Annotated in this window: 57 protein-coding genes (2 of these 57 running past the window's edge); 24 read left to right on the top strand and 33 right to left on the bottom strand. The window is 61.6% G+C overall.

What is annotated here, in order from left to right; translation table 11 throughout:
* Positions 1–121, bottom strand: the 5' portion of a protein-coding gene (locus ACP7BX_RS07660) for a DUF2868 domain-containing protein (RefSeq protein ID WP_426127246.1). Its footprint begins 1,250 nt before the window's first position; 121 of the gene's 1,371 nt are visible here — the first part of the coding sequence; its start codon is at positions 119–121; its stop codon lies off the left edge, out of view.
* 69 nt (positions 122–190) lie between these two features.
* On the opposite strand from ACP7BX_RS07660, the gene ACP7BX_RS07655 reads away from it, so the two are divergent.
* The gene (locus ACP7BX_RS07655) at positions 191–703 is read left to right on the top strand and encodes a dihydrofolate reductase (RefSeq protein WP_426127248.1); all 513 of its coding nucleotides are present in this window, start codon (positions 191–193) and stop codon (positions 701–703) included.
* Between the two features lie 96 nt (positions 704–799).
* Here the strand turns inward: ACP7BX_RS07655 and ACP7BX_RS07650 are convergent, their stop codons facing one another.
* Entirely contained in the window at positions 800–2,191 is a 1,392-nt protein-coding gene (locus ACP7BX_RS07650; protein WP_038850649.1) for an L-cystine transporter, read from the bottom strand.
* Between the two features lie 240 nt (positions 2,192–2,431).
* Here ACP7BX_RS07650 and ACP7BX_RS07645 point away from each other — a divergent pair, with 240 nt between their 5' ends.
* The 4 genes from ACP7BX_RS07645 to ACP7BX_RS07630 all read left to right on the top strand — a co-directional run bounded on the left by ACP7BX_RS07645 (position 2,432) and on the right by ACP7BX_RS07630 (position 7,753).
* A complete protein-coding gene (locus ACP7BX_RS07645; protein WP_038850646.1) occupies positions 2,432–3,490 on the top strand; it encodes a hypothetical protein in 1,059 nt (352 codons plus the stop codon).
* Positions 3,491–3,695: 205 nt separating this feature from the next.
* Complete coding sequence (locus tag ACP7BX_RS07640) at positions 3,696–4,229, top strand: RNA polymerase sigma factor (protein WP_426127250.1); 534 nt, start codon at positions 3,696–3,698, stop codon at positions 4,227–4,229.
* Positions 4,226–5,173, top strand: a complete 948-nt coding sequence (locus tag ACP7BX_RS07635; RefSeq protein WP_426127252.1) for a FecR family protein — start codon at positions 4,226–4,228, stop codon at positions 5,171–5,173. Before ACP7BX_RS07640 ends, ACP7BX_RS07635 begins: the two co-directional genes overlap by 4 nt.
* 132 nt (positions 5,174–5,305) lie before the next feature.
* Positions 5,306–7,753 carry a TonB-dependent siderophore receptor gene (locus ACP7BX_RS07630; protein WP_426127253.1) on the top strand — a complete coding sequence of 816 codons (2,448 nt, stop codon included), beginning with the start codon at positions 5,306–5,308 and terminating at the stop codon, positions 7,751–7,753.
* Between the two features lie 74 nt (positions 7,754–7,827).
* Here the strand turns inward: ACP7BX_RS07630 and ACP7BX_RS07625 are convergent, their stop codons facing one another.
* The 4 genes from ACP7BX_RS07625 to ACP7BX_RS07610 all read right to left on the bottom strand — a co-directional run bounded on the left by ACP7BX_RS07625 (position 7,828) and on the right by ACP7BX_RS07610 (position 13,940).
* Positions 7,828–9,237 (bottom strand): surface-adhesin E family protein, encoded by a 1,410-nt coding sequence (locus tag ACP7BX_RS07625; protein ID WP_426127255.1) that lies wholly within the window; start codon positions 9,235–9,237, stop codon positions 7,828–7,830.
* A 122-nt stretch (positions 9,238–9,359) separates the two neighbouring features.
* Positions 9,360–11,201 (bottom strand): dihydroxy-acid dehydratase, encoded by a 1,842-nt coding sequence (gene ilvD, locus ACP7BX_RS07620; RefSeq protein WP_426127257.1) that lies wholly within the window; start codon positions 11,199–11,201, stop codon positions 9,360–9,362.
* Positions 11,202–11,427: 226 nt separating this feature from the next.
* Positions 11,428–12,618 (bottom strand): MFS transporter, encoded by a 1,191-nt coding sequence (locus ACP7BX_RS07615; RefSeq protein ID WP_426127259.1) that lies wholly within the window; start codon positions 12,616–12,618, stop codon positions 11,428–11,430.
* Positions 12,619–12,743: 125 nt separating this feature from the next.
* Positions 12,744–13,940, bottom strand: a complete 1,197-nt coding sequence (locus ACP7BX_RS07610) for a class I SAM-dependent rRNA methyltransferase (RefSeq protein WP_033897037.1) — start codon at positions 13,938–13,940, stop codon at positions 12,744–12,746.
* A gap of 187 nt (positions 13,941–14,127) precedes the next feature.
* Here ACP7BX_RS07610 and ACP7BX_RS07605 point away from each other — a divergent pair, with 187 nt between their 5' ends.
* Entirely contained in the window at positions 14,128–14,940 is an 813-nt protein-coding gene (locus ACP7BX_RS07605) for an HDOD domain-containing protein (RefSeq protein WP_177002757.1), read from the top strand.
* A gap of 21 nt (positions 14,941–14,961) precedes the next feature.
* Positions 14,962–15,774: a bifunctional DNA-formamidopyrimidine glycosylase/DNA-(apurinic or apyrimidinic site) lyase gene (mutM, locus tag ACP7BX_RS07600; protein WP_016976014.1), complete on the top strand. Its 813-nt coding sequence runs from the start codon at positions 14,962–14,964 to the stop codon at positions 15,772–15,774.
* Here the strand turns inward: mutM and ACP7BX_RS07595 are convergent.
* The 5 genes from ACP7BX_RS07595 to ACP7BX_RS07575 form a co-directional block, all read right to left on the bottom strand.
* Entirely contained in the window at positions 15,771–16,022 is a 252-nt protein-coding gene (locus ACP7BX_RS07595) for a YfhL family 4Fe-4S dicluster ferredoxin (RefSeq protein ID WP_017139475.1), read from the bottom strand. The two genes, mutM and ACP7BX_RS07595, sit on opposite strands and share 4 nt — an antisense overlap.
* A 102-nt stretch (positions 16,023–16,124) precedes the next feature.
* Positions 16,125–16,604: a pantetheine-phosphate adenylyltransferase gene (coaD, locus tag ACP7BX_RS07590; RefSeq protein WP_003176711.1), complete on the bottom strand. Its 480-nt coding sequence runs from the start codon at positions 16,602–16,604 to the stop codon at positions 16,125–16,127.
* A 103-nt stretch (positions 16,605–16,707) separates the two neighbouring features.
* Complete coding sequence (locus tag ACP7BX_RS07585; protein ID WP_426127261.1) at positions 16,708–18,303, bottom strand: GMC family oxidoreductase N-terminal domain-containing protein; 1,596 nt, start codon at positions 18,301–18,303, stop codon at positions 16,708–16,710.
* A gap of 38 nt (positions 18,304–18,341) precedes the next feature.
* The gene (locus ACP7BX_RS07580; RefSeq protein ID WP_426127263.1) at positions 18,342–18,887 is read right to left on the bottom strand and encodes a twin-arginine translocation pathway signal protein; all 546 of its coding nucleotides are present in this window, start codon (positions 18,885–18,887) and stop codon (positions 18,342–18,344) included.
* Positions 18,888–18,915: 28 nt separating this feature from the next.
* Positions 18,916–20,343, bottom strand: a complete 1,428-nt coding sequence (locus ACP7BX_RS07575; RefSeq protein WP_426127265.1) for a coniferyl aldehyde dehydrogenase — start codon at positions 20,341–20,343, stop codon at positions 18,916–18,918.
* A 144-nt stretch (positions 20,344–20,487) separates the two neighbouring features.
* Between ACP7BX_RS07575 and ACP7BX_RS07570 the strand changes: the two genes are divergently transcribed.
* Both ACP7BX_RS07570 and ACP7BX_RS07565 read left to right on the top strand, forming a co-directional pair.
* Positions 20,488–21,159 (top strand): TetR/AcrR family transcriptional regulator, encoded by a 672-nt coding sequence (locus tag ACP7BX_RS07570; protein WP_010207263.1) that lies wholly within the window; start codon positions 20,488–20,490, stop codon positions 21,157–21,159.
* A 34-nt stretch (positions 21,160–21,193) separates the two neighbouring features.
* A complete protein-coding gene (locus tag ACP7BX_RS07565; protein ID WP_426127267.1) occupies positions 21,194–22,048 on the top strand; it encodes a sulfurtransferase in 855 nt (284 codons plus the stop codon).
* Here the strand turns inward: ACP7BX_RS07565 and ACP7BX_RS07560 are convergent.
* From ACP7BX_RS07560 to ACP7BX_RS07545, 4 genes are read right to left on the bottom strand one after another with little or no spacing between them, the layout of a single operon-like run.
* Positions 22,035–23,027 carry a hydrolase gene (locus tag ACP7BX_RS07560; protein WP_426127268.1) on the bottom strand — a complete coding sequence of 331 codons (993 nt, stop codon included), beginning with the start codon at positions 23,025–23,027 and terminating at the stop codon, positions 22,035–22,037. The two genes, ACP7BX_RS07565 and ACP7BX_RS07560, sit on opposite strands and share 14 nt — an antisense overlap.
* 57 nt (positions 23,028–23,084) lie before the next feature.
* Positions 23,085–23,693 (bottom strand): 16S rRNA (guanine(966)-N(2))-methyltransferase RsmD, encoded by a 609-nt coding sequence (rsmD, locus tag ACP7BX_RS07555; protein WP_426127270.1) that lies wholly within the window; start codon positions 23,691–23,693, stop codon positions 23,085–23,087.
* Positions 23,693–25,183 carry a M16 family metallopeptidase gene (locus tag ACP7BX_RS07550; protein WP_236317442.1) on the bottom strand — a complete coding sequence of 497 codons (1,491 nt, stop codon included), beginning with the start codon at positions 25,181–25,183 and terminating at the stop codon, positions 23,693–23,695. The genes rsmD and ACP7BX_RS07550 overlap by 1 nt, the downstream gene beginning before the upstream one ends.
* A complete protein-coding gene (locus tag ACP7BX_RS07545; protein WP_016976024.1) occupies positions 25,176–26,531 on the bottom strand; it encodes a M16 family metallopeptidase in 1,356 nt (451 codons plus the stop codon). Before ACP7BX_RS07545 ends, ACP7BX_RS07550 begins: the two co-directional genes overlap by 8 nt.
* A 231-nt stretch (positions 26,532–26,762) precedes the next feature.
* Here ACP7BX_RS07545 and ftsY point away from each other — a divergent pair, with 231 nt between their 5' ends.
* The 4 genes from ftsY (at position 26,763) to rpoH (ending at position 30,768) form a co-directional block, all read left to right on the top strand.
* On the top strand, positions 26,763–28,097 hold the full coding sequence (ftsY, locus tag ACP7BX_RS07540; protein ID WP_426127273.1) for a signal recognition particle-docking protein FtsY: 1,335 nt from the start codon (positions 26,763–26,765) through the stop codon (positions 28,095–28,097).
* On the top strand, positions 28,094–28,765 hold the full coding sequence (gene ftsE / locus ACP7BX_RS07535; RefSeq protein ID WP_003234627.1) for a cell division ATP-binding protein FtsE: 672 nt from the start codon (positions 28,094–28,096) through the stop codon (positions 28,763–28,765). The genes ftsY and ftsE overlap by 4 nt, the downstream gene beginning before the upstream one ends.
* Complete coding sequence (ftsX, locus tag ACP7BX_RS07530) at positions 28,762–29,787, top strand: permease-like cell division protein FtsX (protein WP_033897048.1); 1,026 nt, start codon at positions 28,762–28,764, stop codon at positions 29,785–29,787. Before ftsE ends, ftsX begins: the two co-directional genes overlap by 4 nt.
* A 126-nt stretch (positions 29,788–29,913) precedes the next feature.
* Complete coding sequence (gene rpoH / locus ACP7BX_RS07525; protein ID WP_016972967.1) at positions 29,914–30,768, top strand: RNA polymerase sigma factor RpoH; 855 nt, start codon at positions 29,914–29,916, stop codon at positions 30,766–30,768.
* A 68-nt stretch (positions 30,769–30,836) separates the two neighbouring features.
* On the opposite strand, the gene mtgA is transcribed toward rpoH, so the two are convergent.
* Positions 30,837–31,559, bottom strand: a complete 723-nt coding sequence (gene mtgA, locus ACP7BX_RS07520; protein WP_016976027.1) for a monofunctional biosynthetic peptidoglycan transglycosylase — start codon at positions 31,557–31,559, stop codon at positions 30,837–30,839.
* 74 nt (positions 31,560–31,633) lie between these two features.
* Between mtgA and ACP7BX_RS07515 the strand changes: the two genes are divergently transcribed.
* From ACP7BX_RS07515 to trmB, 4 genes are all read left to right on the top strand, one after another.
* Entirely contained in the window at positions 31,634–32,011 is a 378-nt protein-coding gene (locus ACP7BX_RS07515; RefSeq protein ID WP_105697151.1) for a DUF423 domain-containing protein, read from the top strand.
* Between the two features lie 71 nt (positions 32,012–32,082).
* A complete protein-coding gene (gene thiS / locus ACP7BX_RS07510; protein ID WP_314529478.1) occupies positions 32,083–32,283 on the top strand; it encodes a sulfur carrier protein ThiS in 201 nt (66 codons plus the stop codon).
* A gap of 52 nt (positions 32,284–32,335) precedes the next feature.
* Positions 32,336–33,130: a thiazole synthase gene (locus tag ACP7BX_RS07505; protein WP_426127277.1), complete on the top strand. Its 795-nt coding sequence runs from the start codon at positions 32,336–32,338 to the stop codon at positions 33,128–33,130.
* 9 nt (positions 33,131–33,139) lie between these two features.
* Positions 33,140–33,865 (top strand): tRNA (guanosine(46)-N7)-methyltransferase TrmB, encoded by a 726-nt coding sequence (gene trmB, locus ACP7BX_RS07500; protein WP_426127279.1) that lies wholly within the window; start codon positions 33,140–33,142, stop codon positions 33,863–33,865.
* A gap of 83 nt (positions 33,866–33,948) precedes the next feature.
* On the opposite strand, the gene ACP7BX_RS07495 is transcribed toward trmB, so the two are convergent.
* The 9 genes from ACP7BX_RS07495 to ACP7BX_RS07455 form a co-directional block, all read right to left on the bottom strand.
* Positions 33,949–34,272, bottom strand: a complete 324-nt coding sequence (locus ACP7BX_RS07495) for a DUF3392 domain-containing protein (protein WP_016972961.1) — start codon at positions 34,270–34,272, stop codon at positions 33,949–33,951.
* A gap of 19 nt (positions 34,273–34,291) precedes the next feature.
* Positions 34,292–35,494, bottom strand: coding sequence for a radical SAM family heme chaperone HemW (hemW, locus tag ACP7BX_RS07490; RefSeq protein WP_256349964.1), 1,203 nt, complete (start codon positions 35,492–35,494; stop codon positions 34,292–34,294).
* Positions 35,491–36,087: an RdgB/HAM1 family non-canonical purine NTP pyrophosphatase gene (rdgB, locus tag ACP7BX_RS07485; RefSeq protein WP_426127282.1), complete on the bottom strand. Its 597-nt coding sequence runs from the start codon at positions 36,085–36,087 to the stop codon at positions 35,491–35,493. The genes hemW and rdgB overlap by 4 nt, the downstream gene beginning before the upstream one ends.
* Positions 36,084–36,518 carry a DUF4426 domain-containing protein gene (locus ACP7BX_RS07480; RefSeq protein WP_016976033.1) on the bottom strand — a complete coding sequence of 145 codons (435 nt, stop codon included), beginning with the start codon at positions 36,516–36,518 and terminating at the stop codon, positions 36,084–36,086. The genes rdgB and ACP7BX_RS07480 overlap by 4 nt, the downstream gene beginning before the upstream one ends.
* Positions 36,519–36,539: 21 nt before the next feature.
* The gene (gene metW, locus ACP7BX_RS07475) at positions 36,540–37,160 is read right to left on the bottom strand and encodes a methionine biosynthesis protein MetW (protein ID WP_010207236.1); all 621 of its coding nucleotides are present in this window, start codon (positions 37,158–37,160) and stop codon (positions 36,540–36,542) included.
* Between the two features lie 7 nt (positions 37,161–37,167).
* Positions 37,168–38,307, bottom strand: coding sequence for a homoserine O-succinyltransferase MetX (metX, locus tag ACP7BX_RS07470; RefSeq protein WP_038850846.1), 1,140 nt, complete (start codon positions 38,305–38,307; stop codon positions 37,168–37,170).
* Positions 38,308–38,402: 95 nt separating this feature from the next.
* The gene (locus tag ACP7BX_RS07465; protein WP_033897055.1) at positions 38,403–38,993 is read right to left on the bottom strand and encodes a YggT family protein; all 591 of its coding nucleotides are present in this window, start codon (positions 38,991–38,993) and stop codon (positions 38,403–38,405) included.
* A gap of 9 nt (positions 38,994–39,002) precedes the next feature.
* Entirely contained in the window at positions 39,003–39,821 is an 819-nt protein-coding gene (gene proC, locus ACP7BX_RS07460; RefSeq protein WP_426127285.1) for a pyrroline-5-carboxylate reductase, read from the bottom strand.
* 33 nt (positions 39,822–39,854) lie between these two features.
* Complete coding sequence (locus ACP7BX_RS07455) at positions 39,855–40,541, bottom strand: YggS family pyridoxal phosphate-dependent enzyme (RefSeq protein WP_426127287.1); 687 nt, start codon at positions 40,539–40,541, stop codon at positions 39,855–39,857.
* Between the two features lie 57 nt (positions 40,542–40,598).
* On the opposite strand from ACP7BX_RS07455, the gene ACP7BX_RS07450 reads away from it, so the two are divergent.
* Positions 40,599–41,633: a type IV pilus twitching motility protein PilT gene (locus ACP7BX_RS07450; RefSeq protein WP_426127289.1), complete on the top strand. Its 1,035-nt coding sequence runs from the start codon at positions 40,599–40,601 to the stop codon at positions 41,631–41,633.
* A 122-nt stretch (positions 41,634–41,755) separates the two neighbouring features.
* Here the strand turns inward: ACP7BX_RS07450 and ACP7BX_RS07445 are convergent, their stop codons facing one another.
* Complete coding sequence (locus ACP7BX_RS07445) at positions 41,756–42,394, bottom strand: C40 family peptidase (RefSeq protein WP_033897060.1); 639 nt, start codon at positions 42,392–42,394, stop codon at positions 41,756–41,758.
* 250 nt (positions 42,395–42,644) lie between these two features.
* Between ACP7BX_RS07445 and ACP7BX_RS07440 the strand changes: the two genes are divergently transcribed.
* Positions 42,645–43,073: an NINE protein gene (locus tag ACP7BX_RS07440; RefSeq protein ID WP_033897061.1), complete on the top strand. Its 429-nt coding sequence runs from the start codon at positions 42,645–42,647 to the stop codon at positions 43,071–43,073.
* A gap of 45 nt (positions 43,074–43,118) precedes the next feature.
* Here ACP7BX_RS07440 and ACP7BX_RS07435 read toward each other — a convergent pair whose 3' ends face one another.
* From ACP7BX_RS07435 to gshB, 7 genes are all read right to left on the bottom strand, one after another.
* Positions 43,119–44,390 (bottom strand): dihydroorotase, encoded by a 1,272-nt coding sequence (locus tag ACP7BX_RS07435; RefSeq protein ID WP_133075459.1) that lies wholly within the window; start codon positions 44,388–44,390, stop codon positions 43,119–43,121.
* Positions 44,387–45,391, bottom strand: a complete 1,005-nt coding sequence (locus ACP7BX_RS07430) for an aspartate carbamoyltransferase catalytic subunit (protein WP_016976042.1) — start codon at positions 45,389–45,391, stop codon at positions 44,387–44,389. Before ACP7BX_RS07430 ends, ACP7BX_RS07435 begins: the two co-directional genes overlap by 4 nt.
* Positions 45,392–45,415: 24 nt before the next feature.
* Entirely contained in the window at positions 45,416–45,922 is a 507-nt protein-coding gene (pyrR, locus tag ACP7BX_RS07425) for a bifunctional pyr operon transcriptional regulator/uracil phosphoribosyltransferase PyrR (protein ID WP_426127292.1), read from the bottom strand.
* A gap of 73 nt (positions 45,923–45,995) precedes the next feature.
* Positions 45,996–46,433, bottom strand: coding sequence for a Holliday junction resolvase RuvX (ruvX, locus tag ACP7BX_RS07420; protein WP_003195067.1), 438 nt, complete (start codon positions 46,431–46,433; stop codon positions 45,996–45,998).
* A complete protein-coding gene (locus tag ACP7BX_RS07415) occupies positions 46,433–47,002 on the bottom strand; it encodes a YqgE/AlgH family protein (RefSeq protein WP_033897066.1) in 570 nt (189 codons plus the stop codon). The genes ruvX and ACP7BX_RS07415 overlap by 1 nt, the downstream gene beginning before the upstream one ends.
* Positions 47,003–47,069: 67 nt before the next feature.
* Complete coding sequence (locus tag ACP7BX_RS07410) at positions 47,070–47,975, bottom strand: energy transducer TonB (RefSeq protein WP_426127294.1); 906 nt, start codon at positions 47,973–47,975, stop codon at positions 47,070–47,072.
* A gap of 77 nt (positions 47,976–48,052) precedes the next feature.
* The gene (gene gshB / locus ACP7BX_RS07405) at positions 48,053–49,006 is read right to left on the bottom strand and encodes a glutathione synthase (protein ID WP_028618297.1); all 954 of its coding nucleotides are present in this window, start codon (positions 49,004–49,006) and stop codon (positions 48,053–48,055) included.
* A gap of 239 nt (positions 49,007–49,245) precedes the next feature.
* Here gshB and pilG point away from each other — a divergent pair, with 239 nt between their 5' ends.
* The 5 genes in view from pilG to ACP7BX_RS07380 are tightly spaced (at most 46 nt apart) and all read left to right on the top strand, a layout consistent with a single transcriptional unit that may run on beyond the window.
* Positions 49,246–49,653: a twitching motility response regulator PilG gene (pilG, locus tag ACP7BX_RS07400; RefSeq protein WP_010564379.1), complete on the top strand. Its 408-nt coding sequence runs from the start codon at positions 49,246–49,248 to the stop codon at positions 49,651–49,653.
* A gap of 46 nt (positions 49,654–49,699) precedes the next feature.
* Positions 49,700–50,065, top strand: coding sequence for a twitching motility response regulator PilH (gene pilH, locus ACP7BX_RS07395; protein ID WP_016976047.1), 366 nt, complete (start codon positions 49,700–49,702; stop codon positions 50,063–50,065).
* A 12-nt stretch (positions 50,066–50,077) separates the two neighbouring features.
* Positions 50,078–50,602, top strand: coding sequence for a chemotaxis protein CheW (locus ACP7BX_RS07390; RefSeq protein ID WP_177110245.1), 525 nt, complete (start codon positions 50,078–50,080; stop codon positions 50,600–50,602).
* Entirely contained in the window at positions 50,599–52,668 is a 2,070-nt protein-coding gene (locus tag ACP7BX_RS07385; RefSeq protein WP_038850853.1) for a methyl-accepting chemotaxis protein, read from the top strand. The genes ACP7BX_RS07390 and ACP7BX_RS07385 overlap by 4 nt, the downstream gene beginning before the upstream one ends.
* An 18-nt stretch (positions 52,669–52,686) precedes the next feature.
* Positions 52,687–53,845, top strand: the start of a protein-coding gene (locus ACP7BX_RS07380; RefSeq protein WP_426127297.1) for an Hpt domain-containing protein. It continues 4,646 nt past the right edge of the window; only the first 1,159 of its 5,805 coding nucleotides appear in the window; the start codon lies at positions 52,687–52,689; its stop codon lies off the right edge, out of view.

Below are 53,845 nucleotides of genomic sequence, written 5' to 3'. Positions count from 1 at the left end.
TTGGCAGGTTCCCACCGGCCGTGCGCGCAAGGCGGTTGGCTTCCAGGTCTTCCAGGGGGCCTGCGTGTTCTTCGCGCAGGCGCACGGTTTCTGTCAGCCAGAGTGTGTGCAGAGGAGTCACGCGCTGTCCTGTCGTGTTTGTGAGCCTGGAGCATAACCCCTGGCTCGGGGCTCTGGTATTCTCGTCGCCATGAAAAAAACTCTCCCTTTAAGCCTGATCGCAGCCCTCGGTGAAAACCGTGTGATCGGCGTCGACAACAGCATGCCCTGGCATTTGCCGGGGGATTTCAAATATTTCAAGGCCACCACCCTGGGCAAGCCGATCATCATGGGGCGCAAGACCTGGGACTCCCTCGGTCGACCGCTGCCAGGGCGCTTGAACCTGGTGGTTAGCCGTCAGACCGATCTGGCGCTTGAAGGTGCGGAAGTTTTTCCGTCGCTGGAGGCTGCGGTGGAGCGCGCCGAGGCGTGGGCACTGGAGCAGGGCGTGGACGAGCTGATGCTGATCGGCGGTGCACAGTTGTATGCGCAGGGGCTGGAGCAGGCGGATCGCCTGTATTTGACGCGGGTGGCGTTGAGTCCGGAGGGGGATGCTTGGTTTCCGGAGTTTGATTTGAACCAGTGGAGGCTGGTGTCGAACCGCGAGAACCCAGCGGAAGGCGACAAACCAGCTTACAACTTCGAAGTCTGGGAAAAAGCCTAAGAGCTTCGCGAGCAAGCCCGCTCCCACATTTGACCGAGTTCTAACATGAGAATGCGGTCAAAATGTGGGAGCGGGCTTGCTCGCGAATGGGGTCTATCAGGCCTGCGCTAACTCAGCATGCTCATCGGCATTCAACAGCGCTTTATCCGTCTGCCCCATGACCTGGCTGGTAATCGCCCCCGCCGTCATCGAACCATTCACGTTCAGCGCCGTACGACCCATGTCGATCAGCGGCTCTACGGAAATCAGCAACGCCACCAGTGACACCGGCAAGCCCATGGCCGGCAGTACGATCAGCGCGGCGAAGGTTGCACCGCCGCCCACGCCGGCAACGCCTGCCGAACTCAAGGTCACAATCGCCACCAGGGTCGCGATCCACAGCGGGTCCAGCGGGTTGATGCCCACGGTCGGCGCTACCATCACCGCCAACATCGCAGGATAAAGACCGGCGCAACCGTTCTGGCCGATGGTCGCGCCAAACGAGGCAGCAAACCCGGCGATGGACTGCGGGATGCCCAGGCGACGGGTCTGCGCTTCGATGCTTAGCGGGATCGCCGCCGCGCTGGAGCGGCTGGTGAAGGCAAAGGTCAGCACCGGCCACACTTTGCGGAAGAAACGCAGCGGGTTGATCCCGGCCACGGACAGCAGCAGGCCGTGCACCACGAACATCAGGCCGAGCGCCAGGTACGACACCACCACAAAACTGCCGAGCTTGATGATGTCTTGCAGGTTGGAACCGGCCACCACCTTGGTCATCAGCGCCAGTACGCCGTAGGGAGTGAGCTTCATTACCAGGCGCACCAGGCGCATTACCCAGGCTTGCAGGGTGTCGATGGCGTTAAGGACTTTCTGGCCTTTTTCCACGTCATCCTTGAGCAATTGCAGCGCGGCAACCCCCAAAAAGGCGGCGAAAATCACCACGCTGATGATCGAGGTCGGCTTGGCCCGGGCCAGGTCGGCAAACGGGTTGGCCGGCACAAATGACAGCAGCAGCTGCGGGATATTCAGGTCGGCGACCTTGCCCGCGTAATCACTCTGGATCACTTGCAGGCGCGCCATTTCCTGGGTGCCGGCCACCAGGCCCTCGGCGGTGAGGCCGAACAGGTTGGTCAGGCCAATACCGATCAGCGCCGCAATCGCCGTGGTGAACAGCAGTGTGCCGATGGTCAGGAAGCTGATCTTGCCCAGGGACGAGGCATTGTGCAGGCGTGCCACGGCGCTGAGGATCGAGGCAAATACCAGAGGGATCACGATCATTTGCAGCAGTTGCACATAGCCGTTGCCGACCAGGTCGAACCAGCCGATGGAGGCCTTGAGCACCGGGTTGCCATCGCCATAGATCGTGTGCAGAACGGTGCCGAACACCACACCGAGCACGAGGGCGAACAGCACCTTCTTGGCGAGGCTCCAGTTAGTACGACGGGTTTGTGCCAGGCCCAGCAACAGGGCCACGAACACCAGTAAGTTGAGAATCAGGGGCAGATTCATTGAAGCTCCGTTGAGAAGGCAGCCAATCGCGTGAGCCTGCGATTGCGAACCGGAAAGCCTAACAGCTTGAAATATATTGATTTAATACCGATATGGAATGGCGACTGTCGTTTTTGGAATAAGCGTTTGACGCTCAGGCACATGCCGTTGGCGCGATCACGACGCAAGCGGTCGCGCTCGGGCGATAACTGTCACAGGGATTTGTTAGCGTCGATGTCTTTCACTCAGGGAGAAACGTTTATGAAGCTCGCTTCGAGATTGTTTGCCGCCGCGCTGTGCCTTGGCCTTGCCGGCCAAACCATGGCCGCCACCGAGTTGAAACACTGGCCGGCCCCGGCCGCCAAGCAACTGAACGAAATGATCGCCGCCAACGCCAACAAGGGTAACTTCGCGGTGTTCGACATGGATAACACCAGTTACCGTTACGACCTCGAAGAATCCCTGCTGCCCTACATGGAAAACAAAGGCCTGATCACCCGCGACAGCCTTGATCCGTCGCTCAAGCTTATGCCGTTCAAAGACACCGCCGACCATAAGGAAAGTCTGTTCAGCTATTACTATCGCCTCTGCGAAGTGGACGACATGGTCTGCTACCCGTGGGTCGCCCAGGTGTTTTCGGGGTTCACCCTCAAGGAACTCAAAGTGCAGGTCGATGAGCTGATGGCTTCCGGCAAGCCCGTGCCCGTCAGCTATTTTGAAGGCGACGTGGTGAAAAAATCCGAAGTGCAACCGCCGAAAGTCTTCACCGGCCAGGCCGAGCTCTACAACAAGCTGATGGAAAACGGTATCGAGGTGTATGTGATGACCGCCGCCTCGGAAGAATTGGTGCGCATGGTCGCCGCCGATCCGAAGTACGGCTACAACGTCAAACCCGAGAACGTCATCGGCGTGACCACCCTGCTCAAAGACCGCAAGACCGGCGAGCTGACCACTGCGCGCAAACAGATCAGCGCTGGCAACTATGACGAGAAGGCCAACCTCGGCCTGGAACTCACCCCGTACCTGTGGACCCCGGCGACCTGGATGGCCGGTAAACACGCGGCGATCCTCACCTACATCGACGAATGGAAAAAGCCGGTACTGGTGGGTGGCGACACGCCGACCAGCGACGGCTACATGCTGTTTCACGATGTGGACGTGGCCAAGGGCGGCATCCACCTGTGGATCAACCGCAAGGACAAATACATGACCCAACTGAACGGCATGATCGCCAAGCACGCGGCGGCGCAGGCCAAGGAAGGGTTGCCGGTGACGGCGGACAAGAACTGGGTGATCGTCAAGCCTGACGAGATTCAGTAATACCGAGTCGCCCGCATCGCAGGCAAGCCAGCTCCCATACTTGATCGGGTTCACACGGTCAAAATGTGGGAGCTGGCTTGCCTGCGATAGCGACCTCAAAAACACCCAAAACCTCACAGCAAAAATAGATATCAATTGCGAACCAATCTCATCCTCTGCTAGCGTGCACGCCTCCTGAACCCTCCGTTCTTTTCAAGGTAGTGCTGTGTCCTCCTGGAATTCGCAGATCGCGCGCCTGTTCGCGGAGCAGAAGAAAGCCCTCGAAACCTTCGTCACCCGCCGCACTGGCAGCGCCCAGGTGGCTGCCGACCTGACCCAGGAATCGTTCCTGCGCCTGGCCCGCCTGGACTCCGGCGAGAAGATCGACAACCTCCCCGCGTTCCTCTTTACCATCGCCAGCAACCTGGTGCGTGACCACCAACGCCAGGCCATCCGCCGCGAGCGCCTGGACGCCGGTGAGCCCAGTGAAGAACTGCCGTGTACCAACCCTGGCGCCGATGAGCAATTGGCCGCCTATCAGCAGGAGCAATTGATGCAGGACGCGATCCTGGCGTTGCCCGAGGCGACTCGGCAGATCTTCCTGCTCTATCATGTCGACGAACTTTCCTACCGCGAGATTGGCGAACGCCTGTCGATCACCCCGCGCAGTGTGGAATACCAACTGCGTCGCGCCTTGATTGAATGCCGCGCCTACATCAAGACGCGGCTCGCCAGCGACACACAAGGACGTCGGTCATGATCGCTACACCTACTGCCGACGAATTGTTCGAAGAAGCGTCTGGCTGGTATTTCCGCCTACAGGCCGAAGATGTCACGGCCGCCGAAATGGACGCCTTTGCCGCCTGGCTCGGGCAGGGCCAGCCTCAAGATGACGCCTGGCAGGAAGTGCAGGCCATGCTCGGCGGTTTGCGTGAACCGGCGCGGGTGATCCGCCGTGCCGAACAGGCGGCCTGGCGCAAGCCGGTGCGACGCTGGGCCTGTGCGGCCGCCGTGCTGCTGGCGGTGGGGCTGACCGTACAGAACACCCCCTGGCTCGACCGCCTGCGCGCGGACTACGCCACCCGCACCGGCGAGTCGCGCACCGTCGAACTGGCCGATGGCTCCCAGTTGCAACTCAACACTGACAGCGCGATTCAAGTGCGCATGAGCGACGGTGAACGTCAGATTCGTCTGCTGCGTGGTGAAGGGTTTTTCAGCGTGACCAAGGACCCGGCAAGACCTTTCGTGGTGCAGTCCGGTGATGGCTGGGTGAAGGTGGTCGGCACCCAATTCAGTGTGGCGCGGCGCGATGCGCAGACGCGGGTGCAGGTGGCGCAGGGCAAAGTGCAGGTCAGTGCGGGCACTGGTGATCCGGTCTTCCTGGAGCCAGGCCGGGCGGTGGAGTATCAGGACCATCGCCTTGCCGAGGTCCACGGCTTCGACCCGGCCAGCGGTTTCGCCTGGCGCCAACGGCAACTGGTGTTCCGCCAGCAGCCACTGTCGGAAGTGGTCAGCGAGTTGAATCGCTACTGGCCCGGCAAGACTCTGGTGCTGGGGGAGGCGCTGCGCAATCGCGTGGTGTCTGGCGTGTTTGAAATCGACAAACCCGACGCCGTGATCAAGGCGCTGGAATACACCCTCAACCTGCAGGCTGAGCACTACACCCCGTATTTGCTGGTGTTGCGCGAAGGCAAAGCGTCCTGAGCACAATTTTCTCAAAATATTTTCAGGGTTTTCCCACAGGGCATCGTCCTTGATCACTGAGGCGTAAATAGTAAGCACTCTCAAGTAGTGCAGCGCCGATCACAGACTTTTTTGCACCGGGGAGCACCATCCATGGCACACCGATACGCCGCACGGCCCTTGCTGGCACTGGCCATTTCCTTGGCCTGCGGCACTGCACCGCTGTACTTGCAGGCCGCTGAGACCACTCAGGCACAGACCTACCGTTTTGATATTCCGGGGCAGAGCCTGGACGGTGCGCTGGCAGCGTTTTCGGCGGTGACACGGGTGCAGGTGTTGGTGTCGGGGGAGTTGACTCAAGGTGTTGTGTCACCGGGCGTGAAGGGCAACTTGGGGCAACGTGAAGCCTTGGGCCAACTGCTGGGCGGCACGGGGTTGAGCGCAGCGTTTATCAACGCGGATACCGTCACCCTGGAAAAGCGCGTGGACACAGGCGGCGCCCTTGAAGTCGGCGCCACCACCATCAGCGCCGAACGCCTGGGCACCACCACCGAAGGTACGGGGTCCTACACCACGGGCGCTGTGACCCTGGGCAAGGGCGAGCAGAAACTCAAGGACATCCCGCAGTCGGTCAGCGTCATGACCCGCAAGCAGATGGACGACCAGAACACCACCAAACTGTCCGAAGTGGTCAAGCGCACGCCCGGGCTGACGGCGACCAAATCTCCCGGCCCTGGCATGTTCATCTTCTCCCGTGGCTTTGAAATAGGCACCCTGCAATACGATGGCGTAGGTATCCCGCGCAACACCTACACGCTGGGTAGCTACCTCACCGAAAACATGGCGATCTACGACCGCGTCGAAACCCTGCGCGGCCCGGCCGCTTTGCTGCAAGGCGCCAACAGCCCCGGTGGCACCCTGAACCTGGTGCGCAAACGCGGCCAGCAGGCGCCGACCGTGACCATCACCGCCAAGGCCGGCTCATGGGACCACTACGGCACCCAAGTCGATGCTGGCGGCCCGCTCAACCCGGAAGGCACGTTGCGCGGCCGGTTTGTGGCGGATTACGACACCACCAACTCCTTCGTCGACTACGCGGGCGGCTGGAACCAGACCGTCTATGGCGCCGTCGACTACGACTTCACGCCAGACACTACCGTGGGCGTGGGCATCAGCAACCAGAAAGGCCACTCACGCCCCAACTTCATGTCGTTGCCCCGCTACGCCAATGGCAGCGATATCGGCCTGCCACGTTCGACCTTTGTCGGCGCCAGCTGGAACCGTGCCGTCAACAACCAGACTCAGGTGTTCGCCGACCTGGAGCATCGTTTCAACGATGACTGGAAAGTGAAGGCTGCGCTGGTGGCAATGGACGAACACAACGACGCGACCTACCAGGCGACGTGGGATACCGTCCCCAACCCCGGCGACACGGGCAATGTGCGCTACATCGACTGGGTGACCGACTTCAATACCAAAAGCCGCGGCGCGGATGTGTATGTCAACGGCAAGTTCGACGGCCTGGGGTTCCAACAGGAAATGGTCCTTGGCGCCAACTATTCCAAACTCACCACCGACGACCAGTGGGCGCGGGCGGCAACGAATGGCGCGGATATTTTCAACATCGACCACAACCGTGTGCAGCGCGACAAATACCAGTTGTTTCAGGCCGGGAACGCCTCGAAGAGCTGGTATGACATTCGCCAGAAAGGCATCTACGGCACCTGGCGCGTCAAGGTGCTGGACCCGCTGACGCTGATCCTCGGCGCGCGCACCAGTTGGTACGAGTACTCCTACATCGGTCAGGCTGGTCGCCAGGGCGTATACGGCGCTGCCGAGGATAGCACCACGCAAACATCCGGCAAGGTCACCCCGTATGCTGGCTTGGTCTATGCCCTGAACGATCAATGGTCGGCCTACGCCAGCTACGCCGATGCGTTCGAGCTGCAAACCAACCTGACCACCTCCGGCTCGCTGCTCAAGCCTATCGAGGGTAAGAACTACGAGCTGGGCATCAAGGGTGAACTGGCCGATGGTCGCCTCAACACCTCGTTTGCGATCTTCCGCTATGACCAGGAAAACCGTGCAGTCCAGGATCTGCAAGGGCCGATGAACTGCAATGGTTGGTACTGCTCGGTGGCGTCGGGCAAGGTCCGCAGCCAGGGCTTTGAAGCCACATTGGGCGGTGAAGTGCTGCCGGGTCTGCAACTGGTCTCCAGCTACACCTACAACACCACCAAGTTCCTCAAGGACGACACCTACGAAGGCAAGGTCTTCAGCACCTGGACGCCCAAGCACCTGCTCAAGGTGTGGGGCGATTATCAGTTGCCAGGGGACTGGCAGAAGGTCAGCGTCGGCGCTGGCGTGACGGCGCAAAGCAGCACCGTCGCCTACGATCGCACCTTCAGCGTGCCGGGCAATGCACTCTGGGATTCGCGGGTGGCCTACAAGATCAACCAGGAATTCACCGTCGCGGCGAACCTGAACAATATGTTCGACAAGAAGTACTACATCCCGGCTTACAACGCGAACTGGGGCAGCAACTACTATGGCGACCCGCGCAATGTGATGTTCACCATGACCTACACGCCGCAGTTCTGAGTGCAACCGGAATAAAAATGCCCCGCACGTGGCGGGGCATTTTCATAGGCTCAAACAACCCACGCTATCGCGCGTCACTTCACCGATTTCAGATGCCAGTTCCATTGCGCAACCAACGCGTTCTCACGCAATTTGATGAACAGCCCATAGTCGCTCAGGTACGCTGCCTGATAAGTCCAACCTTTCATCTGAATGCAGTCGAGTACCTTGGCTTGTCCCTTCAGGTCCAGGGTCAGGGTGGCAGCCGGGATTTCACGAGCGACCTTGCAGGTCACGGTTCTTGGTTCACTGGTCTCTGGCGAAGGACTGCCATCGGGGTTGATGGATTTTGACCATGTCTGGGTGTAGCTCACCTCACTGGCGAGGGGCAAGTTACGCCAATCGCCTTGAAAGCTCAGGCCAACCAAGAGGCGGGTCTTCACCTTGTCACTGCCGGTTTTGCGGTCGAGACCTTGGCTGTCCAGATCAAACAGGCCTTGGAAGGTCAGCTCCTGGTTAAAGCCGAGTGCCGAGTCGCGCGTTTGTACCAGCGTCTGGCCGGATGCGTTGTCGACACTGATAAATGCCTGTTTGGTCTGGTCGCCCACTCGGGTGTTGTTGAAGAGTACGGCGTCATAGTCATACGACAGCTCGCTCAGGGTGCGGGTTGGCGCAGGCAGGCCGAGCGCTCGGATGGCCGCCAACACGGCCGGGTTGGCATTGGTTGCGCTGGCAACGGGTGGCAATGGCTGGCGCGCCTTGAAAGCGGGTAAATGGGCCAGCTCCACCGGCGCCTGGCATAGAGCCTTGAAGAGCTGGGCATGTTCGCCGGAAGCTTGATCCAAGGCTTGCGGCTTGAATTGTCGACGGATTTCGCCGTTGATCATCTGGCGCGTTTCATCAAGGTTGAACTGGCTCATCAACGTAATGGTGCGTTGTGTGCAATCGAGCGTCAGCCGCTCCTGCCGTTGAGTAAACAACGATGCATTCTTGGCGACCTGATAGTGCAGGTAATCCTGGGCGGCCCAGGCGGATATCTGACTGCCTTGGCGCTGCACGCTGTTACGGTCGATCAGCAGCCAGCCCTGATCGGCAGAGGTTTGCAGCATCCGCCAGTCGGGGACGGGGCGTGCCTTGCATACGCTCTGCAATTGAGCGCTTTGCTGCAGTTGTTGGGCCTGTACCGTCGGCAGGTCGACGCCTGTTGCCGGTGAGGGAGTAAATGCCCGCAGGCCCGAGCGCGTGGGGTAGAACATTCTTCCAGGGCCTTGTGTGCAATAGGCGTCGAACTGCACAGAGATCGGGTTTTGCTGCAGATCGACGGAGTACGCGACCCTGTCGCCGTTGCGCAGGATGGTGTAGTCGAGCGCCGGCAGTGTCATGGCTTCGTTGAAGAGTGCCAGGCCTGGGTCCACCTGAGGCTTTTGCAGCGAGCTGCAACCGGCCAACGCCAATAGGGAAAGCGCCCATGCAGCCGGGTGTAGAGCGGTAGAGCGGGCATCCATGCGGGTAAGTTCCTTGAGAATACAGTTGCGCCTTTTATCGGCCGGCGTATGAAAAACTACAGCGTCAGAACGCCAGGCAAAAAAATGCCCCGCACGTGGCGGGGCATTTTTATGGGCGCAGCTTACAGACCGTCAAGCATCGCCTTGTTGCGCACAGCACCCTTGTCGGCACTGGTGGCCAGCAGGGCGTAGGCCTTCAACGCCGTGGTGACTTTGCGCGGACGCTTCTCCACTGGCTTCCAGCCTTTCTTGTCCTGCTCGACCCGGCGTGCGGCCAGTTCTTCATCGCTGATCAACAGGTTGATCGAACGGTTCGGAATGTCGATCAGCACCTTGTCGCCATCCTGCACTAGGCCAATCGCGCCACCGGCTGCGGCTTCTGGCGAAGCGTGGCCGATGGACAGGCCCGAAGTACCGCCAGAGAAACGGCCGTCGGTCAGCAGGGCGCAGGCTTTGCCCAGGCCTTTGGATTTCAGGTAGGACGTCGGGTACAGCATCTCCTGCATACCTGGGCCGCCTTTCGGGCCTTCGTAGCGGATGATCACGATGTCGCCTTCCTTCACTTCGTCGGCGAGGATGCCGCGAACCGAGCTGTCCTGGCTTTCGTAGATCTTGGCGCGACCTTCGAAGACGTGGATGGACTCATCCACACCGGCGGTTTTCACCACGCAGCCGTCGAGGGCGATGTTGCCGTACAGCACGGCCAGGCCGCCTTCTTGGGAGTAGGCGTGCTCGACACTGCGGATGCAGCCGTTTTCACGGTCGTCGTCCAGGGTGTCCCAACGGGTCGACTGGCTGAACGCAGTTTGCGTCGGGATACCCGCCGGGCCAGCCTTGAAGAAGGTGTGCACGGCTTCGTCGTCCGTCTGGGTGATGTCCCACTTGGCGATGCCTTCGGCGATGGATTTGCTGTGCACGGTCGGCAGGTCGGTGTGCAGCAGGCCGCCACGGGCCAGCGAACCGAGGATCGAGAAGATCCCGCCGGCGCGGTGCACGTCTTCCATGTGGTACTTCTGGATGTTCGGCGCGACTTTGCACAGCTGCGGCACGTGGCGGGACAGGCGGTCGATGTCGCGCAGGTCGAAGTCGATCTCGGCTTCCTGGGCCGCGGCCAGCAAGTGCAGGATGGTATTGGTGGAACCGCCCATGGCGATGTCCAGGGTCATGGCGTTTTCGAACGCCTTGAAGTTGGCGATGTTGCGCGGCAACACCGACTCATCGTTGTCGTGGTAGTAGCGCTTGCACAACTCGACGATGGTGCGGCCGGCCTGCAGGAACAGTTGTTCACGGTCGCTGTGGGTGGCGAGGGTGGAACCGTTGCCCGGCAAGGCCAGGCCCAGGGCTTCCACCAGGCAGTTCATCGAGTTGGCGGTGAACATGCCGGAGCACGAACCGCAGGTCGGGCAGGCGCTGCGCTCGTATTCCGCGACCTTCTCGTCAGAAGCGCTGGAATCGGCGGCGATGACCATGGCGTCGACCAGGTCCAGGCCGTGGGAGGCGAGCTTGGTCTTGCCGGCTTCCATCGGGCCGCCGGACACGAAGATCACCGGGATGTTCAGGCGCAGGGCGGCCATCAACATGCCAGGGGTGATTTTGTCGCAGTTGGAGATGCACACGATGGCGTCGGCGCAGTGGGCGTTGACCATGTATTCCACGGAGTCGGCGATGATCTCGCGGCTCGGCAGGGAATACAGCATGCCGTCATGGCCCATGGCGATGCCGTCATCCACGGCGATGGTGTTGAATTCCTTGGCGACACCGCCAGCGCGTTCGATCTCGCGGGCGACCAGTTGGCCCAGGTCCTTGAGGTGGACGTGGCCCGGTACGAACTGGGTGAACGAGTTGGCAATCGCGATGATCGGCTTCTTGAAGTCGTCATCTTTCATCCCCGTGGCACGCCACAGTGCGCGCGCGCCGGCCATGTTGCGGCCGTGGGTGGATGTTTTCGAGCGGTAATCTGGCATGGAGCACTCCGGGCGGCTAATCGGTATCAAAGGGGAGTGAGCTTCTATTGACGTCTGGAACACCCGAAAAATGGCCGTGTGTCCGGAAGTTGCCACTCGCGTCGCGGGATCGCCGCTTGCTTGGGCCTCGAGCTCATAAACCCGCCGGGGGATGACTGGCGATGAATAGGGCCGATTCTACACCGCTGGCGGCTGGAGGGAATGGCCGAAACCGTGAAGATAGCGGCTACGGGACGTGCGGGTGGCGCCGCGCCCATGCGTTCAAGACCAGGGCGACGATGCTCAGGATCAGAAAGCACAGACCCAGCGCCGTGCTCAGGTGGTGGGTAAAGGTGCTGATGAAGGCACTGATAAGGCCACCGGCAATGAACAGCACCGCTGCAACGGCTGATGCCGCCGTACCTGCATTGTCTGGAAACAAGCTCATGGCCTTAGAGTTAGAGATGGGCCGGGTGATGGTGGTGCCCGCCGTGCAGAGCAGCATGGGCACCAGCACGGTCGGGATTGATAGACCGAACTGATAGGCCAGGAACAACATGACCCCGCCCGATATTGCGATCAGCACCAGCCCGATGGCCATCTGGGTCGCAGCCGGTAGCCGTTTGTGCAGGAAACCTGCACAGATTCCGCCCATTACGTAAGCGGCGCCGTAGAGGAGCAAGGTCAGGGAGTACTCATGGGGCGACAGCTGCAACTGGTCCATGAAAATCAGCGGTGACACCACGATGAACGAGAAATGGCAGGCAAACGTAATGGCCGAGATCGTGGCATAGCTGGCGAAGTGGCGGTTGGCGAAGACCTTGGCGTAGGCCTTGAGCAGGCTCTGGTGGCTCAGTGCTGCTTGAGGCAAGCCGCCGTGGAGCAGCCGATGCGCCATGATCAAGGTTGCGGCACACAGCGCGATAAACGCATAGAAGCTGGCTTGCCATCCCCAGTGCAGTTGCAGCCATGCGCCCAGCAGCGGGGAAATCGATATGAAGATGCCTCCGGCCGTGACCATTGCGATCCGCAACCGCTCCTGTTCTCTGCCGAAGAACAGGTCTTGCACCAGTGCTTGGGACAATATGAAACCGCCGCAGCCCATGGCTTGGATAACACGGAAGAACAGAAATTGCGGCGTGTTGCTGGCCGCCAGGCACCCGGCCGCGCCAATGATTGCAACGGCCATGCTGGCCAATAGCAGCTTCTTGCGGCCGATCCGGTCGGACAGCGGGCCGATCAACAGCATGGAGCAGGAAAAACCGATGGCGAACAGGCTGACTGAGCGGGCGATCTGGGTGGTCGAGGTGGAGAAGTGTTCCGCCAGGGCGGGAAAGGAAGGCAGCACGACGTCAAGCGGGAAGACGCCCAGCAGGGTCATGGTCATCAGCCAGAAAACAATGAAGGGTTTTTCAGCGTGCGTGATTGCCGTCGACATGGGCGGGCCTCGATTCCGTGAGGCGGTCGAGGATCAAGTTTATGTAAGGGAAAGTCAAAGACTGGAGCGGTACGAACGTTCATAAAAGCCTGTAGGAGCCATAAGGCGCCTACAGGCCAACGGCATCAGCTGTTCGGCAGCAACCGGCACGTAATGCTCTTGATGTAACGCGTCTCGTCGATCGCGGGGTGGACCGGATGATCGGGACCCTGGCCACCGCGCTCCAGCATCTGGATATTGCGGTCGAGGTGACGGGCGCTGGTCAGCAGGATGTTTTGCAGGCTGTCTTCCGGCAAGTGCATGGAGCACGATGCGCTGACCAGGATGCCGTCCTTGCTGAGCAGGCGCATGGCTTGCTCGTTCAGGCGGCGGTAGGCGCCTTCGCCGTTCTTCATGTCTTTTTTGCGCTTGATGAAGGCCGGTGGGTCGGCGACGATCACGTCGAAGCGTTCTTCGCTGGCTTTCAGTTCTTTCAAGGCTTCAAACACGTCGCCTTCGATGCAGGTCATTTTCTCGGCAAAGCCGTTCAGCGCGGCGTTGCGCTCCACGCCGTCGAGGGCGAAGGCGGAGGCGTCGACGCAGAACACTTCACTGGCGCCGAATGCTGCAGCTTGCACGCCCCAGCCGCCGATGTAGCTGTACAGGTCGAGTACGCGCTTGCCTTTGGCATACGGGGCCAGGCGTGCGCGGTTCATGCGGTGGTCGTAGAACCAGCCGGTCTTCTGGCCCTGGATCACCGGGGCTTCGAATTTCACGCCGTTCTCTTCCAGCGCAACCCACTCCGGCACCAGGCCGAACACGGTTTCGACGTAGCGGTTGAGGCCTTCGGCGTCGCGTGCGGCGGAGTCGTTCTTGAACAGGATGCCGCTTGGCTTGAGCACTTGGGTCAGTGCAGCAATCACGTCTTCTTTATGGGCTTCCATGGTCGCCGAGGCGATCTGTACCACGAGGATGTCGCCGAAACGGTCGACGACCAGGCCTGGCAACAGGTCGGAATCGCCGTAGACCAGGCGGTAGAACGGCTTGTCGAACAGGCGATCACGCAGGGACAGGGCGACGTTCAGGCGGTGCACCAGCAGCGACTTGTCCAGCGGCAACTTGATGTCGCGCGACAGCAGGCGGGCGCAGATCAGGTTGTTCGGGCTCATGGCCACGATGCCCAGGGTCTTGCCGCCGGCCGCTTCCAGGATAGCCTGGTCGCCTGCCTGGAAGCCGTGGAGTGGGGTGGCGGCCACGTCGATTTCGTTGCTGTAGACCCACAGGTGGCCGTTGCGCAAACGACGATCGGCGTTGGCTTTGAGACGCAGGCTTGGCAGGGACATGACGTCGCTCCGGAAAAAAGAGCGGGAGTATACCCTGTTGTGTAGGAAATGGCCGGGTAGCCGGATGTGCGGGAAGGTGTCGGCATGCGGCGGATAAGGGTTAGAATCCCCGCCTAGCCCAGAGTGTGTACTTATGTCCCAAGAGCTTTCCGCCGAACAGATCCAACAGGCCCTGCAAGGCATCAGCGTGCCGCCTCAACCGCAAATCATGGTGGATTTGCAGATGGAGCAGTACATGCCCGATCCGGACCTGGAAGTGATCGCCCGGCTGATCGCCCAGGACCCAGGCTTGTCCGGCGCGTTGCTGAAGATCGTCAACTCCTCGTATTTCGGCCTGAGCAACAAGATCGCCTCGATCCAGCGCGCGGTGAACCTGCTGGGCAGCCGTTCGATCATCAACCTGATCAACGCGCTGTCGATCAAGGGCGAAATGAGCGACGACACCATCGTCACCCTCAACCGCTTCTGGGATACCGCCCAGGATGTGGCGATGACCTGCCTGACCCTGGCCAAGCGTACCGGCGCCCAGGCGGTGGACGAGGCTTATGCCCTGGGCCTGTTCCACGATTGCGGCGTGCCGCTGATGCTCAAGCGTTTCCCCAACTACATGTCGGTACTGGAGCAGGCTTATGCCAATGCCGGCCCCGACTGCCGCGTGGTCGACACCGAGAACAACGCGTTCAACACCAACCACGCCGTGGTCGGTTACTACACCGCCAAGTCCTGGCGCCTGCCGGAACATGTGACCGACGCCATCGCCAACCACCACAACGCCTTGGCGGTGTTCAGCGATGAGTCGTCGCGCAATTCGCAGCTGAAAAACCTGCTGGCGATCCTGAAGATGGCCGAGCACATCTGCTCGTCCTATCGCGTGCTGGGCAACCAGGCGGTGGACCATGAATGGAATGCCATCGGCCATCTGGTGCTGGACTATGTGGGCCTGTCGGACTACGACTTCGAAAGCATGAAGTTGTCGATCCGCGAGCTGGGCGCCCACTGACCCTTTCTTCAAGAGGTACACATGCCCGAGTTACCCGAAGTCGAAACCACCCGACGCGGCATCGCGCCACACCTGGAAGGCCAGCGGGTCAGCCGCGTAGTCGTGCGCGAACGGCGCCTGCGCTGGCCGATCCCGGAAGACCTCGATGTGCGCCTGTCCGGGCAGCGCATCGTGCTGGTGGAGCGGCGGGCCAAGTACCTGCTGATCAATGCCGAAGTGGGCACTTTGATCAGCCACTTGGGCATGTCAGGCAACCTGCGCCTGGTGGAAGTCGGCATGCCGGCGGCCAAGCATGAGCATGTGGACATCGAGTTGGAGTCGGGGCTGGCCCTGCGTTACACCGACCCTCGGCGTTTCGGCGCGATGCTCTGGAGCCAGGACCCGCACAACCACGAGCTGCTGATCCGCCTGGGGCCGGAGCCGTTGACGGATCTGTTTGATGGCGAGCGGTTGTTCCAACTGTCCCGTGGCCGTTCGATGGCGGTGAAGCCGTTCATCATGGACAACGCGGTGGTGGTGGGCGTGGGCAATATCTACGCGACGGAAGCGCTGTTTGCGGCGGGGATCGACCCGCGTCGCGAGGCGGGTGGCATTTCGCGGGCGCGTTACTTGAAGCTGGCAATCGAGATCAAGCGCGTGCTGGCGGCTGCCATCGAGCGCGGCGGCACCACGCTGCGCGACTTTATCGGCGGCGACGGGCAGCCGGGGTATTTCCAGCAGGAACTGTTTGTCTATGGCCGTGGCGGCGAGGCGTGCAAGGTCTGCGGGAGCGAGTTGCGCAATGTGGTGCTGGGGCAACGCGCGAGCGTGTTTTGCCCCAAGTGCCAGTCTTAGGCTTTGCCGGTAATCAACCGGTACTTGGCCATCAACTGTTCTTCCGTCTCCGGATGGGCTTCATCCAGCGGGATGCAATCCACCGGGCACACTTGCTGGCACTGAGGCTCGTCGTAGTGACCGACACACTGGGTGCACAGGTTGGGGTCGATCACGTAGATCTCTTCGCCCTGGGAAATCGCAGCGTTCGGGCACTCGGGTTCGCAGACGTCGCAGTTGATGCAATCGTCGGTGATGATCAGGGACATGGAAACTCCTGCCAGGGCCGTCAGCCAAGGCATCTGAAAACTAATGCGCGCAATTGTGCCGCATTGGCGCCCGCAGTGCGAGCAGGCGCCGATTGAACGGTGTTACTTCTTGAAGCGCAGCGTCAGCGCATCTGCTACAGCTGGATGCACGAACTTGGTGATATCACCGCCCAATGCGGCGATTTCACGGACCAACGTCGAGGAAATAAACGAATAACGTTCCGACGGCGTGAGGAACAGGCTTTCCACGTCCGGCGCCAACTGACGGTTCATGTTGGCCAGCTGGAATTCGTATTCGAAGTCCGACACCGCACGCAGGCCGCGCAGGAACACATTGGCGTTCTGCTCTTTGGCGAAATGCGCCAGCAGGGTGGAAAAGCCCACCACTTCAACGTTGGGCAGGTGTTTGGTGACCTCGCGTGCCAGCTCCACGCGCTGTTCCAGGGGAAACAGCGGGTTTTTCTTGGGGCTGGCTGCGACCGCGATGATCACGTGGTCGAACAAGCGTGAGGCACGTTCGACCAGATCGCCATGGCCTTTGGTAATCGGGTCGAAGGTTCCTGGGTACAACACTCGGTTCATCGCGTCGTCCTGGCGGAGTCCGTTGGGGAATCGGATGGTATCGCAGCCATCCCGGTCGGCCAAGTCGACTTATGTAGATACATACCGCTAATCGCGCGTTTTTTCATGCCGTTTTCAGACGTTCGGCCAATGCTGCAGCCAGTTGGGCGGTTAAGCCGTACACCGATAATTGTGGATTGGCCCCAATGCTGGTGGGGAATAAAGACCCGTCGTGGATCGACAGGTTGCGCAGTTGGTGGTGGCGGCCGAGGCTGTCGGCCACTGCATTTTTCGGGTCCTCACCCATGGCACAACCGCCCATCACATGTGCACTGCCCAGGCATGTGCGGTGCAATTCCAGGTTGAGCTTCTCGATCATCGTTCGGGCTTCGCCCAGTGTTTTCACATAGCGCGCATCGTGATGCAGCGGTTTGACCGAGTTGGCGCCCGCGGCGAACTGGATCTCGGCCATGCTGTGGAACGCACGGCGCAATCCATCCCAGGCGTAGTCCGACACTTGATAGTCGAGCACCGGCGTACCATCACCGCGCAACTCCACGCTGCCGCCGGGGCTGTCGGGGTGGAAACCATCGCGCAGCAGCGCCAGCATCGCGTGGGTATTGGGCAATTGGCTCATGTCCAGGGCGTTCTGGGTGCCATAACCACCAAGCAACGTACTGGCCAGCGCAGGATGTAAGGGCGGCGCCTCCAGCTTGTAGGACATTTTGCCAGTGGTGCCATCCTGCCACTGGAAATGGTCGGAATAGATTGACTGCGGCGCGCCGTAGAACGGGTTGATCACCTCGTCGAACAACCCAGCGGAAAAATTCACCAGGTGCAGGAAGGTGCGTTTGCCGAGGCGTTTGTGCGGGTCGGGCGCATCCGAACGCATCAGCAACGCCGGGCTGTTGATGCCGCCGCCGGAGAGCACATAGTGCTTGGCCTTCACTGTGATCTTGCGGCCAGTCGGCGTCACGCACAGGTTATCCATGGCCACGCATTCCAGGCTGCTGATCGTGTCGCCGCTGTAGATCAGGCGTTCGGCGCGGGCCAGGTAGAGCAGTTCGCCGCCCTTTTCCAGGGTGGACGGAATCGTGGTCACCAGCATCGATTGCTTGGCATTGACCGGGCAACCCATGCCGCAATACCCCAGGTTGAAGCAGCCGCGCACATTGCGCGGGATCACGTGCCAGCTGTAGCCGAGCTTCTCGCAGCCTTTGCGGATCACATCGTTGTTGGGATTAGGCGGCAGGGCCCAGGGCGCGATGCCCAGGCGCTGCTCCATTTTTTCAAACCACGGTGCCATTTCGGCGCTGCTATGTCCCTTCACCGCATATTCGCTGGCCCAGTGGCTGAGGGTGGCGTCCGGGGTCCGGAAGCTCGACGTCCAGTTGATCAGCGTCGTGCCGCCCACTGCACGGCCCTGCAGGATGGTGATCGCGCCATCCTTGCTCATGCGGCCGATGCCCTCCTGATACAGGCTGGTGTAGGCCTCGTCCTCAAGCAGTTTGAAATCGCTGCTGGTCTTGAGCGGGCCTTCTTCGATCAGCAGCACCTTGTAGCCGGCGGCGCTGAGGACTTCGGCGGTGGTGCCGCCACCGGCGCCGCTGCCGATGATCGCCACGTCAGCTTCCAGCGTCAGGTCGTTGTCGAGGGCGGCGCCATTGTGGGTTTTCCAGCCACGGGCCATGCCGTCGCGGAAGGGATCGGGTACGGGCATCAGGGTCGTCTCTAGTTTTTATTGTGGGGGGAGGCGATTCAAATTTTCGGCGGGCCGGGGTAACCGCAATGGGCCCAGGACGCCGGCTGGAAGTACCAGGCCATGATCACCAGCTTAAGCAGCGAGCCCTGGCCCATGCGCAGCAGGTTGAGATAGCTGTTTTCCCAGCGGTGCAGGAAGTTGCGGATCTGCTCGCTGCTGGCGTTTTCCCAGCTGCCCCAGATCCCGGTCAGCGGGCCACGGGTGATGGCCATGCCCAACACGTCGAACAGTTGCTGGGTGAGCTTGAACATCTCCGGCGACAGGCGTTGCAGGCTGAAGTCGAGTTTCTTGAGAGTGTCTTCAATGCCGCTGGCGACCTCCTGGACACTGGCCACACCTTCCAGCAACACCGGGATCACCGCACGCAGGAACGGTAGATCACTGCTACGCAACATCACGAAACCGCTGGCCGGCGTGCTGCTGGAGCAACCGCTGAGACTGGCGCCCAGCCCGGCGGTAGCCAGGAAGGCGCTGGCGCACAGGCCGATTTTCAGGACGCCGCGCCGCGACAGCGCGGGTGTTTCAGTCAGGCTAGGGTTCATTGTTATTGTTATCCCGTGGGTGGCGGTTTCAGCGGACGAACAGCTTCTGGATCAACTTCTGAATCGATTTGCCGTAGGGCGGATAGATCAACTTCGCCGCGTTCAGGCGCTGTTTCACCAGCACGCCTTTGGCTTTGCTGAAGGTAAGGAAGCCTTCGTGGCCGTGGTAATGGCCCATGCCCGACGGGCCGATGCCGCCGAACGGCATATCGTCCTGGGCCACATGCAGCAAGGTGTCGTTCAGGCAGACGCCGCCGGAATGGGTTTCGTGGAGCACACGATCCTGCTCGCCCTTGTTGTAGCCGAAGTAATACAGGGCCAGTGGGCGAGGGCGTTGGTTGATGTAGGCGAAGGCCTGGTCGATGCCGCGATAGGGCACGATCGGCAGCACCGGGCCAAAGATTTCGTCTTGCATCACGGTCATGTCATCGCTGACATTCAACAACAGGCTGTGGGCCATGCGCCGCGCCTGGCCTTGGTCGTACAGCGGAATCAGGGTGGCGCCTTTGTCGGTGGCGTCCTTGACGTAGGCATTGAGCCGGGCCAGTTGCCGTTCGTTGATGATGGCCGTGTAGTCCGGGTTGTCGACCAGGGTCGGATAGAACCCGCGAACGGCCTGGGTGTAGGCCTCGACGAAACCCTCGACGCGATCTTCTGGCACCAACACGTAGTCCGGTGCCACGCAGGTTTGCCCCGCGTTCAGCGCTTTGCCGAAGGCGATGCGTTCGGCGGCGTCCTTGAGCGGTACATCGGCGGACACGATGGCGGGCGACTTGCCACCCAATTCCAGGGTGACCGGCGTGAGGTGTTCGGCGGCTGCACGCATCACATGCTTGCCAATGCTGGTGGCGCCGGTAAACAGCAGGTGGTCGAAGGGCAGCTTGGAGAACGCCATGCCGACTTCGGCTTCACCCAACACCACGCACACCAGGTCTTCCGGGAAGATCTTCGCCAGCAGCGCCTTGAGCAACTGGCCGGTAGCGGGTGTCGACTCGCTGAGCTTGAGCATCACCCGGTTGCCCGCCGCCAACGCGCCGACCAAAGGCCCGATTGCCAGGTACAACGGGTAGTTCCAGGGCACGATCACGCCGACCACGCCCAAGGGTTGATAGATGACTTTGGCTGACGCGGGCTGGAAGGCAATGCCTACGGCGCGACGGGAAGGTTTCATCCAGCCCTTGAGGTGTTTGCTGGCGTAGTGAATGCCGTGCAGGCTGGGCATCAGCTCGGCGAACAGGGTTTCGTCGGCACTGCGGTGGCTGAAGTCCTGGCTGATTGCGTTGATCAGCGCCTGGCGCTCGTCGCTGAGCAGGTCGCGCAGGGACTTGAGCCATTGCTGGCGTTGGGCGGCCGGCGGCATCGGGTTGGCGGCGTAGGCGCGGCGCTGGGTGTCGAACAGGTCCTGGAGCTGGTCCAGCACCTGGGAATCTTGCAGATAGGCAACGTTGGCAGACATGGCGGCGTTCCCGATTGTTATAGGTCTGCCTGGATTTTTAGAGTCATTGCTCTAAATTGTCAAATGTCATTACGCAGTTGCGGATTTATCCTCGCAAGATTAGGCCGTAAGATGCCCCATCACGTGTACAGAAGCTGATCCCCTATGGCACCACGAGTAAAGACCAGCGAGCGCATTGTGCAAACCAGCCTGGAGCTTTTTAACCAGCAGGGCGAACGCAGTGTGAGCACCAACCACATCGCCGCCCACATGGAAATTTCGCCGGGCAACCTGTACTACCACTTCCCCAACAAGCAGGCGATCATCGCCGTGCTGTTTCGCGAATATGAAGCGCTGGTGGACAGTTTCCTGCGCCCGCCCCAAGGCCGTGCCGTCACCGTCGAAGACAAGCGTTTCTACCTGCAGGCCGTGCTGGCCGGCATGTGGCGCTACCGTTTCCTGCACCGCGACCTCGAACATCTGCTGGAAAGCGACCCGGAACTGGCCACTGGCTATCGGCGCTTTTCCCAGCGCTGCCTGACCCAGGGCGGGGCTATTTACCAAGGGTTTGTCGATGCCGGCATCCTCAACATGGACCCGGTGCAAACCGAAGCCCTGACCCTCAACGCCTGGATCATCCTCACCTCCTGGGTGCGTTTCTTGTGCACCACCAATGAAAACTCTGCCCATTTGAGCGCCGAGGCGATCAAGCGTGGGGTGTATCAGGTGCTGGTGCTGGAGGCCGGGTTTGTCACCCCTCAAGCCAAAGACGCCGTGGATGCATTGTTCAAAGAGTTTTACGTGCCGTTGAATCAGGCATTGGAAGAAGTGAAGTAGGACCTTTCCCGAATCTGTTCACTAGGAGTCCGTCATGCCGCTTGCCCAACTGATCAGCCCCCAGCAACTGGCCGAGCGCCAGAAGGCCGGCGGGGTGGTGATCCTGGATTGCCGTTTTGCCTTGGAAGACCCGGACTACGGGCGTTGCAGCTATGCCGAGGGGCATATCGAAGGCGCGCAATACGCCGACCTGGAGCGACACCTCAGTGGCCCGGTGACCAAGGGCGTCACCGGTCGTCACCCATTGCCAGCGGCGGACACCTTGGTTCAACAATTGCGGGCGTGGGGCATCAGCGCAGATACCGAAATCGTGCTGTACGACGACGGCCCCGGCGCCTATGCCGCCCGCGCCTGGTGGCTGCTGGCCTGGTTGGGCAAGCGCGATGGCGTGTTTATCCTGGATGGCGGCCTCAAGGCCTGGCACGCCGCAGGTTTCCCGCTGAGCCTGGACGCGCCGCTGGTTGAGCCTGGGACGTTCGCTGGTATGCCGGACAACCGCTTGTTGCTGGACGCCGAACACCTGCAAAAACGCCTGGGCCAGCCGGGATTGACGCTGATCGACGCCCGCGCTCAACCACGCTTTCGCGGCGAAGTGGAGCCGATCGACCCGATCGCCGGGCACATCCCTGGCGCGCAATGTGCGGCCTTCAACGAAAACCTTGGCGCGGACGGCCGCTTCCTGCCGGCTGAACAGCTCAAGCAGCGCTTCGCCGCGCAACTGCAAGGTCGCTCGCCGGATGAACTGGTGGCGTATTGCGGTTCGGGTGTGACGGCGTGCCACAACCTGTTCGCCCTGAGTCTGGCGGGTTATCCGTTGGGCAAGTTGTATGCGGGGTCGTGGAGCGAGTGGATTACTGATCCGACGCGGGCAATCGCTACCGGCGAATGAGCAACCAGGCGGGAATACGGCGCTCCAGGTAATAACCGGGGCGCTTGAGGGTGCCATCGACAAAGCCGACATGCCCGCCCTTGGCCAGTAGCTCAAACTCCGTGCACGCCGATAATTCGCTCGCCTCGGGCAGGCTATGGGCGAATACAAACGGGTCATCGGCGGCCTGGATGATCAGGGTGGGCGTGCGGATATCGCTCAGGTAATAGCGGCTCGACGCACGGCGGTAATAGTCCTCGGCACTCAGAAACCCGTGGAGTGGCGCAGTCACCCGACCGTCGAAATCCCAGAACGTACGCATCTTCTCCAGTGAGCCCAAGGCTTCCAGGGTCTTGAGCCCATCTGCCTGGCCATCCTGCAGAAAACGACGCTGCTTGACGCGGATATACGCCAGCATTTCACGCATGAAGTGCTTCTGATACACCCGCGAAAAGCCCAGTCCGATGCGGTCTGCACATTGGTCCAGGCGAAACGGCACCGACACCGCCGCCGCACCTTGCAACCCCGATGCCGCGCCGGTTTCACCCAGATGCTTGAGCAGCACATTGCCGCCCAGCGAATAACCCACGGCATACAGCGGCGCCAACGGCCGCTTGGTGCGCAGATGGGCAATCGCTGCCGCGAGGTCTTCGCTGGCACCCGAGTGATAGCTGCGCGCCAACAAGTTCGGTTCGCCCGAGCAGCCACGCCAGTTCAACGCGGCGCTGGCCCAGCCTTGCGCAGCCAGGGCTTTTTGCAGGCCGGCCACGTAGGGCGAGTTGGATGAACCAGTCAGGCCGTGCAGCACCAGCACCAACGGCGCTTGCGCGTCGTGGGGGCCATGCCAGTCGAGGTCGAGGAAGTCGCCGTCGTCCAGCCACAGGCGCTCGCGTTGGCGGTCGATGTGGGTGGTGGGACGCCACAGCGGCCCCCACAGTGTTTGCAGGTGGGGGTTGCCGAGGCCGAAGGCGGGGGTGAAGGTATTAGTGCAAAGGTTCATGCAAGTCTCTGGGGCAAGCCCGATCAGCACAGTCAGCCTGGCCTGCATAAACAGGGGTCAAGCGACGCTGCGATGCCACAACGCGTAATACACCCGTCCGGACTTCTGCTCCCGATGCAGGCGCCAGCTTGCCGGCAGGCCCAGGGTCGAAGGCGCGGTCTCGCTTTCAGTGTAGATCCATGCATCCGGCGCCAGCCATTCGCGCTCTTCCAGCAGCGTGCACACGGTCGGCAGCAGGTTCTGGTTGAACGGCGGGTCGAGGAATACCACGTCGAACTGGCTGGCCGGCTGGGTTTCCAGATAGCGCAGCGCGTCGGCGGTTTGCACCTGGCCATTGGTGCAGCGCAGGGTGCCCAGGTGTTCCTTGAGGCTGGAGACTGCAATATTGCTCGCATCCAGCGCCTGAGCCTGGGCGGCGCCACGGGACAGCGACTCCAGGAACAACGCGCCACTGCCGGCAAACGGATCCAGCACCTTGGCGCCCGCGATGTAGGGCGCGAGCCAGTTGAACAGGGTTTCACGCACGCGGTCCGGCGTCGGGCGCAGGCCTACCACGTCGGGGAAGCTCAGCTTGCGGCTGCGCCATTCGCCGCCAATGATGCGCAGCTGGCCCACACCGTTATGCACGTTGTGGACAGGTTTTTTCGGGCGAGATGAACTGGCCATTAATGCTCCGGAACCCCGAGCGGCTGCTCGGCGGGTTTGTCAGTGGGGGGCGGTAGTGGCTTTTGCGCAATCGTCGGGCCGGCGGTCACGATGACCATCTTGTCGGCGCTCAAGTGTTTGTTCATGGCAGCCTTGACCTGCTCTACGGTCAGGGCCTGGGATTGTTTCATGAAATCTTCCAGATAGGTCAGCGGCAGGTTGTAGAAACCCATCGCACCCAGCTGCCCGACGATATCGGCGTTGCTCGCGGTGGACAGCGGGAAGCTGCCAGCCAGCTCACGCTTGGCGTCATCCAGTTCTTTTTGCGTCGGGCCGTTGTCGAGGTAGTCCTTCACCACGTCTTCCACCAGGCGCAGGGTGCCGCCGCTCATTTCGGCGCGGGTCTGCAGCTGGATCATGAACGGGCCGCGCACCTGCATGGGCGAGAAACCGGAGTACACGCCATAGGTAAGGCCGCGTTTTTCACGCACTTCGCTCATCAAGCGGGTGCCGAAACCACCGCCGCCAAGGATCTGGTTGCCCAGGGACAAAGCCGCATAGTCCGGGTCGGCACGGTCGATGCCCAATTGGGCGAACAGCAGGTGCGTCTGTTTGGACGGGAATTCGATGCGGTTCAAACCCGGCTTGGGTTCGGTCGGCTGGGCGATTTTCGGCAAGGCCGGGCCTTTAGGCAGCGAGGCGGAAATCTTGCCGGTCATGGCTTCGGCCTCGGCGCGGGTCAGGTCACCCACCACCGCGATCACCGCGTTGCCGGCCGCATAGCCTTTGGCGTGGAATGCCTGCAACTGCGCCAGGGTAATCTTCGGAACGCTCTCTGGCGTGCCTTCGCTCGGGTGTGCGTAAGGGTGATCGCCGTAAAGGCGCTTGAACAACTCAAGGCTCGCCAGCTTGCCGGGGTTCTGCTTCTGGTACTCGAAGCCGGCGAGGATCTGGTTCTTGATCCGTGCCAGGGAGTCGGCGGGGAAGGTCGGCTTGCCGATCACCTGGTCAAACAGGCTCAGGGCGGCGTCACGTTTATCGCTGTCGCTGAGGCTGCGCAGGGACACCAGCGCCATGTCGCGGTACGCGCCATTGCCGAAGTCCGCGCCGAGGCCCTCGAAGTCACGGGCGATCTGGCTGACATCCTTGCCCGGCACGCCTTCGTTGAGCATGGCGTTGGTCATCAGCGCCAGGCCCGGCACGTTGCCGTCCTGGCTGCTGCCGGCGGCGAACAGGATGCGTACGTCGAACATCGGCAGTTCATGGGCTTCGACGAACAGCACCTTGGCGCCTTCGGCAGTGTTCCAGGTTTGTACGTCGAGCTTGCGGTTGGTCGGTGCCTTGTCGTCCAGCTCTGCCAGGGATTGCAGTTTGTTGCTCGACTGGGCTTTCTCCAGCGCCGGGCTGGCGACAGAGTCGCTCGGGCGCAGGAAATACACGGCACTGGCGGCGATCAGGGTGACAACGATCAGGCCGGGGAAAATCAGGCGGCTGCTTTTGCGATCACTCATGAGCGGTCTCCAGAGGCAAGACATGGGCGACGCTGAGACGTTCGCGGGTGAAATAGGTGCGCGCGGCTTTCTGGATATCGTCCGGGGTCACGCTTTGCAGGTCGGCAAGCTCTGTGTCCATCAGTTTCCAGGACAGGCCAACGGTCTCCAGGGAGCCAATGGCCGTGGCCTGGCTGGTGATGGAATCACGCTGGTAGACCAGGCCGGCAATGACCTGGGCGCGGATACGTTCCAGTTCTTCGGCGGTCGGCGGCTTGGCCTTCAGCTCTTCCAGCAGGCGCCACAGGCCGGCTTCGGCTTGGGCGACAGTCTTTTTCTTCTGCTGGTTGGGGGTGGCGGTCAGCATGAACAGGGTGTCGCCACGGGTGTAGGCGTCGTAGTTGGTGGAGGCGGCAGAGACCAGCTCTTCACCGCGCTCCAACTGTTCGGAGATCCGTGCACTGTAGCCACCGTCCAGCAACGCCGAGATCAGGCGCAGGGCCTGTACCGAGCGTTTGTCTTCGGCAGTGGCCAGGCCGGGCACGTTGAAGCCCAGGATTACGCTTGGCAGTTGGGTCTGCACTTTCATGGTCAGCAGGCGCTCGCCGGGCTCGGCCAATTCCATCGGGATCTTGGCCGGTGGCACGTCACGCTTGGGAATCGGGCCAAAGTAGCGCTGGGCCAGGTTTTTCACCTCGTCCGGGGTGACGTCACCGACCACCACCAAGGTGGCATTGTTCGGCACGTACCAGGATTGGTACCAGTGGCGCAGCTCTTCGACCTTCATGCGGTCCAGGTCGGCCATCCAGCCGATGGTCGGCGTGTGGTAGCCGCTGGCCGGGAAGGCCATGGCCTTGAAGCGCTCGTAGGCCTTGGACATTGGGTTATCGTCGGTGCGCAGGCGGCGCTCCTCTTTGATGACCTCGATTTCGCGGCTGAACTCGTCGGCCGGCAGGCGCAGGCTGGCCATGCGGTCGGCTTCCAGCTCGAAGGCGACGCCCAGGCGATCACGGGCCAGTACTTGGTAGTAGGCGGTGTAATCGTCGCTGGTGAAGGCGTTCTCTTCGGCGCCCAGGTCGCGCAGGATCAGCGAGGCTTCGCCGGGGCCGACCTTGGCGCTGCCCTTGAACATCATATGTTCCAGGGCGTGGGACAAACCGGTCTGGCCCGGGGTTTCGTAGCTCGAACCGACCTTGTACCAAACCTGGGAAACCACCACAGGCGCGCGATGATCTTCGCGTACGACCACCTTCAGGCCGTTATCCAGGGTGAATTCATGGGTGGGTTGTGGGTCGGCAGCCAAGGCTGAAAGAGGCAGACAAACTGTGCTGAACAGCAGGCCTGCGGCGCGGCGGGCTAGAGCATTCATTCGTTTTTAAACCTGTTGGGCTGCCCGCTTGGTCTTAGCGTCGGCGGGCGAGGAGGTGCTAGGATACTGATCCGACTGAGTGACGGCCACTGCGGCTGTCTTGTTGAGGCCCTATTTTGGCCTTCAAAATGTTGCGCATGAACGAGCTGGCTAAAAAACAGTCTGTTACGCATCGAATTTTATTTACCGACGCGCCTACTGGCGCGTCGCTACCTTGAGATAGCCGTCTCCATGTTTGGTTCCAACGACGACAAGAAGACCCCAGCTGCGGCTGGCGAGAAAAAAGGCCTGTTCGGATGGCTGCGCAAAAAGCCGCAGGAAACCGTCGACGAACAGCCGCCGGTTCAGCCTGAACCCATCCCTGAGCCTATAGTAGAAGCCGAATCGGTCGCGCAAGCGCCGGAACCGGTGGTGTTGCCAATGGCCGAGCCGGTGTTGCAGCCGGTGGTCGAAGCTGAGCCAGAACCAGAACCAGAGCACAAGCCGTGGCTTGAACTGCCGGTGGCCGAAGAGCCCGTGGCCCTGGTCGAAGATGTGCAGGCTGAGCACGTGACTCCGCCGATTCCGGCTGTGGTCGAGGTCGCTGCGCCCGCGTTGATCGAGCCAGAACCCGTGGCAGCTGCCGTCGAAGCCAGCAAAACCGGCTTCTTTGCCCGCCTCAAGCAAGGCCTGAGCAAGACCAGCGCCAGCATCGGCGAAGGCATGGCCAGCCTGTTCCTCGGCAAAAAGGTCATCGATGACGAACTGTTGGAAGACATCGAAACCCGCCTGCTCACCGCCGACGTGGGCGTCGAAGCCACCGCCGTTATCATCCAGAGCCTCACCCAGAAGGTCGCACGCAAGCAATTGACCGACGCTGACGCCCTGTACAAATCCCTGCAGGCCGAGCTGGCCGCCATGCTCAAGCCTGTTGAGGCACCGCTGGTGATCACCCCGAACAAGCCCTTCGTGATCCTGGTAGTGGGCGTCAACGGTGCTGGCAAGACCACCACCATTGGCAAGCTGGCCAAGAAGCTGCAATCCGAAGGCAAGAAAGTCATGCTGGCCGCCGGCGATACCTTCCGCGCTGCAGCGGTTGAGCAACTGCAGGTGTGGGGTGAGCGCAACAAGATCCCGGTAATCGCCCAGCACACTGGCGCGGATTCCGCTTCGGTGATCTTCGACGCCGTGCAAGCCGCCAAGGCCCGCAACATCGACGTGTTGATCGCTGATACCGCCGGTCGCCTGCACACCAAAGACAACCTGATGGAAGAGCTGAAGAAAGTCCGTCGCGTGATCGGCAAGCTCGATGCAGACGCGCCGCACGAGGTTCTGTTGGTGCTGGATGCCGGCACTGGCCAGAACGCCATCAGCCAGGCCAAACAATTCAACCAGACGGTGCAATTGACCGGCCTGGCATTGACTAAGCTCGACGGCACGGCCAAGGGCGGCGTGATCTTTGCCCTGGCCAAACAGTTCGGGTTGCCGATTCGTTATATCGGCGTCGGTGAAGGCATCGACGACCTGCGCACCTTTGAAGCCGAACCCTTTGTACAGGCACTGTTTGCCGAGCGGGAGCGTTCATGATTCGATTCGAGCAGGTCGGTAAACGCTATGCCAACGGGCATGTGGGCTTGCATGAGCTGAGCTTTCGAGTGCGTCGCGGCGAGTTTTTGTTTGTAACCGGGCACTCCGGTGCCGGCAAAAGTACCTTGTTGCGCCTGCTGCTGGCCATGGAACGCCCGACTACCGGCAAGTTGCTGCTGGCGGGCCAGGACCTGGCCACCATCAGCAATGCGCAGATTCCGTTCCTGCGCCGCCAGATCGGCGTAGTGTTCCAGAACCACCAGTTGCTGTTCGACCGCACCGTGTTCAATAACGTGGCGTTGCCGTTGCAGATCCTCGGGCTGTCCAAGGCCGAGATCGTCAAGCGCGTGGATTCGGCCCTGGAGCGCGTGGCGCTGTCGGACAAGACCGATCTCTACCCCGGCGACCTGTCCACCGGCCAGCAACAGCGCGTCGGCATCGCCCGCGCCATCGTCCACCGCCCAGCCCTGCTGCTGGCGGACGAACCTACCGGTAACCTCGATCCGCGCCTGGCGGCCGAGATCATGGGGGTGTTCGAAGACATTAACCGGCTGGGCACCAGCGTGCTGATCGCCAGTCACGACCTGGCGCTGATCGCGCGTATGCGCCATCGCATGCTCACCTTGCAGCGCGGCCGCTTGATCGGTGACGGGGAGGCTGGCGTATGAGTGCGACCCGCAGCCCTAAAGTCTCCGAGCGCGTGGCGCCGAAACCGGCCGACCCGCAGCCGCCGAAGAAAAAACACGATCACGACGATGACGGCCCGGACTTCAGCACCCTGCTGCGCGCCTGGGTCGAAAGCCACCGCGCCAGCCTGGTCGACAGCCTGCGCCGCCTGGGCAAGCAGCCGATCGGCAGCTTTTTCACCTGCCTGGTGATGGCGGTGGCCCTGAGCCTGCCGATGGGTTTGTCGCTGCTGCTCAATAATGTGGAGCGCCTCGGCGGTTCCTGGCAGCGCGCGGCGCAGATCTCGCTGTACCTGAACATCGACGCCAGCGCCAAAGACGGCGAAGCGTTGCGCGACGACATCAAGAACATTCCAGGCGTGGCGGATGCCGAGTACATCAGCCGCGACCAGGCCCTTGAAGAGTTCCAGCAACAATCCGGCCTGGGCGAGGCGCTTAAAGAGCTGCCACAGAACCCGTTGCCGGGCGTGGTGCTGGTAACGCCCAATGAAGTGGACAAGCCGGCGCTGGAAGCCCTGCGGCAAAAACTCGCAGAGATGCCCAAGGTGCAACAGGCGCAACTTGATCTAGTCTGGGTTGAGCGCCTGGCGGCGATCCTCAAGCTGGGCGACCGCTTTGTGTTCGGCCTGACGGTGCTGTTGGTGTCTGCATTACTTTTGGTGATAGGTAATACCATTCGTCTTCATATTGAAAACCGTCGCACCGAGATAGAAGTGATTAAACTGGTCGGCGGCACGGACAGCTATGTACGTCGTCCTTTTCTGTACATGGGCGCGCTTTATGGCTTTGGTGCCGGGATTTTGTCCTGGGGCGTGCTGGCTTTCGGCCTGGACTGGCTGAACGACGCGGTGGTCGGGCTGGCCGGACTCTACGGCAGTGATTTCGCGCTGGCCGGTGTGCCGGTAGCCGATGGTCTGAGTCTCTTGCTTGGCGCGGTATTGTTGGGGTATATCGGTGCTTGGATTGCGGTCGCTCGTCATTTACGCGAGCTGGCACCGAAGTAGTTAATGTCAGATTAATGTGGTTTCGTTTGTATTGACCGTATTGGTGGTTTAGGGAACTTGTCCTACGGTTCCCGGTCAATTTTCGCAGTGCTTCACTGCACGAGTTATGTAAGTCGGAGGTTTTGTATGACCACTTCTTTGCAACCTGCATATGCCTTGGTCCCGGGTGCGAACCTGGAAGCCTATGTGCACACGGTCAACAGCATTCCATTGCTGACGCCCGAGCAGGAGCGTGAACTGGCCGAGAGTCTCTACTATGAGCAGGATTTGGGGGCGGCTCGGCAGATGGTGCTCGCCCACCTGCGTTTTGTTGTACATATCGCCCGTAGCTACAGCGGCTACGGCCTGGCCCAGGCTGACCTGATCCAGGAAGGCAACGTTGGTCTGATGAAGGCTGTGAAACGCTTCAACCCGGAAATGGGTGTGCGTCTGGTGTCCTTTGCTGTGCACTGGATCAAGGCGGAAATCCACGAGTTCATCCTGCGCAACTGGCGCATCGTGAAAGTGGCGACCACCAAGGCCCAGCGCAAGTTGTTCTTCAACCTGCGCAGCCAGAAGAAACGCCTGGCGTGGCTGAACAACGAGGAAGTCCACCGCGTGGCCGAAAGCCTCGGCGTGGAGCCCCGTGAAGTGCGCGAGATGGAAAGCCGCTTGACCGGCCATGACATGGCCTTCGACCCGGCCGCTGAAGCGGACGACGACAGTGCCTTCCAATCGCCGGCCAACTACCTGGAAGACCACCGGTACGACCCGGCGCGTCAACTGGAGGATGCGGACTGGAGCGACAACTCCAACCACAACCTGCACGAAGCGCTGGAAGTGCTGGACGACCGCAGCCGTGACATCCTCTATCAGCGCTGGCTGGCAGAAGACAAAGCCACGCTGCACGACCTGGCGCAGAAGTACAACGTGTCGGCCGAGCGGATTCGTCAGCTTGAGAAAAGCGCGATGAACAAGCTGAAGTTGTCGATCGCCGCCTAAAACGCAGCGAAAAGACAAAAAAATGCCCCGATCGAAAGGTCGGGGCATTTTTTGTTTGGGACTTAGGGTCAGTCAGACCATGGTGCTTTGCGCGAGTTATTCAACTCCACCAAATAGCCATCCCCACCCAACTGACTCATCTGCTGCCGAATCCACGCCGCGCGCCGCGCCACATACGCCGTCGGATGGCTGGCACTCCACACCCGAGGGTTAGGCAGCACTGCCGCCAGATAGCTGGCCTGCTGCCGCGATAAACCCTTGGCACTCACGCCGAAGTGATGCCGAGCCGCCGCTTCCGCGCCAAACACCCCCTCATCCCACTCAACACTGTTGAGATACACCTCAAGAATTCGCTGTTTGGGCCACAACACCTCGATCAACCCGGTGAACCAGGCTTCCAGGCCTTTGCGCAAATAACTGCGGCCGGCCCACAGGAACAGGTTCTTCGACACCTGCTGGCTCAACGTACTGGCGCCGCGAATCGAGCCGCCGCGCTCGTTGTGCAGGATCGCCGCCTGGATCGCACCGAAGTCAAAACCCCAATGCTGCGGAAAGCGCTGGTCTTCGCCGGCCATCACCGCCACTTTGAGGTCGTCGGAGATCTCATCCCACGGCACCCAACTGCGCTGCAGGTCAATGGGTTCGCCGTCGAACCAGGATTCAACCTTGCGCTCCACCATCAGCGCGGTGAACGGCGGCGGGACGACACGAAACAGCAACACCAGCAGCACACTGCCGATGGCAAACCATTTCACGACGTTGAGAAAGCGTTTGAAGAGGAGACGCAGCATAGAGATGGCTTGGCCGAACCCGTTGAGCGGGCCATTATACAGACCCGGCCCTTTGAGTCTGACTGGAGTTCCTCATGTTGCGTGGCTTTCTGATGTTGGCTGCCTTTTTCGGCTTCACCGGTGTCGCGCTCGGCGCGTTTGCTGCCCATGGCCTGAAAAACCGCTTGAGCGCCGAGTACCTGGCGATCTTCCATACCGGCGTGACCTATCAACTGGTGCATACCTTGGCGTTGTTCGGCGTGGCGTTGCTGGCGGCACATATTCCTGGCCGGTTGGTCAGCTGGGCGGGCATCTCGTTTACTGTCGGTATCCTGTTGTTCTCCGGCAGCCTGTATGTGCTGACGCTGACAGGTTTCAGCAAGCTAGGCATCATCACGCCGTTTGGTGGGCTGGCGTTCCTTTTAGGTTGGTTTTTCCTCGGTCTGGCGGCATGGCGCCTGCAGGCCGCCTGACCAAGGGGCTTGGGCCGGCAACGTCAATCGGGCTAGAATGCGGGCCCCTTAAAACGATGGCGGCCCGTGGCATGCGCATTCAGTTGAACGGCGAATCCTTTGACCTGCCCGACGGTGAAACCGTTGCGGCCCTGCTGACCCGTCTGGACTTGACCGGACGTCGTGTTGCAGTGGAACTCAATCTGGATATCGTCCCGCGTAGCCAGCACGCCGAGACCACGCTCACCGAAGGTGACCAGGTCGAAGTGGTCCACGCCATCGGCGGCGGCTAGTCGCGCAGCTTCCTGAATTCTGCAGAACCTCACCCCATTTCGAGGATTTCCCATGAGCATCGTTCGTAGCGACAAGCCCTTCGTCCTGGCCGGTCGTACCTTCCAGTCCCGTCTGCTGGTCGGCACCGGCAAGTACCGCGACATGGAAGAAACCCGCCTGGCCATCGAAACCTCGGGCGCCGAGATTGTCACCTTCGCCGTGCGCCGCACCAACCTGGGCCAGATCGAAGGCGAGCCGAACCTGCTCCAAGTGCTGTCGCCAGATCGCTACACCTTCCTGCCGAACACCGCCGGTTGCTATGACGCCATCGAAGCCGTGCGCACCTGCCGCCTGGCCCGTGAGCTGCTCGACGGCCATAACCTGGTGAAGCTGGAAGTGCTGGCCGACCAGAAAACCCTGTTCCCCAACGTGATCGAAACCCTCAAGGCCGCTGAAACGCTGGTCAAGGAAGGTTTCGACGTGATGGTCTACACCAGCGATGACCCGATCATCGCGCGCCAACTGGCAGAAATCGGCTGCATCGCCGTCATGCCACTGGCCGGCCTGATCGGTTCCGGCCTGGGTATCTGCAATCCGTACAACCTGCAGATCATCCTGGAAGAAGCCAAGATCCCGGTGCTGGTGGATGCCGGCGTGGGCACCGCCTCCGACGCGACCATCGCCATGGAGCTGGGCTGCGACGCGGTGCTGATGAACTCGGCCATCGCCCATGCCCAGCAGCCGATCATGATGGCGCAAGCCATGAACCACGCCATCGTCGCGGGCCGCCTGGCCTACCTCGCCGGTCGTATGCCGAAAAAACTCTACGCCAGCGCCTCCTCGCCGCTGGATGGTCTGATCAAGTAAGAGCCATTGATGACTGAATCAAACGAAACGCCGAACACCCCGGAAGAAGGCGACGAGTCCAAGCACCGCCGCATCAAGAGTTTTGTGATGCGCGCCGGTCGCATGACCGAAGGCCAGCAAAAGGGCCTGGAGCAAGGTACGCCGCTGTTCGTGTTGCCCCTGGCCGACGCGCCGGTGGATTACGACCAGGTGTTCGGTCGTTCGGCCCCGCGTTCCCTGGAAATCGGCTTCGGCATGGGCCACTCCCTGCTGGAAATGGCCGCCGCCGCGCCGGACCAGGACTTTATCGGTGTGGAAGTGCACCGTCCCGGTGTGGGCGCGCTGCTCAATGGCGTGTTGACCCAAGGGCTGACCAACCTGCGCGTGTATGACTGCGACGCGATCGAAGTGCTCAACCGCTGCATCGCCGACAACAGCCTCGACCGCCTGATGTTGTTCTTCCCGGACCCATGGCACAAAGCCCGTCACCACAAGCGCCGCATCGTCCAGGCCTCCTTCGCGGAGCTGGTACGTAGCAAGCTGAAAGTGGGCGGCATCCTGCACATGGCCACCGACTGGGAACCGTATGCGGAATACATGCTGGAAGTGATGAATGTCGCGCCGGGCTACCGCAACATCGCCGAAGACGGCAAATGCGTGCCACGCCCGGCTGAGCGGCCGATCACTAAGTTCGAACGTCGCGGTGAGCGACTCGGGCATGGGGTGTGGGATTTGAAGTTCGAGAAGGTTGACTGACAAGCTATTGGCTTGGAACGCGGTCAAAAATGTGGGAGCGGCGGTTCGACGCTCCCACATTTGTATCTGTGTTGGCTTTGGGATCAGCGGCGGTCTGCAACGACGCCAATCAACACCAGCACCACCACCAACACCGGCGCCAGGCTGTAGTTATTGAACTGGCTCAACCCCCGCACAATCCACGGCGTGGCGTAGATCAACGCGGCGCCGCTGCCGATCATGCACACCAGCGCCATCAGCGGTACGCGCAACGCGCCGGCGATGCTGCCCAGGCGCGCTTCCACCCAGCCTTTGATATCTGCGCCGAACAGCACCAGCAGGCAGCCGACGAGAGCCAGTGAGATTTCCGATAGGTTGCTACGGCTCCAGCGGGACACGGTGGCGAGCAGGTCGAGTACCAAATCCATTCGATTTCCTTAAGAGCGATCAGCTCAAAAACTTTTGCAACAGGTCATTGAGAAAGAGTTGCCCACGGTCGGTCGCCGCCAGGCGTGACGGTTCGACCTGCATTAAGCCACTTTGTTCGGCCTCGCGGCGGCCTTCATCCAGGCTTGCCAGGTCGAGGCCGGTGCGCTCGGCGTAGAGCCTGGCCTCGACGCCCTCGGTGAGGCGCAACGCGTTCATCAGGAACTCGAATGGCAGTTCTTCGTTGGTCAGTTCCTTCGCGCCGGCCTGAAAGCTTTTGGCCGGGTTGAGGTAGTCCTTCGGTGCTCGGGTCTTCCAGGTGCGCACGATGCGCCCGTCGGGGTGGCTGAGCTTGCCGTGGGCTCCGGCGCCGATGCCGATGAAGTCGCCGAAGCTCCAGTAGTTCAGGTTATGCCGTGCCGGGCGACCCGGTTGGGCGTAGGCCGACACTTCGTATTGCGCGTAACCGTGTTCGGCAAGCAGCGCCTGGCCGGCTTCCTGGATATCCCACAGCGTGTCGTCTTCCGGCAGCGTGGGCGGCTGGTTCCAGAATACGGTGTTGGGTTCCAAGGTCAGCTGGTACCAGGACAAGTGCGTGGGCTTCAACGCGATGGCCTGGCGCAAGTCGCTCAGGGCGTCGTCCAGGGACTGATCGGGCAAACCGTGCATCAGGTCCAGGTTGAAGTTATCAAACCCGGCCAGGCGCGCCATGCCGGCGGCGCGCACGGCTTCATCGCCATTGTGGATGCGCCCCAACGCCTCAAGTTTTTCCTGCTGGAAACTCTGGATGCCGATGGACAGCCGGTTGATCCCCAGCTTGCGGTACGCCACGAACTTCTCTTGTTCGAAGGTGCCGGGGTTGGCTTCCAGGGTGATCTCGATATCACTGGCAAACGGGATGCGCGCTTCCACACCCTTGAGCAGGCGGCCCAATGCGGCGGCGCTGAACAGGCTTGGCGTACCGCCGCCAAAGAAGATCGAACTCAGCTCGCGACCGTACACAGCGTGCAGATCCTGGTCGAGATCGGCCAGCAAGGCGTCCACATACTCCTCTTCCGGCAGCACCTTGCTGGCGGTGTGGGAGTTGAAGTCGCAATAAGGGCATTTGCGCACGCACCACGGGATGTGGATATACAGCGCCAGGGGCGGCAGTACCGGCAAGGCCGCCCGAGGTGTTTGCGCGCCGCCGTGGATCAGCGGCTGCGCAGAGGTGTTCTGGGTCATTTCAGGCTCAGGCGTTGGCGCAGCAAATCCATTGCGCGAGCACGGTGGCTGATCTGGTTCTTGTCGGTCGGGCTCAGTTCGGCACTGGAAACATTGCGTTCGGGCACCCAGAACAGCGGGTCATAGCCAAAACCATGTTCGCCGCTGGCCGCATGCAGGATGCGCCCGTGCCACAGGCCTTCGCACAGGATTGGCAGCGGGTCATCGGCGTGGCGCACCAGGGCCAACACGCAGACGAACTGCGCGCCGCGCTCGGCGTCCGGCACGTCCTTGAGCGCGTCCAGCAGCTTGGCGTTGTTGGCCGCGTCGCCCTTGCCATCGGCATAACGTGCCGAGTAGATGCCAGGCGCGCCGCCGAGGAAGTCCACCGCCAGGCCCGAGTCGTCCGCCAGCGCCGGCAGGCCGGAGATGCGTGCGGCGTTGCGTGCCTTGAGGATGGCGTTCTCGACGAACGACAGGCCGGTCTCTTCCGGCTCCACCTGGCTGAACTCGCCAATGGAGCGCAGGTGCACGGAGTTGCCGAGCATCGCCTGCAGTTCTTTGAGTTTGCCGGCGTTATGGCTGGCCAGTACGAGTTGGGTGAGTTTCATCATTCGGCCGGGAACAGTTCTTGGTTGAATTGGAAGCTATGGGCTTTGCCACCGGTTTCAACGTTGATGGTAAACGTCTTGTATTCCCGCTGGGTCACGGAGTAGGGCGCGAGATAATTGACGCCACCTTTCTCGTTGATCTGCTTGAAGGTCAGGATCTCGCTCTTGCCGCCCAGGTCCTTGATGGTGCCGGTGACTTGCGCGGCCACCGGGGTCACGCCCTTGATCACGGTCACGTTGATCAGGCCCTTCTCCTTGCTGCGTACCACGCCGACAGCCTGGGCCGTTTCCGGTTGCAGGAAGCTGGAGGTGAAGGTGTTGTAGTGCACGGTGATGTCACCGAAGTCTTTCTTGCGGTTAGCGTCTATTGCGTCTGCGGCCACGGCGCTGGCGCCCAGGCAGGCGGTCAATAGAAAAATAGCCAAACGACTCATGAGCGTCCCTCTTGAAGATGATTAGACGGCAATCTTGTGGTCGGTCAGGCCAGGACTACTGACCCGGTAAATACCAATTTCGCCCAACAGGTTGGGCCATAGTTTACTCGCCCAGCCGTGGCGGTGCTGTTGATCGACGGCAAGGCGGTTGATCACCTTGGCTTCACGCTCGCCACACAAGGCTTCGAAGTCTTCGAAGGTGCAGAAGTGGATGTTCGGCGTGTTGTACCAGGTGTAGGGCAGGAAGTCCGACACCGGCATGCGGCCCTTGGTGGCCAGGTACCAGCGGCAGCGCCAGTGGCCGAAGTTCGGGAAGGTGATGATGCACTGGCGGCCGACGCGCAGCATTTCGTCGAGGATTCGGTCCGGGTAGTGCACCGCCTGCAGCGCCTGGGTCATCACCACGATGTCGAAGCTGTTGCTGGCAAAGTTGCCCAGGCCCTTGTCCAGGTCCTGCTCGATCACGTTGATGCCCTTGGCCACGCACTGGGCGATGTTGTCCGGGTCGTTTTCCAGGCCGTAGCCGGTGACTTGCTTGTTGTCGCGCAGCCAACTCAGCAGTTCGCCATCGCCGCAGCCCAGGTCGAGCACGCGGCTGCCGGCGGGGATCCATTCTTGGATGATTTCCAGGTCGGCTCTCATGGCGTTCTCACACAGTAATCCGGTTCATGTAATTGCCGAACGCCTGCAAGTAACGCGGGATCGGAATCAGGAAGGCGTCGTGGCCTTGCGGCGCATCGATTTCCAGGTAGCACACGTCTTTGCGCGCGGCCATCAGCGCATCCACCAGCTCACGGGAGCGGGCCGGCGAGAAGCGCCAGTCGGTGGTGAACGACATCACGCAGAACTTGGCCGTGGCACCTTCGAAGGTTTTCGCCAGGTCATCGTCGTGGTTGGCGGCCGGGTCGAAATAGTCCAGCGCCTTGGTCATCAGCAGGTAGGTGTTGGCGTCGAAACGCCCGGAGAACTCCTCACCCTGATAACGCAGGTAGCTTTCCACCTGGAACTCGACGCTGTGGAAGTCGTAGTTGAGCTTCTCACTCTTGAGCCCACGGCCGAATTTCTCGCCCATGGAGTCATCGGACAGGTAGGTGATATGCCCCACCATCCGTGCCAGCATCAGGCCGCGCTTGGGGATCACCCCGGCTTCCTGGAACGAACCGCCGTGGAACTCAGGGTCAGTCAGGATGGCCTGGCGCGCCACTTCGTTGAAGGCGATGTTCTGCGCCGACAACTTGGGCGCCGAGGCGATGGCCAGGCAATGGCGCACACGGTCCGGGTAAGTGATGGTCCATTGCAGCGCCTGCATGCCACCCAGGCTGCCACCGATCACGGCGGCCCATTGGTGGATGCCGAGCAAGTCGGCGAGGCGGGCCTGGCTGTGCACCCAGTCTTCCACGGTCAGTACCGGGAAATCGGCGCCGAACGGCTTGCCGGTTTCCGGGTTGATACTGCTCGGGCCGGTGGAACCGTTGCAGCCGCCGAGGTTGTTCAGGCTGACCACAAAGAATTTGTCGGTGTCGATGGGCTTGCCGGGGCCGATGCAACTGTCCCACCAGCCGGGCTTGCGCTCGTCGACCGAGTGGAAGCCGGCGGCGTGATGATGGCCTGACAAGGCATGGCAGATCAGCACGGCGTTGCTCGCCGTGGCGTTCAGTTGGCCGTAGGTTTCATGGATCAGGTCATAGGCAGGCAGCGAACGCCCGCAGGCCAGGGCCAGCGGTTCGCTGAAGTGCGCCACTTGGGGCACGACCAGTCCAACAGAATCGGGGGGAAAGGCAGCTGGCATCGACCCTGCTCTCGTTTAAATGAGGCGTAAGTCTAAAGACCGCTGCACCTAGCGGCAAGCAATGGCGAGGGAGGGGCCTCCCTCGCCAGGGAACATCAGATCAGCAGGCGCAGAATCTCTGGCATGCCGGTCATGGCTGCGAGGTTGTTGATCACCAGCATGTCGAGCAACTTGAGCACCATGAACGCCAGGATCGGCGAAATATCCAGGCCGCCCAGGTTCGGCAGCAGACGGCGGAACGGCGCCAGGGCCGGTTCGCAGATCTGGTTCACCAGCTCGGCGCCAGGGTTGTGGCTGCCGGGGGCGACCCAGGACAGGATCACGCTGATGATCAGGGCGAAGAAGAAGATCTTCAGGAACAGCGCGGTCACGCCGATGATGGCCCAGACCAGCAATTGCACGAAGTTGCCGGTGGTGCCATAGGTCAGCAACAGGGTGAGCGCCATCAAGGCCAGCTGTACCAGGATAGCCAGGACCAGCGACGACATGTCCAGGCCGAACAGGCTAGGAATGATCCGGCGCAGCGGCTTGAGCAGCGGCTGGGTGGCCTTGACGATGAACTGGCAGAGCGGGTTGTAGAAGTTCGCACGCACCAGTTGCAGCACGAAGCGCATCAGGACGATCAGCAGGTACAGACTGCCAAGGGTTTGCAGCACGTAGACGGCTGCGGTGTTCAAACCAATCATGTTGGCTCCTTATTTGCCCAGTTGTTCGGCGAGTTCCGCCGAGCGGTGCGCAGCGGCACCCAATGCTTTTTCCACCAGGGCTTCAAAGCCCCCGGCCTGGAACGACTCGATGGCCGCCTGTGTGGTGCCGCCTGGCGAGGTCACGCGACGGCGCAATTCGGCGGCGTCCACATCGCTGGCCACCGCCATATGCGCGGCACCCAGGGCAGTCTGCTCGGCCAGTTGCTCGGCCACGTCCTTGGACAGGCCCAGTTTCATGCCAGCGGCAGTCATGGCCTCGATCAGCAGGAAGAAATACGCCGGGCCGCTGCCGGACACGGCGGTGACCGCGTCCAGTTGCTGCTCCTGCTCCAGCCACAGGGCGAGGCCCACGGCGGACAGCAGCTCTTGCGCCTGGTTGCGTTGCTCGGCGCTTACTTCGGCAGTGGCATATAGCCCGCTCACACCTTGGCTGACCAGTGCTGGCGTATTGGGCATGCAGCGCACGATCGGCTGGGCACCGAGCCACGCGTTCATGCTGGCGCAGGTGATGCCGGCGGCGATAGACACCACCAGTTGCTGCGGCTGCAGGCTCGGACGCAGGCTTTCGCACACGGCTTTCATGGCCTGCGGCTTAACGGCCAGCACAATCACATCGACGCCCTGGATGGCCTCGGCGTTGTCGGCAAAGGTTTCAATACCGTGTTCGGCGCTGACGCGGGCACGGGTGTCGGCGCCTGGGTCGCTGGCGCGGATCTGCGCGGCGTCCAGGCCCTTGGCCCGCAGGCCACCGATCAGGCTGGCCGCCATGTTACCGGCGCCGATAAAGGCAATACGCGTGTTGCTCATGACAGGTCCTTACTCAGAGGGAAGTCAGCCATTTCATGGCTGGCCGTAGTCGCGGGCGCCAAACAGGGCGGTACCGATCCGCACCCAGGTGGCGCCTTGGGCGATGGCCGACTCAAGGTCGTGGCTCATGCCCATGGAAAGTGTGTCCAGCGGCAGGTTCAGGCTGTTTTGCAGGTCGCGTACCGCGGCGAACGCTGCGTCTTGCGCGGTCCGATCTTCAGTCGGCTCCGGAATCGCCATCAGGCCACGCAGTTTCAGGTGCGGCAGGGCGTTGATCGCATGGGCCAGGGCCGGCAGGTCGGCGGGTGTACAGCCGGACTTGCTGGCTTCGCCACTGACATTGACCTGGATGCAGATATTCAGCGGTGGCAGGTCGGCCGGGCGTTGTTCGGACAAGCGTTGAGCGATTTTGAGGCGGTCCACGGAATGCACCCAAGCGAAGTTCTCGGCGATAGCGCGCGTCTTGTTCGATTGAATGGGGCCGATGAAGTGCCAACTCAAGGGCAGGTCGGTTAATTCGGCCTGTTTGCCCAGGGCTTCCTGCAGGTAGTTCTCGCCAAAGTCGTGCATCCCGGCGGCATAGGCTTCGCGCACGGCTTGCGCGGGTTTGGTCTTGCTCACGGCCAGCAGGTGGATGCTGCTTGCGTCACGTTGCACGGCGTCGGCTGCGGCGCGGATGCGCTGGCTAACCTGGCCGATGTGGTCTGCTATCGTCGACATTCAAGATGCGCCCGTGGATATGGAGTCCGCGGCATTCTACTGGAAATGGAAAGCCCTATGGATATCACTGAATTACTCACGGCCAGCGTGCGCCGTGGTGCGTCCGACCTGCATGTGTCTGCCGGCCTGGCGCCGATGCTGCGGCTGGATGGCGAGGTCTGGCCGCTGGAGGGGCCGGTGCTTTCACCTACGCAAGTAGCGGACTTATTGAGCCCTTTGCTCACTCAGCACCAGCAAAAGGATTTCGAAACATCTCTAGAAACAGATTTTGCCTTCGAACTGCCCGGCGTGGCGCGGTTCCGGGCCAATGTGTTCCGGCAGGACCGCGGCATGAGTGCGGTGTTTCGCACCATCCCTTCAGAGGTCCAAAGCCTGGAAAACCTTGGCCTTGGCGAAGTGTTCCAGCGTATCGCCCAATTGCCACGTGGCCTGGTGCTGGTCACCGGCCCGACCGGCTCAGGCAAGTCCACCACCCTGGCGGCGATGATCGATTTTCTCAACCAGCATCGGCGCCACCACATTCTCACCCTTGAAGACCCCATCGAATTTATCCACACGCCGAAAATGGCGTTGATCAACCAACGCCAGGTGCATCGCGACACCCAGGGTTTTTCCATCGCCCTGCGCTCGGCGCTGCGCGAAGACCCGGACGTGATCCTGGTGGGCGAACTGCGCGACCTGGAAACCATCCGCCTCGCGCTGACGGCGGCTGAGACCGGGCACCTGGTGTTTGGCACCCTGCACACCAGTTCGGCAGCAAAGACTGTCGACCGGCTGGTGGACGTGTTCCCGGCCGGGGAAAAGGCCATGGTCCGCTCGATGCTGTCGGAGTCGTTGCAGGCGGTGGTGTCCCAGGTGCTGGTAAAGAAGATCGGCGGCGGACGCGTGGCGGCCCATGAAATCATGCTGGGCACGCCGGCCATTCGGAACTTGATCCGGGAGGACAAGGTGGCGCAGATGGTTTCAGCGATACAGACGGGTGGGGCGTTGGGGATGAAGACGCTGGATATGAGTTTGAAGGCGTTGGTCGGGGCGGGGGTGATCAGCCGGGAGGATGCGAGGGAGAAGGCGAGAGTGCCAGCAGATTTATGAGGAACCAATGTGGGAGCGGGCTTGCTCGCGAAAGCGGTGTGTCAGTCAACTTACATATCGACTGAACCACCGCCTTCGCGAGCAAGCCCGCTCCCACATTTTGTAACGCGTTTAGCCAGGAATCAGCGTTGTACTACCCGCAGATTGTTCTGCTCTTTCGGAAGCACCCGCTTGGCAATCACGTAATTCTTGTCCCAGAACGGCTTCTTCAGGGTGTCGATACTCACCGACTTGCCACGACGCGGTGCGTGGATGAAGCGGTCGTTGCCCAGGTAGATGGCAACATGGTTCACCTGGCGGCTCTTCAGCTTGAAGAACAGCAGGTCGCCGGGTTTCAGGTCCTTGCGATCAACCTTCTGCCCGTGGCCGGCAGCCATGGCGTTGGACGTGCGCGGCAAATCCACGGCGGCTACGTCGTTGAACGCATATTTCACCAAGCCGCTGCAGTCGAACCCTTTACTTGGGCTGCTGCCGCCCCAACGATAAGGGGTACCGAGCACGTTGACGGCGCGGCTGAGGACGGTGCTGCTCTGCTTGGTGTTGACGCCAACCAGGCCTGGGACTGCTTTGCCGTTGTGGGCCTTGCTCAGTTGAGTCGGGCGGTTGACGGTCAGCTTTACCGACTTGGCGGTGCTTGGCGTGCTGTGGACTTTAGGGGTGAAACCGTTAACGTTAGGAAGTCGTTGCTCACGATTGGTGGCGTGGGCGGCCAGTGGCATTAATAGGCAAATGGTTAGCCATGTCTTGAAAAATGGTCGCATTAGGCGTGGCTCTTATGGGTTTGCGCGCAACTTTATAACAGCTTTTTGTGCCGTTCTCAGGCCGTTTGTCGACTGAACCTTGACGTCAAAATCAGGAAAAACGCGACGATTCGCCGCAATTGTCCTACACAAGTCAGGTGGCATAAGGCTTTCAGGGCAGGGAAGATACCATTTGCCGTACGTCGGGCGCCTGTAAAAAAGTCACAAAGAAAATGAAAAAATTTATCTATCGAGGCAAAAGAGGTACGCGATGAACACCTATCAGCAGATTGGCCCGCAGCAAGACACCCACAGTAAGGTGATCGGTTACCTGCTGTGGATTTTCGGTTTTACCGGGGCGCATCGCTTCTATTACGGCAAACCCGTCACCGGCACGATCTGGTTTTTCACCCTCGGCCTGTTGGGTATTGGCTGGTTGATCGACTTTTTCCTGATTCCGGCCATGGACCGTGAAGCGGACCTGCGTTTTACCGCCGGGCCCATCGAATACAACGTGGCCTGGATCCTGTTGGCGTTTCTGGGGGTATTTGGCGTGCACCGCATGTACCAGGGCAAATGGATCACCGGCTTGATCTACCTACTGACCGGCGGCTTGTTCCTGGTGGGGGTGCTGTATGACTTCTGGACATTGAATACGCAGATTTCGATCCGCAATGCTGAACGCAATTCCGGGCGATAAATCACCTGTAGGGGCGAGCTTGCTCGCTCCTACAGGTTTGTAGCGTCAAGCCTGGTAGCTGATGCGTCCGTCGACCAGGGTGTAGCGCACCGTCGCCGGCAGGCTGTGCCCAATGAACGGGCAGTTTTCACCCTTGGATAACCACTGCTCCCCGGCAACCGTGGAGTTGGCCGGGTCGAACAGCACCAGATCCGCCGCCGATCCCACCGCCAACTTACCTGCCGGCAGGCGCAGGGCCTCGGCCGGGCCAGCACTCAGGCGTGCCAGCAGTGTCGGCAAGTCCAGCAACCCATCTTCCACCAACGTCATCGCCAACGGCAGCAACAGTTCGACACTGCTGATGCCTGGCTCTGTCGCGCCAAACGGTGCGAGCTTGGCATCCCGCTCATGGGGCTGGTGATGGCTGGAAATCGCCGAGACCACGCCGGACTTGACCGCCGCGCGCAAACCTTCGCGGTCGGCCAGGGTGCGCAGCGGCGGCTGCACGTGGTACAGGCTGGAGAAGTCGATCAGCGCTTCATCCGTCAGAATCAGCTGATACAGCGCCACATCCGCCGTCACCGGCAAGCCACGGGCCTGGGCCTGGGCGATCAAGGCCACGCCGCGAGCGCTGGTCAATTGGCTGAAGTGCGCACGCACGCCGCTTTGTTCCACCAGCAACAGGTCACGGGCCAGGGCCACGGTCTCGGCGGTTTCCGGAATGCCCGGCAGGCCGAGGAAGCTGGCCACGGCGCCTTCATGGGCCAGGCCGCCTTCGGCCAGGTCGCGGTCCTGGGAATGGAAAATCACCGTCAGGTCGAAGGTGGCCGCGTATTCCAGGGCACGTAACAGCGTGCGGGTGCTGCGAAAGCTTTCCAGACCATTGCCGAAGGCCACGCAACCGGCGTCGCGCAGGGCGATCAGTTCGGCGAGTTGTTCGCCTTCCAGGCCTTTGCTCAAGGCGCCGATAGGGAACACCTTGCAATTGCCGGCTTCACGGGCGCGGTCGAGGATCAGCTCGGTCACGGCCGAGGTGTCGAGGATCGGCTTGGTGTGCGGCGGGCAGCACAGGCTGGTCACACCACCGGCAGCGGCGGCGCGGGTTTCGCTGATGATGTTGCCTTTGCGGCTGTAGCCTGGCTCGCGCAGGGCGACGTTCAGGTCGACCAGGCCCGGCGCGGCCACCAAGCCTTTGGCGTCGAGGGTTTCAGTCGCGCTGAAACCTGCCGGAGCAGCGCCGATGGCGATAAGCTTGCCGGCTTCCAGATGCAGATCGGTGACTTGATCCAGGCCACTGGCCGGATCGATAACGCGAGCGCCAAGAATGCTGAGCTTCACTGGGCGTTCTCCTGCTCGAATTGACGTTGCGCGGTTTGCCCGCTCATGGCCATGGACAGCACGGCCATGCGGACGGCGATGCCGTAGGTGACTTGGTTCAGGATCACCGATTGAGGGCCGTCGGCCACCGCCGACTCAATCTCTACCCCACGGTTGATCGGGCCCGGGTGCATGACGATGGCATCCGGCTTGGCGCCGGCCAGGCGCGCAGTGGTCAGGCCGAACAGGCGGTAGAACTCGCCTTCGCTCGGCAGCAGGCCACCGGCCATGCGCTCGCGTTGCAGGCGCAGCATGATCACTACGTCCACATCCTTGAGGCCTGCGGCCATGTCGGTGTAGACCTTCACGCCGTACTGCTCGATGCCGATCGGCAGCAGGGTTTTTGGTGCGATCACGCGGATATCCGGGCAACCCAGGGCTTTGAGGGCCAGCATGTTGGAGCGTGCAACCCGCGAGTGCAGGATGTCGCCGACGATGGCCACCGAGAGGTTTTCAAAGCTGCCCTTGTGCCGACGGATGGTGAGCATGTCGAGCATGCCCTGGGTCGGGTGGGCGTGACGGCCGTCGCCGCCGTTGATGATCGCCACCTGCGGGCACACGTGTTCGGCGATGAAGTGCGCGGCACCGGAGTCGCCGTGGCGCACCACGAACATGTCGGCGGCCATGGCTTCCAGGTTGCGCAGGGTGTCGAGCAGGGTCTCGCCCTTGCTCGCCGACGAGGTGGACACGTTCAGCGTGATCACGTCGGCCGACAGCCGCTGGGCCGCCAGTTCAAAGGTGGTACGGGTGCGCGTGGAGTTCTCGAAGAACACATTGCAGATGGTCTTGCCGCGCAGCAGCGGGACCTTCTTCACCGCGCGGCCACCGACTTCGAGGAACGAGTCGGCGGTGTCGAGGATTTCGGTGAGCAGTTCGCGGGGCAAACCGTCGAGGGACAAGAAGTGTTGCAACTGGCCCTGAGCATTGAGCTGCAGCGGGCGCTTGGCATCGAGAGGCGTCATCGCGGGGACTCTTTACAAGGCGGTTTAAAGGGCGAGGTCTTGCAGTTCGAGTTCGAGCGGCGTGGGACCGGACAATTTTACCCGCTGGTGGGCTGCAAGCGACAGTGTGGCGCCGACCACATCCGGGCTGATCGGCAGTTCGCCGGCATCCAGGTCGAGCAGGCACACCAGGGTCACGCTGGCCGGGCGGCCGTAGTCGAACAGTTCGTTCATGGCGGCGCGGATGGTGCGGCCGCTCATCAGCACATCGTCGATCAGCACCAGGTGCTGGCCTTCGATCTCGAACGGCAGGGCCGACGGGCGCACTTGCGGGTGCAGACCGTTCTGGCTGAAGTCGTCACGATAGAAGGACACGTCGAGGGTGCCGAGGGGCGAGTCGCTGCCCAGTGCTTCCAGCAATGCCTGGGCCACCCACACACCACCGGTGCGAATACCGATGAAGCGCGGCTCGCTGATGTTGCGGTGTTGCAGATGGGCCGTGAGGCTTGTGGCCATCTGGCTGATCAGTTCGGCGGGGTTCGGCAGGCTCATGCAGGCTCCTTCAGGACCTTGGCGCAGGCAAGGTCCGGGCTCAAACGTAAAAAGACGCGGCAAGCCGCGTCAGTCAGGATTCAAATAATGCAGTGTTTTCATCCAGCCATCCCTGCAATAACAGGGCGGCGGCGATGGCGTCCACGGGATTGTCGCGGTAGCTGCCCTTCTGCCCGCCACGGTCACGGCGCTCACCCTTGGCTTCAAAGGTGGTGAGGCGTTCATCGTGGGTATAGAAGGGCAGGTTGTAGCGACCATTTAGGCGGCGGGCGAATTTTTCGGCGCGCAGGCACATGTCGCTGGGGGTGCCGTCCATGTTCAAGGGCAGGCCGACCACGACCGCGTCGGGCTTCCACTCTTTAATGAGGGCTTCGACCTGGTTCCAGTCCGGCACGCCGTTCTGGGCTTTCAAGGTGCACAGCTCGCGGGCCTGGCCGGTGATAACCTGGCCGACCGCGACGCCGATCTGTTTGGTGCCGTAGTCAAAACCCAGGATTAGTCGCAAAGCCATCAGGCGTGCCCCGCCTGGCTGGTCAACAGGCTGAGGTTGACCCGCAGCTTGGCCGCAGCCGCTTCCAGGCGCAGTTCGCTGGGCGTGTTGAACAGGATGTCGGCATCGAAGGGGCACGTCAGCCAAGCGTTGCTGGCGAGTTCGGCTTCCAATTGGCCCGCTTCCCAGCCCGCATAACCGAGGGTGATCACACTCTGCTCAGGGCCCACGCCGTCGGCGATGGCGAACAACACGTCCTGGGAGGTGGACAGCGACACACCGTCCAGATCGACGGTGGCCTGGAACTTCGGCCCCGTCGGGTGCAGCACAAAACCGCGATCGGTCTGCACCGGCCCGCCGATATAGATCGGCACGCCCTGGCAACGGGCGGGCGGGTCGACTTCCGGGCGCAGCTGCTCAAGGATGTCCGCCAGGTTCAGCTCTTGCGGGCGGTTGACCACCAGCCCCATCGCACCATTGGCCGTGTGCTCGACGATGTAGGTCAAGGTCTGCGCAAAGTTCGGGTCGGCCATATGGGGCATGGCGATCAGGAATTGATGCTTGAGGTAGGTCGGGCTGACGTTTTTCATGTTCGATAGTGTGGCGGTGGAGGGGCGAACTGACAAGCTGGTGATGTGCCACAGGTGGCAATTGTCATCAATTGCTCGACAACCGATCGCCCTTGGCGAACTTCCAGGTGCGGATGATTTCCAGGCGGTCGACGTCGTTCAAATCGCCGCTGAAAGGCGCAAAAGGCGCGGCCAGGCGCACGATGCGCTGGGCGGCCTGGTCCAGCAACGGCTGGCCGGACGACTCCAGTACCTGCACTTCATATAACGTGCCGTCGCGGTTGATTGAAACCAATAGACGCAAATTGCCGTAAATCTGCTGGCGCCGGGCTTCTTCCGGGTAGTTGAGGTTGCCGATGCGCTCGACCTTCTTGCGCCACTCGTCTTTGTACCAGGCACCTTTGTCGCGCATGGTCGAGGCGGCGTTCAGCCGGTAGATACGCGGGCGCTTGGCGTACAGCTGCTGTTCGTTGGCCAGTTCGGCTTCGAGGCTGGAGATTTCGTCGGACAGGGTCGAGCTGTCGAAAGTCGGCGCCGGCTTTACGGGCTCGGGCGTGGGTTCGCTCTTGGTCTTTTCGCGCTGGGTCGGGGCCTTTTGCGGCTTGGGTGCGACGGTGGTCACCGCCGCCTTGGGCGCGGCCTGCTTGACCTCCGGCTTGGGCACCGGTGGTGGGGTGACTTTATTCACCTTGTTGTCCTGGAACGGCGCCACTTCAGTGGTCTTGGGTATGGCTTTCTTGTCGAGGGTGCCGCTGCCTTGCTGGTTGTCCTGGGCGAGGAAGTCAGCCTTCTCGGGCTTCTTTTCGCTTTTGAACGTGGCGAGGGTGATTTCCAGGGTTTTGCTGATCTGCTTGGGCTCGACCATGGTGAAACCCACGCCGAGGATCAGCGCCAGGTGAATCAACGCGGCCAGGAACAGGGTAAATCCGAGCCGATCAGCCGGGCGCACGCCGCTGTGGGAGAGTTCGGGGGGCAGCTCGGACGGGAGTGTCATGACAAAAAAACCAACATCGCGCGTTTCACAGGTGGGGCATGATAGCGCAATGTTGGTGCGTGTCCGGCTGTTCTATATCACTTGGCCTGCAGCTTGCGCTCAATGGCGGCCATCAACATTTCGCCGATGTTGGTGCCAAATGCGTTGTCGATCTCGCGGATGCAGGTCGGGCTGGTGACGTTGATTTCAGTCAGGTTCTCGCCGATCACGTCCAGGCCGACAAACAGCAGGCCCTTTTCACGCAGGGTCGGGCCGACCTGGGCGGCAATCCAACGGTCCTTGTCCGACAGCGGGCGTGCTTCACCCCGACCACCGGCCGCCAGGTTGCCACGGGTCTCGCCCGCCGCTGGGATGCGCGCCAGGCAGTAATCCACCGGTTCGCCGTCGATCATCAGGATGCGCTTGTCGCCGTCCTTGATCGCCGGCAGGTAGGCCTGGCCCATGATCTGCTGGGTGCCCAGTGCGGTCAGGGTTTCCAGGATCACCGACAGGTTCGGGTCGCCTGCGCGGTGACGGAAGATCGAAGTGCCGCCCATGCCGTCCAGCGGCTTGAGGATCACATCACCGTGCTTGGCGGCGAATTCACGCAGCACATCGGCGCGGCGGCTGACCACGGTCGGCGGCGTGCACTGTGGGAACAGGGTGGCGAACAGCTTTTCATTGCAATCGCGCAGGCTCTGCGGCTTGTTGACGATCAGCACGCCGGCGCGCTCGGCCTGCTCCAGCAGGTAAGTGGAGTAGACGAACTCCATGTCGAACGGCGGGTCCTTGCGCATCAGGATCACGTCCAGATCGCTCAGTGGGCTGTCGATTTCGTCCTGCAATTCGAACCACTTTTCAGGGTTTGCAAATACCTGCAGCGGGCGCATGCGCGCACGGGCCTCGCCGTCGCCCTGGTAAAGATCGCGCTGCTCCATATAGAACAGGGTCCAGCCGCGGGCCTGGGCGGCCAGGAGCATGGCCAGCGAGCTGTCCTTTTTATAGGAAATGCTGGCGATAGGGTCCATGACAATGCCGACGCGAACGCTCATGGGGGATTTCCTCTAGCAAATAAGGGCGCATAAAAGTGGCGTCAGAGTGGCGCTGCGGCTGTTGTGGGTCAAGGAAAAACCACCTGGCCGGTTGCTCGATAGATTGCGCCCGGAGACTGTGCTAAAAAGACTGCCACGGCGCAGCAGCCCTTGAATTCCAAGGCCCGCGGCGCTCATCCTGTGCAACATCAGGCAGTACACACCGAAAACCGATTCGCTGTGGCGATGGCAGAGCAGATATGGAACAGCATTCCAACGCCTTGAGAGTGATGGTGATCGATGATTCGAAGACGATCCGCCGCACCGCTGAAACCTTGTTGAAGAACGTGGGGTGCGATGTCATCACGGCCATCGACGGTTTCGATGCCCTGGCCCGGATTGTTGATCATCACCCGCATATTATTTTTGTCGACATCATGATGCCGCGCCTGGATGGCTATCAAACCTGCGCACTGGTGAAGAACAACCCGGCGTTCAAGTCGATCCCGGTGATCATGTTGTCGTCCAAGGACGGCCTGTTCGACAAGGCCAAGGGGCGCATCGTGGGGGTCGATCAGTTTTTGACCAAGCCTTTCAGCAAGGAAGAACTGCTGGGCGCGATCAAGGCCTACGTGCCGGGGTTCGCCGCAGTAGAACAAGCACACTGACGCCGCCTCACAAGGGCCGGCGTCCACCTATGTAGTGGGGAAAACCATGGCACGTGTTCTGATCGTCGACGATTCGCCGACCGAAATGTACAAACTGACCGGCATGCTGGAAAAGCATGGCCACCAGGTCCTCAAGGCCGAAAACGGCGCGGACGGCGTGGCCCTGGCCCGCCAGGAATTGCCCGACGCCGTGCTGATGGACATCGTGATGCCGGGCCTCAACGGCTTTCAGGCCACCCGCCAGCTGTCCAAGGAGCCGGAAACCAACGGCATCCCGATCATCATCATCACCACCAAGGACCAGGAAACCGACAAGATCTGGGGCGCGCGCCAGGGTGCCAAGGATTACCTGACCAAGCCGGTGGATGAAGAAACCCTGATCGCCACCCTGAACAAGGTGCTGGCCGGCTGACGGTTCGCCATCATGACCGAGTCGCAAACCGCCTTCGAGCTGCTGCTGGACATTGACCGCCGCTGCCGCCTGCTGGCCGCTGACCTGCCGTCCCAGGAAACCCGCCTGCAACGCTGGAGCGGGATCGGCTTTCGCCTGGACCAGCACTGGTATGTGGCGCCCATGGGCGAAGTCGCCGAAGTCCTGCACGAACCACGCTGCACCTTGATGCCCGGGGTCAAGGCCTGGGTAAAAGGCGTGGCCAACCTGCGTGGGCGCCTGTTGCCGGTGATGGATTTGGGTGGGTTCCTCGGCCTTGAGCTGTCCAAGGCGCGCAAGCAACGGCGGGTGCTGGTGGTGGAGTTCAACGACGTGTTTGTCGGGCTGCTGGTCGACGAGGTGGTGGGGATGCAGCATTTCGCACAAGACGCCTGGCGGGCGAACACCGCGCCCGACGCAGCGTTTATTCAAGGCCGGTTCGACGGCGACCCGTCGTGGCAGGTGTTTAGCCCCTTCGCCCTGGCCCAGGCCCCTGGCTTCATGGATGTTGCCGCATGACCACCGCTACCGCACTCAAACCCCAGGCCGGCTCGCGCAGCCGCTCGCAGATCATCGTGCTGTTCATCGCACTGATCGTGTTCATCATGTTGCTGTTCGCCAACTTTGCGTACCTCAATACCCAATCCACCTACGACAAACAGTACATCGGCCACGCCGGTGAGCTGCGCGTGCTGTCCCAGCGTATCGCCAAGAACGCCACCGAAGCCGCCGCCGGCAAGGCTGCGGCGTTCAAGTTGCTGGGCGATGCGCGCAATGACTTCGCCCAACGCTGGGGCTTCCTGAAAAAAGGTGACCCGCAAACTGGCCTGCCCGCCGCGCCCAGCGCGGTGCGTGCCGAAATGCGCGCGGTGCAGACCGACTGGGAAGCACTGCTGAAAAACACCGACGCGATCCTCGCCAGCGAGCAGACCGTGCTGTCGTTGCATCAGGTCGCCGCGACCCTGGCCGAAACCGTGCCGCAACTGCAGATGGAATCGGAAAAGGTCGTTGATATCCTCCTGCAACGCGGCGCTCCGGCCAGCCAGGTGGCGTTGGCCCAGCGCCAATCACTGCTGGCCGAACGTATCCTCGGCGCGGTGAACACCGTGTTGGCCGGCGACGAAACCGCCGTGCAGGCCGCCGACGCCTTTGGCCGCGACGCCAACCGCTTCGGCCAGGTGCTCAACGGCATGCTCCAGGGCAACCCCGGTTTGCGCATCACCCAGGTCGAGGACCGCGACGCCCGCGCGCGGCTGGCGGAAATCGCCGAGCTGTTCGAATTCGTTTCCGGCTCCGTGGATGAGATCCTCGAAACCTCGCCGCAGTTGTTCCAGGTGCGGGCCTCGGCGAGCAATATCTTCAACCTCTCGCAAACCTTGCTCGATGAAGCCTCGCACCTGGCCACCGGGTTCGAAAACCTCGCCAGCGGGCGCAGCTTTGACACCATCGGCGGCTATGTCCTGGGCCTGCTCGCCCTGACCTCGATCATTCTGATCGGCCTGGTGATGGTGCGCGAGACCAACCGCCAGCTGCACGAAACCGCCGAGAAGAACGAACGCAACCAGAACGCGATCATGCGCCTGCTGGATGAAATCGAAGACCTGGCCGACGGCGACCTCACCGTGACTGCCTCGGTGACTGAAGACTTCACCGGCACCATCGCCGACTCCATCAACTATTCCGTCGACCAACTGCGCGACCTGGTCGCCACCATCAACCTCACTGCCGGGCAAGTCGCTGGCGCGGTGCAGGACACCCAGGCCACCGCGATGCACTTGGCCCAGGCTTCGGAGCACCAGGCCCAGCAGATCGCCGAGGCGTCCACCGCGATCAACCAGATGGCCCAGTCCATCGACCAGGTCTCGGCCAACGCTGCCGAGTCCTCGGCGGTGGCAGAGCGCTCGGTGGAAATCGCCAACAAGGGCAACGAGGTGGTGCACAACACCATCCACGGCATGGACAACATCCGCGAGCAGATCCAGGACACCGCCAAACGCATCAAGCGCCTGGGCGAGTCGTCCCAGGAAATTGGCGACATCGTCAGCCTGATCGACGACATTGCCGACCAGACCAACATCCTCGCCCTCAACGCGGCAATTCAGGCAAGCATGGCCGGTGATGCCGGACGCGGCTTTGCGGTGGTGGCTGACGAAGTGCAGCGTCTGGCCGAACGCTCATCGGCGGCGACCCGGCAGATTGAAACGTTGGTGCGGGCGATCCAGGCCGACACCAATGAAGCGGTCATTTCCATGGAACAGACCACCACCGAAGTGGTGCGCGGCGCACGGCTGGCCCAGGACGCCGGGGTGGCGCTGGAAGAGATCGAAGGCGTGTCGAAGACCCTGGCGGCGCTGATCCAGAGTATCTCCAACGCAGCGCAGCAACAGACCTCATCGGCCGGGCAGATCTCCCTGACCATGAACGTGATCCAACAGATCACCACCCAGACCTCGTCGGGGTCGACGGCCACCGCAGAAAGCATCGGCAACCTGGCGAAAATGGCCAGCCAGTTGCGGCGGTCGGTGTCGGGCTTCACCTTGCCGCCGGCGCGTCCGGTGGATGAACAGCCCCACAGCCATTCATGATTTCAACGCGGAGCAGTTATGGTTGATCGGCACGACTACGTGGCCCTCGAATGGGTCAAGGGCGACATTGCCGAAACCCTGAAACAGGCTCGCTCGGCGCTCGACGCTTATGTCGAGACTACAGACGCCGAAGCGATCAGCGAGTGCCTGGCGTGTGTCCACCAAGTGCATGGCGCGTTGCAGATGGTCGAGTTCTACGGCGCGGCGCTGCTGGCCGAGGAAATCGAAGAACTGGCGCTGGCCCTGCAAGCCGGGAGCGTCAGCCAGCGCGACGAAAGCATCCGCCTGCTGCAACAGGCCCTGACTCAATTGCCGTTGTACCTGGACCGCGTGCACAGCGCCCGCCGCGACCTGCCGCTGGTGGTGTTGCCACTGCTCAATGACCTGCGCAGCGCGCACGGCGAAAGCCTGTTGTCGGAAACCAGCCTGTTCAGTCCGCAACTGCTGACCATCGCGCCACTGCCGGATGAGGCCCTGGCCCAACGCGCGGTACCCGACCTGAAAGAGCAACTACGCCAGTGGCACCAGCTTTTACAGCAGGCGCTGGCCGGGCTGCTGCGTGAAGACCATGGCCCCAGCAACCTGGAAGACATGGCGCGGGTGTTCGCACGCCTCGAAGCACTGTGCCAAGGCGCGCCGCTGTTGCCGTTGTGGCAAGTCACCTCGGCACTGGTCGAAGGCATGCTCACTGGCGTGATCGCCAACAGTCCGGCGCTGCGCAGCCTGCTCAAGGCCAGCGACAAACAACTCAAGCGCCTGCTGGCCCAAGGCATTGGCGGCATCAACCAGCCGGCGCCGGATGAGCTGCTCAAGAGCTTATTGTTCTATGTCGCCAAGGTCACCCGGCCAACGCCGCGCATGCAAAGCCTGAAGGAGCGCTACGGCCTGGATGAAGCCTTGCCTGACAGCGCGGTGGTCGACGCCGAGCGCGCACGCCTGGCCGGACCCGATCGCAACGCCATGGGCTCGGTGCTGGGCGCCTTGTGTGAAGAGTTGGTGCGGGTCAAAGAACGCCTCGACTTGTTCGTACGCAGCGACCGCCAGCACACCAGCGACCTTGATGCATTGCTGGCGCCGCTGCGGCAGATCGCCGATACCCTGGCGGTGCTGGGCTTCGGTCAGCCGCGCAAAGTCATCATCGACCAACTCGCCGTGGTGCTGAGCCTGGCCCAGGGCC

The sequence above is a fragment of the Pseudomonas sp. DWP3-1-3b3 genome (assembly GCF_049896305.1).
Lineage (GTDB): Bacteria > Pseudomonadota > Gammaproteobacteria > Pseudomonadales > Pseudomonadaceae > Aquipseudomonas > Aquipseudomonas azotoformans_A.
The sequence above is the reverse complement of the archived record's forward strand: the minus strand, read 5'-3'. Positions and strand labels throughout refer to the sequence as shown.

What these genes read in the sequence shown, in the direction of transcription:
- ACP7BX_RS07655 (WP_426127248.1), top strand. Translation starts at nt 191, where the DNA reads ATGAAAAAAACTCTCCCTTTAAGCCTGATCGCAGCCCTCGGTGAAAAC.
- ACP7BX_RS07650 (WP_038850649.1), bottom strand. Translation starts at nt 2,191, where the DNA reads ATGAATCTGCCCCTGATTCTCAACTTACTGGTGTTCGTGGCCCTGTTG.
- ACP7BX_RS07645 (WP_038850646.1), top strand. Translation starts at nt 2,432, where the DNA reads ATGAAGCTCGCTTCGAGATTGTTTGCCGCCGCGCTGTGCCTTGGCCTT.
- ACP7BX_RS07635 (WP_426127252.1), top strand. Translation starts at nt 4,226, where the DNA reads ATGATCGCTACACCTACTGCCGACGAATTGTTCGAAGAAGCGTCTGGC.
- ACP7BX_RS07630 (WP_426127253.1), top strand. Translation starts at nt 5,306, where the DNA reads ATGGCACACCGATACGCCGCACGGCCCTTGCTGGCACTGGCCATTTCC.
- ACP7BX_RS07625 (WP_426127255.1), bottom strand. Translation starts at nt 9,237, where the DNA reads ATGGATGCCCGCTCTACCGCTCTACACCCGGCTGCATGGGCGCTTTCC.
- ilvD (WP_426127257.1), bottom strand. Translation starts at nt 11,201, where the DNA reads ATGCCAGATTACCGCTCGAAAACATCCACCCACGGCCGCAACATGGCC.
- ACP7BX_RS07615 (WP_426127259.1), bottom strand. Translation starts at nt 12,618, where the DNA reads ATGTCGACGGCAATCACGCACGCTGAAAAACCCTTCATTGTTTTCTGG.
- ACP7BX_RS07610 (WP_033897037.1), bottom strand. Translation starts at nt 13,940, where the DNA reads ATGTCCCTGCCAAGCCTGCGTCTCAAAGCCAACGCCGATCGTCGTTTG.
- mutM (WP_016976014.1), top strand. Translation starts at nt 14,962, where the DNA reads ATGCCCGAGTTACCCGAAGTCGAAACCACCCGACGCGGCATCGCGCCA.
- ACP7BX_RS07595 (WP_017139475.1), bottom strand. Translation starts at nt 16,022, where the DNA reads ATGTCCCTGATCATCACCGACGATTGCATCAACTGCGACGTCTGCGAA.
- coaD (WP_003176711.1), bottom strand. Translation starts at nt 16,604, where the DNA reads ATGAACCGAGTGTTGTACCCAGGAACCTTCGACCCGATTACCAAAGGC.
- ACP7BX_RS07585 (WP_426127261.1), bottom strand. Translation starts at nt 18,303, where the DNA reads ATGCCCGTACCCGATCCCTTCCGCGACGGCATGGCCCGTGGCTGGAAA.
- ACP7BX_RS07580 (WP_426127263.1), bottom strand. Translation starts at nt 18,887, where the DNA reads ATGAACCCTAGCCTGACTGAAACACCCGCGCTGTCGCGGCGCGGCGTC.
- ACP7BX_RS07575 (WP_426127265.1), bottom strand. Translation starts at nt 20,343, where the DNA reads ATGTCTGCCAACGTTGCCTATCTGCAAGATTCCCAGGTGCTGGACCAG.
- ACP7BX_RS07570 (WP_010207263.1), top strand. Translation starts at nt 20,488, where the DNA reads ATGGCACCACGAGTAAAGACCAGCGAGCGCATTGTGCAAACCAGCCTG.
- ACP7BX_RS07565 (WP_426127267.1), top strand. Translation starts at nt 21,194, where the DNA reads ATGCCGCTTGCCCAACTGATCAGCCCCCAGCAACTGGCCGAGCGCCAG.
- ACP7BX_RS07560 (WP_426127268.1), bottom strand. Translation starts at nt 23,027, where the DNA reads ATGAACCTTTGCACTAATACCTTCACCCCCGCCTTCGGCCTCGGCAAC.
- rsmD (WP_426127270.1), bottom strand. Translation starts at nt 23,693, where the DNA reads ATGGCCAGTTCATCTCGCCCGAAAAAACCTGTCCACAACGTGCATAAC.
- ACP7BX_RS07550 (WP_236317442.1), bottom strand. Translation starts at nt 25,183, where the DNA reads ATGAGTGATCGCAAAAGCAGCCGCCTGATTTTCCCCGGCCTGATCGTT.
- ACP7BX_RS07545 (WP_016976024.1), bottom strand. Translation starts at nt 26,531, where the DNA reads ATGAATGCTCTAGCCCGCCGCGCCGCAGGCCTGCTGTTCAGCACAGTT.
- ftsY (WP_426127273.1), top strand. Translation starts at nt 26,763, where the DNA reads ATGTTTGGTTCCAACGACGACAAGAAGACCCCAGCTGCGGCTGGCGAG.
- ftsE (WP_003234627.1), top strand. Translation starts at nt 28,094, where the DNA reads ATGATTCGATTCGAGCAGGTCGGTAAACGCTATGCCAACGGGCATGTG.
- ftsX (WP_033897048.1), top strand. Translation starts at nt 28,762, where the DNA reads ATGAGTGCGACCCGCAGCCCTAAAGTCTCCGAGCGCGTGGCGCCGAAA.
- rpoH (WP_016972967.1), top strand. Translation starts at nt 29,914, where the DNA reads ATGACCACTTCTTTGCAACCTGCATATGCCTTGGTCCCGGGTGCGAAC.
- mtgA (WP_016976027.1), bottom strand. Translation starts at nt 31,559, where the DNA reads ATGCTGCGTCTCCTCTTCAAACGCTTTCTCAACGTCGTGAAATGGTTT.
- ACP7BX_RS07515 (WP_105697151.1), top strand. Translation starts at nt 31,634, where the DNA reads ATGTTGCGTGGCTTTCTGATGTTGGCTGCCTTTTTCGGCTTCACCGGT.
- thiS (WP_314529478.1), top strand. Translation starts at nt 32,083, where the DNA reads ATGCGCATTCAGTTGAACGGCGAATCCTTTGACCTGCCCGACGGTGAA.
- ACP7BX_RS07505 (WP_426127277.1), top strand. Translation starts at nt 32,336, where the DNA reads ATGAGCATCGTTCGTAGCGACAAGCCCTTCGTCCTGGCCGGTCGTACC.
- trmB (WP_426127279.1), top strand. Translation starts at nt 33,140, where the DNA reads ATGACTGAATCAAACGAAACGCCGAACACCCCGGAAGAAGGCGACGAG.
- ACP7BX_RS07495 (WP_016972961.1), bottom strand. Translation starts at nt 34,272, where the DNA reads ATGGATTTGGTACTCGACCTGCTCGCCACCGTGTCCCGCTGGAGCCGT.
- hemW (WP_256349964.1), bottom strand. Translation starts at nt 35,494, where the DNA reads ATGACCCAGAACACCTCTGCGCAGCCGCTGATCCACGGCGGCGCGCAA.
- rdgB (WP_426127282.1), bottom strand. Translation starts at nt 36,087, where the DNA reads ATGATGAAACTCACCCAACTCGTACTGGCCAGCCATAACGCCGGCAAA.
- ACP7BX_RS07480 (WP_016976033.1), bottom strand. Translation starts at nt 36,518, where the DNA reads ATGAGTCGTTTGGCTATTTTTCTATTGACCGCCTGCCTGGGCGCCAGC.
- metW (WP_010207236.1), bottom strand. Translation starts at nt 37,160, where the DNA reads ATGAGAGCCGACCTGGAAATCATCCAAGAATGGATCCCCGCCGGCAGC.
- metX (WP_038850846.1), bottom strand. Translation starts at nt 38,307, where the DNA reads ATGCCAGCTGCCTTTCCCCCCGATTCTGTTGGACTGGTCGTGCCCCAA.
- ACP7BX_RS07465 (WP_033897055.1), bottom strand. Translation starts at nt 38,993, where the DNA reads ATGATTGGTTTGAACACCGCAGCCGTCTACGTGCTGCAAACCCTTGGC.
- proC (WP_426127285.1), bottom strand. Translation starts at nt 39,821, where the DNA reads ATGAGCAACACGCGTATTGCCTTTATCGGCGCCGGTAACATGGCGGCC.
- ACP7BX_RS07455 (WP_426127287.1), bottom strand. Translation starts at nt 40,541, where the DNA reads ATGTCGACGATAGCAGACCACATCGGCCAGGTTAGCCAGCGCATCCGC.
- ACP7BX_RS07450 (WP_426127289.1), top strand. Translation starts at nt 40,599, where the DNA reads ATGGATATCACTGAATTACTCACGGCCAGCGTGCGCCGTGGTGCGTCC.
- ACP7BX_RS07445 (WP_033897060.1), bottom strand. Translation starts at nt 42,394, where the DNA reads ATGCGACCATTTTTCAAGACATGGCTAACCATTTGCCTATTAATGCCA.
- ACP7BX_RS07440 (WP_033897061.1), top strand. Translation starts at nt 42,645, where the DNA reads ATGAACACCTATCAGCAGATTGGCCCGCAGCAAGACACCCACAGTAAG.
- ACP7BX_RS07430 (WP_016976042.1), bottom strand. Translation starts at nt 45,391, where the DNA reads ATGACGCCTCTCGATGCCAAGCGCCCGCTGCAGCTCAATGCTCAGGGC.
- pyrR (WP_426127292.1), bottom strand. Translation starts at nt 45,922, where the DNA reads ATGAGCCTGCCGAACCCCGCCGAACTGATCAGCCAGATGGCCACAAGC.
- ruvX (WP_003195067.1), bottom strand. Translation starts at nt 46,433, where the DNA reads ATGGCTTTGCGACTAATCCTGGGTTTTGACTACGGCACCAAACAGATC.
- ACP7BX_RS07415 (WP_033897066.1), bottom strand. Translation starts at nt 47,002, where the DNA reads ATGAAAAACGTCAGCCCGACCTACCTCAAGCATCAATTCCTGATCGCC.
- ACP7BX_RS07410 (WP_426127294.1), bottom strand. Translation starts at nt 47,975, where the DNA reads ATGACACTCCCGTCCGAGCTGCCCCCCGAACTCTCCCACAGCGGCGTG.
- gshB (WP_028618297.1), bottom strand. Translation starts at nt 49,006, where the DNA reads ATGAGCGTTCGCGTCGGCATTGTCATGGACCCTATCGCCAGCATTTCC.
- pilG (WP_010564379.1), top strand. Translation starts at nt 49,246, where the DNA reads ATGGAACAGCATTCCAACGCCTTGAGAGTGATGGTGATCGATGATTCG.
- pilH (WP_016976047.1), top strand. Translation starts at nt 49,700, where the DNA reads ATGGCACGTGTTCTGATCGTCGACGATTCGCCGACCGAAATGTACAAA.
- ACP7BX_RS07390 (WP_177110245.1), top strand. Translation starts at nt 50,078, where the DNA reads ATGACCGAGTCGCAAACCGCCTTCGAGCTGCTGCTGGACATTGACCGC.
- ACP7BX_RS07385 (WP_038850853.1), top strand. Translation starts at nt 50,599, where the DNA reads ATGACCACCGCTACCGCACTCAAACCCCAGGCCGGCTCGCGCAGCCGC.